At 59.0% G+C, this 57,671-nt stretch carries 37 protein-coding genes (2 of these 37 only partly in view); 20 read left to right on the top strand and 17 right to left on the bottom strand.

The window, feature by feature from the left end; all coding sequences use genetic code 11:
• The 5 genes in view from M5G18_RS15175 to M5G18_RS15155 are tightly spaced (at most 30 nt apart) and all read right to left on the bottom strand, a layout consistent with a single transcriptional unit that may run on beyond the window.
• On the bottom strand, positions 1-2,007 hold the 5' portion of the coding sequence (locus M5G18_RS15175; RefSeq protein ID WP_273899488.1) for a site-2 protease family protein. Its footprint begins 90 nt before the window's first position; 2,007 of the gene's 2,097 nt are visible here — the first part of the coding sequence; the start codon lies at positions 2,005-2,007; its stop codon lies beyond the left edge, outside the window.
• Positions 2,007-3,365 carry an efflux RND transporter periplasmic adaptor subunit gene (locus M5G18_RS15170; protein WP_273899489.1) on the bottom strand — a complete coding sequence of 453 codons (1,359 nt, stop codon included), beginning with the start codon at positions 3,363-3,365 and terminating at the stop codon, positions 2,007-2,009. Before M5G18_RS15170 ends, M5G18_RS15175 begins: the two co-directional genes overlap by 1 nt.
• Positions 3,362-4,120: an efflux RND transporter periplasmic adaptor subunit gene (locus M5G18_RS15165; protein WP_273899490.1), complete on the bottom strand. Its 759-nt coding sequence runs from the start codon at positions 4,118-4,120 to the stop codon at positions 3,362-3,364. The genes M5G18_RS15170 and M5G18_RS15165 overlap by 4 nt, the downstream gene beginning before the upstream one ends.
• On the bottom strand, positions 4,101-5,636 hold the full coding sequence (locus M5G18_RS15160) for a TolC family protein (RefSeq protein WP_115077954.1): 1,536 nt from the start codon (positions 5,634-5,636) through the stop codon (positions 4,101-4,103). Before M5G18_RS15160 ends, M5G18_RS15165 begins: the two co-directional genes overlap by 20 nt.
• Before the next feature lie 30 nt (positions 5,637-5,666).
• Complete coding sequence (locus M5G18_RS15155; protein ID WP_273899491.1) at positions 5,667-17,012, bottom strand: VCBS domain-containing protein; 11,346 nt, start codon at positions 17,010-17,012, stop codon at positions 5,667-5,669.
• 385 nt (positions 17,013-17,397) lie between these two features.
• Here M5G18_RS15155 and M5G18_RS15150 point away from each other — a divergent pair, with 385 nt between their 5' ends.
• Positions 17,398-19,593 (top strand): OsmC domain/YcaO domain-containing protein, encoded by a 2,196-nt coding sequence (locus tag M5G18_RS15150; protein ID WP_273899492.1) that lies wholly within the window; start codon positions 17,398-17,400, stop codon positions 19,591-19,593.
• A 60-nt stretch (positions 19,594-19,653) separates the two neighbouring features.
• On the opposite strand, the gene M5G18_RS15145 is transcribed toward M5G18_RS15150, so the two are convergent.
• From M5G18_RS15145 to M5G18_RS15130, 4 genes are all read right to left on the bottom strand, one after another.
• Positions 19,654-22,410 carry an EAL domain-containing protein gene (locus tag M5G18_RS15145; RefSeq protein ID WP_273926144.1) on the bottom strand — a complete coding sequence of 919 codons (2,757 nt, stop codon included), beginning with the start codon at positions 22,408-22,410 and terminating at the stop codon, positions 19,654-19,656.
• Positions 22,411-22,971: 561 nt separating this feature from the next.
• Positions 22,972-24,270 (bottom strand): carbohydrate porin, encoded by a 1,299-nt coding sequence (locus tag M5G18_RS15140; protein WP_273899494.1) that lies wholly within the window; start codon positions 24,268-24,270, stop codon positions 22,972-22,974.
• An 84-nt stretch (positions 24,271-24,354) separates the two neighbouring features.
• Positions 24,355-26,760, bottom strand: a complete 2,406-nt coding sequence (locus tag M5G18_RS15135; protein ID WP_273899495.1) for a glucose/quinate/shikimate family membrane-bound PQQ-dependent dehydrogenase — start codon at positions 26,758-26,760, stop codon at positions 24,355-24,357.
• Between the two features lie 270 nt (positions 26,761-27,030).
• A complete protein-coding gene (locus M5G18_RS15130) occupies positions 27,031-28,164 on the bottom strand; it encodes an aminotransferase class V-fold PLP-dependent enzyme (RefSeq protein WP_273899496.1) in 1,134 nt (377 codons plus the stop codon).
• A 148-nt stretch (positions 28,165-28,312) separates the two neighbouring features.
• Between M5G18_RS15130 and M5G18_RS15125 the strand changes: the two genes are divergently transcribed.
• The gene (locus tag M5G18_RS15125; RefSeq protein ID WP_273899497.1) at positions 28,313-28,924 is read left to right on the top strand and encodes a dTMP kinase; all 612 of its coding nucleotides are present in this window, start codon (positions 28,313-28,315) and stop codon (positions 28,922-28,924) included.
• A 199-nt stretch (positions 28,925-29,123) separates the two neighbouring features.
• On the opposite strand, the gene M5G18_RS15120 is transcribed toward M5G18_RS15125, so the two are convergent.
• The 3 genes from M5G18_RS15120 to M5G18_RS15110 form a co-directional block, all read right to left on the bottom strand.
• The gene (locus M5G18_RS15120; protein WP_273899498.1) at positions 29,124-29,639 is read right to left on the bottom strand and encodes a cupin domain-containing protein; all 516 of its coding nucleotides are present in this window, start codon (positions 29,637-29,639) and stop codon (positions 29,124-29,126) included.
• Between the two features lie 518 nt (positions 29,640-30,157).
• Positions 30,158-31,066, bottom strand: coding sequence for an SdiA-regulated domain-containing protein (locus M5G18_RS15115; protein ID WP_273899499.1), 909 nt, complete (start codon positions 31,064-31,066; stop codon positions 30,158-30,160).
• A gap of 344 nt (positions 31,067-31,410) precedes the next feature.
• Positions 31,411-32,097: a class I SAM-dependent methyltransferase gene (locus M5G18_RS15110; protein ID WP_273899500.1), complete on the bottom strand. Its 687-nt coding sequence runs from the start codon at positions 32,095-32,097 to the stop codon at positions 31,411-31,413.
• Positions 32,098-32,316: 219 nt separating this feature from the next.
• Between M5G18_RS15110 and M5G18_RS15105 the strand changes: the two genes are divergently transcribed.
• Entirely contained in the window at positions 32,317-33,207 is an 891-nt protein-coding gene (locus tag M5G18_RS15105) for a hypothetical protein (protein WP_273899501.1), read from the top strand.
• Positions 33,208-33,234: 27 nt separating this feature from the next.
• Positions 33,235-33,810 (top strand): cadmium resistance transporter, encoded by a 576-nt coding sequence (locus M5G18_RS15100; protein WP_273899502.1) that lies wholly within the window; start codon positions 33,235-33,237, stop codon positions 33,808-33,810.
• 7 nt (positions 33,811-33,817) lie between these two features.
• Here M5G18_RS15100 and M5G18_RS15095 read toward each other — a convergent pair whose 3' ends face one another.
• The 3 genes from M5G18_RS15095 to M5G18_RS15085 all read right to left on the bottom strand — a co-directional run bounded on the left by M5G18_RS15095 (position 33,818) and on the right by M5G18_RS15085 (position 36,705).
• Complete coding sequence (locus tag M5G18_RS15095; RefSeq protein ID WP_273899503.1) at positions 33,818-35,032, bottom strand: sensor histidine kinase; 1,215 nt, start codon at positions 35,030-35,032, stop codon at positions 33,818-33,820.
• A gap of 34 nt (positions 35,033-35,066) precedes the next feature.
• Positions 35,067-35,759, bottom strand: a complete 693-nt coding sequence (locus M5G18_RS15090; RefSeq protein WP_273899504.1) for a response regulator transcription factor — start codon at positions 35,757-35,759, stop codon at positions 35,067-35,069.
• Positions 35,760-36,117: 358 nt separating this feature from the next.
• A complete protein-coding gene (locus M5G18_RS15085) occupies positions 36,118-36,705 on the bottom strand; it encodes a TetR/AcrR family transcriptional regulator (RefSeq protein WP_273899505.1) in 588 nt (195 codons plus the stop codon).
• A 332-nt stretch (positions 36,706-37,037) separates the two neighbouring features.
• On the opposite strand from M5G18_RS15085, the gene M5G18_RS15080 reads away from it, so the two are divergent.
• The 8 genes from M5G18_RS15080 (at position 37,038) to M5G18_RS15045 (ending at position 45,742) form a co-directional block, all read left to right on the top strand.
• Positions 37,038-38,141 carry an alkene reductase gene (locus tag M5G18_RS15080; RefSeq protein ID WP_273899506.1) on the top strand — a complete coding sequence of 368 codons (1,104 nt, stop codon included), beginning with the start codon at positions 37,038-37,040 and terminating at the stop codon, positions 38,139-38,141.
• 65 nt (positions 38,142-38,206) lie between these two features.
• Positions 38,207-38,995 carry an SDR family NAD(P)-dependent oxidoreductase gene (locus M5G18_RS15075; protein WP_273899507.1) on the top strand — a complete coding sequence of 263 codons (789 nt, stop codon included), beginning with the start codon at positions 38,207-38,209 and terminating at the stop codon, positions 38,993-38,995.
• 104 nt (positions 38,996-39,099) lie between these two features.
• Entirely contained in the window at positions 39,100-39,981 is an 882-nt protein-coding gene (locus M5G18_RS15070) for an alpha/beta fold hydrolase (protein ID WP_420793316.1), read from the top strand.
• Positions 39,982-40,071: 90 nt separating this feature from the next.
• A complete protein-coding gene (locus M5G18_RS15065) occupies positions 40,072-41,118 on the top strand; it encodes an NADP-dependent oxidoreductase (protein ID WP_273899508.1) in 1,047 nt (348 codons plus the stop codon).
• 19 nt (positions 41,119-41,137) lie between these two features.
• The gene (locus M5G18_RS15060; RefSeq protein ID WP_273899509.1) at positions 41,138-41,320 is read left to right on the top strand and encodes a hypothetical protein; all 183 of its coding nucleotides are present in this window, start codon (positions 41,138-41,140) and stop codon (positions 41,318-41,320) included.
• Between the two features lie 430 nt (positions 41,321-41,750).
• A complete protein-coding gene (locus M5G18_RS15055) occupies positions 41,751-42,266 on the top strand; it encodes a sigma-70 family RNA polymerase sigma factor (RefSeq protein ID WP_273899638.1) in 516 nt (171 codons plus the stop codon).
• Positions 42,253-43,233: a FecR domain-containing protein gene (locus M5G18_RS15050; protein WP_273899510.1), complete on the top strand. Its 981-nt coding sequence runs from the start codon at positions 42,253-42,255 to the stop codon at positions 43,231-43,233. Before M5G18_RS15055 ends, M5G18_RS15050 begins: the two co-directional genes overlap by 14 nt.
• A gap of 118 nt (positions 43,234-43,351) precedes the next feature.
• Positions 43,352-45,742, top strand: a complete 2,391-nt coding sequence (locus tag M5G18_RS15045) for a TonB-dependent siderophore receptor (protein ID WP_273899511.1) — start codon at positions 43,352-43,354, stop codon at positions 45,740-45,742.
• Between the two features lie 302 nt (positions 45,743-46,044).
• Here the strand turns inward: M5G18_RS15045 and M5G18_RS15040 are convergent, their stop codons facing one another.
• Positions 46,045-46,284: a hypothetical protein gene (locus M5G18_RS15040; protein ID WP_273899512.1), complete on the bottom strand. Its 240-nt coding sequence runs from the start codon at positions 46,282-46,284 to the stop codon at positions 46,045-46,047.
• A 452-nt stretch (positions 46,285-46,736) separates the two neighbouring features.
• Here M5G18_RS15040 and M5G18_RS15035 point away from each other — a divergent pair, with 452 nt between their 5' ends.
• The 4 genes from M5G18_RS15035 to tspO all read left to right on the top strand — a co-directional run bounded on the left by M5G18_RS15035 (position 46,737) and on the right by tspO (position 51,653).
• A complete protein-coding gene (locus M5G18_RS15035) occupies positions 46,737-47,279 on the top strand; it encodes a DUF3833 domain-containing protein (RefSeq protein ID WP_273899513.1) in 543 nt (180 codons plus the stop codon).
• A gap of 25 nt (positions 47,280-47,304) precedes the next feature.
• Positions 47,305-48,843, top strand: coding sequence for a cryptochrome/photolyase family protein (locus M5G18_RS15030; protein ID WP_273899514.1), 1,539 nt, complete (start codon positions 47,305-47,307; stop codon positions 48,841-48,843).
• 148 nt (positions 48,844-48,991) lie between these two features.
• Complete coding sequence (locus tag M5G18_RS15025) at positions 48,992-51,166, top strand: hybrid sensor histidine kinase/response regulator (protein ID WP_273899516.1); 2,175 nt, start codon at positions 48,992-48,994, stop codon at positions 51,164-51,166.
• A 37-nt stretch (positions 51,167-51,203) separates the two neighbouring features.
• Complete coding sequence (tspO, locus tag M5G18_RS15020; protein ID WP_273899517.1) at positions 51,204-51,653, top strand: tryptophan-rich sensory protein TspO; 450 nt, start codon at positions 51,204-51,206, stop codon at positions 51,651-51,653.
• A gap of 10 nt (positions 51,654-51,663) precedes the next feature.
• On the opposite strand, the gene M5G18_RS15015 is transcribed toward tspO, so the two are convergent.
• On the bottom strand, positions 51,664-52,572 hold the full coding sequence (locus M5G18_RS15015; RefSeq protein WP_273899518.1) for a helix-turn-helix domain-containing protein: 909 nt from the start codon (positions 52,570-52,572) through the stop codon (positions 51,664-51,666).
• A 162-nt stretch (positions 52,573-52,734) separates the two neighbouring features.
• On the opposite strand from M5G18_RS15015, the gene M5G18_RS15010 reads away from it, so the two are divergent.
• The 4 genes from M5G18_RS15010 to M5G18_RS14995 all read left to right on the top strand — a co-directional run.
• A complete protein-coding gene (locus tag M5G18_RS15010) occupies positions 52,735-54,093 on the top strand; it encodes a glutamine synthetase family protein (protein WP_273899519.1) in 1,359 nt (452 codons plus the stop codon).
• Positions 54,094-54,247: 154 nt separating this feature from the next.
• On the top strand, positions 54,248-55,336 hold the full coding sequence (locus M5G18_RS15005; RefSeq protein ID WP_273899520.1) for a polyamine ABC transporter substrate-binding protein: 1,089 nt from the start codon (positions 54,248-54,250) through the stop codon (positions 55,334-55,336).
• A complete protein-coding gene (locus M5G18_RS15000) occupies positions 55,333-56,634 on the top strand; it encodes an NAD(P)/FAD-dependent oxidoreductase (protein WP_273899522.1) in 1,302 nt (433 codons plus the stop codon). The genes M5G18_RS15005 and M5G18_RS15000 overlap by 4 nt, the downstream gene beginning before the upstream one ends.
• Before the next feature lie 113 nt (positions 56,635-56,747).
• On the top strand, positions 56,748-57,671 hold the 5' portion of the coding sequence (locus M5G18_RS14995) for a PqiB family protein (RefSeq protein ID WP_273899523.1). The gene runs 732 nt beyond the window's last position; 924 of the gene's 1,656 nt are visible here — the first part of the coding sequence; the start codon lies at positions 56,748-56,750; the stop codon falls past the right edge of the window.

The following is a 57,671-nucleotide window of genomic DNA, read 5'->3' as shown; positions in this document are numbered from 1 at the left end:
GCCGCGGGTCTCGCGCAGGCTCGGCGTGGCCTGGTCCAGCTGGATCAGCACCTGAAACAGCGCAGCCGCAGGGGCCAGCGAATGTTCCTGTGACGTGGTCTGCACCGGCCCGCCAAACTGCGACGAGAGCATGCGGTGGGACAGCTGACTGGCACGGGTGCTGCCGATGGCCAGCACCCGGCCGCTGATCGGGGTGACCTGGCCGTCCGGGTAAAAGCGCACGTGATCGCCGACGCTCAGGCGGTGCACCTGATCCTGCGCGACATAGGCATCGACCTGCCAGCTGCGCGGATCAACCAGTATGCCCAGCGGTTCCTGACGGCTGATCCATTGACCGGGTTTCCAGTCCGGATTGACGTCCAGCCACACGCCGGCGAAGGGCGTTTGCAGGTTGAGCCGGGCGATTTCCGAGCGGGCCGCCCGGGCTTCTTCGAATTGCACGTTCAGTCGTTCGCGGGTGGCGGCGTCCTCGGCCAGTCCGCCGGGGTCGGCAATCAGCCCGGACAACCGCGCCTCGTAGCTGCGGGCGTTGGCTTCGCTGCTTTGCAGGCGCGAGGCGATGTCCGGCTCATCCAGCACGGCCAGCGTCTGGCCGGCCTGTACCGGCCCCGCCGGGTGGATCGATTGCAGCCGCGCCGGGTAGGGCGCGTACACCCGCAATTGATGCTCGGCGCGCGCCACGCCGACGGCGCCGATTTGCGTGCGCCAGGGGATCGCAAGCCCGATCAGAATCAAACCGAGCACGGCATAAAACACAACCTTGCGCAGGCGCGGGATGGCAGCGCGGCGGGTCCACCAATGGCCGAGCTCGCGCACCACCGGCAGGGCAATGAACCAGGACAGTTCGACCATGAACAGGATGATCCCCAGCAATTTGAAAAAGAACAGGTAGACCGCCAAAGCGATCCCCAGAAACAGCACCAGCCGATACAGCCAGGTGACGATGGCAAAGGTCACCAGCAACCGCCGCTGGCCGGTCGGGAAAGATTCCGGCCAGTCTTCCTGCAAGCCGAGCAGATTGCGCCGCAGCGTCACCCGCGCCAATGCCGAGGAGCGCTCGTGCAGATTGGGGAAGTCCAGCAGGTCCGAGAGGATGAAATAGCCATCGAAACGCATGAACGGGCTGGCGTTCAACGCCAGTGACAACAACCAGCTGGTGGTCGCCAGATACAGCAAGGCATTGCGCAGGGCGCCCGGATCGCACAGCGCCCAGCCCAGGGTCGAGAGCCCGGCCAGGGACAATTCGGTCACGATCCCCGCCGAAGCGATGGCCAGCCGTTGGCGCGAACGGCTCAGTTTCCAGCTTTCGCCGGTATCGGTGTAGAGCATCGGCCACAGCACCACGAACGCAATGCCCATGTGTCCGACGCGCAGGCCAAGCCGTGTGGCCACCAGCGCATGCCCCAGTTCATGCAGGGTTTTGGCGACGATCAAGGCCAGGGCAAAGCTGAACAGGCCTTCGGTGGAAAACGACTCCACGACCGCATGGGTGAAGACGTCCCACTGTTGCAGTACCAGCACGATGCCCAGCAGGCTCAACCCAAGCACCAGCAGGCCGGTGATCGGGTGAAACAGCCAGCCCAGTGCCCGCGCGAGTCGCTGCAACGGCACTTGCGGGCGCAGCAGCGGAATGCGGAAAAACAGGTAATGGTGCAGCCACCAGTTCCAGCTGAGCCAGGTGCTTTCTTCGCTTTTCGCCTGCAAATGCTCGAGCGCGGCGGGGCCGGCCCGCAGCAACTGGTGCTGTTCGAGAAACTGACGAAAGTCCAGAACCTGCTCGACATCTGGCTTGAGCGAGGTGCGCTCGGCGATTTGCGCACAGATCTGCCGTGCCGATTGCCCCCAGCGCAGCAGGCACTCGAACTCCAGCCAGCCGATCCGGTAGAAGCGGTTGATGACGGTGTCCTGAATCACCCACGCCGGTTCGCCATCACTGCCATGGGCGGCTTCGCTCAGACGCAGATCCTCACGCAGCGGAGGCAGGGGCATGTCGGCCGGATCGAGCATTACCAGCCACTCCACGCTCGCAGCGTCGCCAGCGGTCGGCGCAGCAGGTAATAACCGAGCATCACCCGGCCACCGTACAGCTTGGCGGTGCCGTGCAAACCGAGGCGGGCATGTTCCGGGTTGCCGTCGATGCTTGCCAGCAGGCGATAGGCGACCACGCCTTCCTCGCTGGGGCGTGCCTGATAGCTGGTTTCAAGGATCTTGCCCTTGAGCGGGGCCAGTGGATACGCCGTCAGAAACAACGTGACTTCTGCGCCTGGCTCGAGCGCAATTGCGTCGGCCACCGCCAACTGGATCTGCATGGCCGGCTGCGCGGGGTCGGCCACTTGCAGGATGCGCTCACCGGTGACCACCGGTTTGCCGAGCCAGTCATTGGGATCGCTGAACACCGCAACCCCGGCACGGGGCGAAAGCACCACGGTGCGCTTGAGCTGGGCCTGCACCGCCGCGAGTTCCGCTCGACGCTGTTGAGCGCGACCGTTGAGCAAGGTGAGCTCACCTTTGCTTTGCGGGTTGTCGAACGCCCGCTGACTGGCCGCCAACAACTCGGCCTCGGCGACCGCGACTTCCTTGCCCAGCACGTCGGCGCGACTGCGCAGGGTGGTTTCGTCCAGTGAAAACAGCGGTGTGCCTGCTTCGACCGGCTGATTGGGACGCACCTGAATCTGCGCGATCACGCCATCAATCGGCGAGCTGATGATCTGTGCCTGACGCGAGACGATTTCCGTCGGCGCCAACGCGGTCTGCCGCACCGGAATCAGCAGCAGGGCAGCCAGCACGATCAAGCCGAGCACCAGTTGCCGACGACTGAGCCGCCAGCGGCCGAAACGTTTTTGCCGGGTAAGGGCGGACCAACAATAAGCCCAGGTCTGTACCAGCCCGCCGAGCTGCTGACGCAGCACCACGGGCGGTTCCTGTTCGAGCAACAACAGCAACAGACCCAGACGCCGGTCGTCGCGGTCATGCAAGGGCACGCACCACACGCCGGTTGGCCACCATTCGCCCCAGCCTTCGCTGATGTCGTCAGGTACGACGGCACTGTCCTGAGTCACCCAGACCGGGTTGCCGTCCGGAACCTGAGAAGCCACCCAGCGACTGGCCCGTCGCAGCCAGACCAGATAGGGCGAGTCTTCACTGGGCCGCGACAGGCCGGACACGCTCAGCAGCTCCAGCGACGAATCGTGCCGGGCGAAAACCAAAGCCTGATGAAATGCCAACAGCGGATACAGGTCATTGGCCATGCTGAACGTCAGAGCGTTCAGCGAATCGGCGGCCATCGCCTTGTCACGCAGGGCATCGAGTTCCAGCAGCAGCTGCGGATGCGGGAGGGAGTGAGGCAGCGGTTCATTCATGGTCATGGCTGAACATCTGGGCTCAGGCGAGCCGTGCCACTCATGCCGGCCATCAGGTCGGGGAATTTCTCATCCAGACGTGCTTCGAGTTCAACCGTCTGTGCGACAGCATCAACCCGCGAGTTGATCGCACTGACATGGGCCGGGTAGGTCTTGCCGGTCTCATGAATGCTCACTTGCAACGGCAGACCGGGTTTGAGGTTTTTCAGCAGATTGGAGGGCACGTTGAGACGCACCTTCAAGGCACCATCGCTCACCAGATCGAACAGTGGCGTGCCGGCCGTTACGGTTTGGAAGGGCTTGACGTAGACCTTGGCCACACGCCCGGCAAACGGCGCCTGCACCTGACAGTAGCCACTCTGGGCCACGCCCATGGCGCGGGCACCGTCGGCCTTTTGTACCTCGGTATTGGCCATCGACACCTCGATGTCACCCACGGCGTTGAGCTGACGCAGCTGTTTTTTGGCCTCCAGGTTCTGTTTGGCCATGGCCAGCTCTGCGGCCGCGACTTTGCTGCGGGCTTCGGCTTCGCTGCAGTTGAAGCGCGCCAGCAGCTCGGATTTCGCCACGTGTTCGCCGAACCCGGTCTTGAGTTCACCCAGCGTCCCGTTCATCTGGCTGGACAGGGTGGTTTCCAGTTCGGCGGCCAGCAACACGCGAATTGCCGCTGCGCTTTCCACCGGTGCGTCCTCGGCCTGAGCGCCCAGGCTGACCGCCAGCATCAACAACAACCATCGCGAATCAAGGGCGGGTCTGAACATTCGGCATTCCTTGCTGGGTGACGAGCAGGCGTTGCTGCTCCTGTTCGTTCAACGTGCGCTGGATTTCCCGGGCCAGGGTTTTCACGTCATGTTTTTCGATTTCTTCGGGCAGCACGTCCAGGCCCACCGAGTTGTACAGCCGGCCCCAGGCGGCCTGGGCGCTGGAAAATGCCGCTTCACGCTGATAACGCGAGAGCAGATAGCGACCTTCGGCACGGATCACTTCCAGCTCCGAACCCAGCGCACCGGTCCGGGCCGCTGTTGCGTAGTCCAGCAGGCTGCGGTCGACCCGCAGACTGTCCTCGGTGAACGCGACTTCCTGGCGCGCCAGTTGATAGCGCAGGGTGCCGACGCGCACTTGCGTAAGGATCGCCATGGACAGCGCCACACGCCGGGTGTCATCGGTTTCGCTCTGGGATTTCTCGGCTGCATTGAGCGCCGGCAGTTGCAGCAGACGCAGCAGGTTCATCGAGACCTGCAGGCCGGTGCCCATCCAGTCGTTGTTATAGAGGTATTTGTTGGAGTCGTACTTGTAGCCGAAATCGACACTGACGTTCGGCCACAGCTGCGCCTTGGCGATGTCCAGGTCTTTCTGGTTGACCCGTTTGCGATACCACTCTTCCATGATTTCCGGGCGGTGCTCGAGGGACAGCTGTTCAAGCTGCGCCATGCTCTGGCGAACTTCCGGCAACACCGGTTCGGCACCGTCGGCGAGGATCATTTTCGAACCCGGCGGCAGTGACATCAGCGCTGCCAGTTCAGCCTGGGCGAATTCCAGGTCCTGGCGGCGCACGGTCAGCAGATAGATCGAGTCGAGCAGGGCACGTTGATAGGCGAGGATTTCCTGGCGCGGCAACAGCCCGCGGTTCTCCGCTTCCCGGGCCGACGTCAGTGCGGTGTTGGTGCGCATCAGCAACTTGTCGACTTCGGGCATCAGCCGCTGCGCGCCGAGGGCTCGCCAGTAAGCGTTGCGCACATCCTGCAGGACGTTCTGCGCGACTTTGCGCCGACGTTCTTCGGCCATCAGTATCTGATCGGACTTTTGCTGGGTCCGGTAATAGGCCACGCCAAAGTCCAGCAGGCTCCAGCTCAGGCCCAGACCGTACAGCTCGCGATAACGCTCTTCGGAGGTCGATGAACGCAAGCTGACCTGACGATCTTCGATGCCGATGGAGGTCCCGCCGGAGTCGTTGTTACGCCCGGCGTACCCGGCCGAGGCCACCAGCCGGGGGAGCATTTCGTGGCTCGACACATCGCGCAGGTCCGACGCCAGCGCGCTTTCCATCAGTTTGAGGCGGTAGTCGAGGTTGTATTTCAGCGCCCGGGCCGCTGCGTCGTAAAAGGTGATGGGCGCGGTGACGGGTTCCTGCCCCGAGTACATCCGCGACTGATCGGCCAGAATGCGCTGGCGGTTTTCTTCGTCGGTGGAAGGCTTGGGCTCCAGGGACGAGCAGGCACTGAGCAACAGTGCGGAGGCGATGGCAGTACCGAGAAACCTGGTCGCGGTTTTAGGCATGTTCAATCCTTTGTATTTTTTTGCGTTCATTCATTCTGTCCGGCCGCCGTCACCGCCGCGCTGGGCGGGGTGCAGCCGCTGGGCGGCGTTGCGCAACTGGGCGCTGAAACCTCTTGCCGGGCGCTGTTCCTGATGACTGTCGGTGTTTGCCTGGCCTTGGGTCATTTGCGCCGGGTCAATGGTGAACAGTGACGGATCGCTGAGCAGCCCATCGGCGCTGAGGCTGGTACGCCCCTGACGTCCGAGAATCCACGCCAGGTCCAGATCGCTTTCGGCACGGCTGGCACGCACGGCCTGCGACACAAACTGCCCTGGCACCAGGCCGAGCCCGGCACCTTTGGACTCGCTGGAGAACTCGCCGACGCTGGCAATGCGCAGATTCGCGCCGCCCGCGCCCCAGGTCGAAACCTCGAGCAGTTGCGCCTCGCGCTCGACCACCGGGGTGATGAAAATCGCCGGAGTAGGGTCGGGCAGCAGCAGATTGCGGTTGTGCCGGCCCGGATCATCCTCGAAGAAGTTGCCTTGCGGCGCGGCGATGAAGGGCGTGGCGATGTCCAGATTGATCACCAGTTCGGCCTGGTCGCTGGCGCCCGCACGGTCATTGATGGTGTAGGTGAAGATGTCGCGCAACACCTGGCCCAGTCCGGCGGCCGCCAGCACTTGCGGGTTGTTCTGGTCGATGGTGTAGGTGTAGCTGCCATCGGCGTTGAGCACCAGCGTCCCGTACAGCCCGACGATTGGCTGGCCGATGACGCCGAAGGTGCCGCTGCCGGACTCGGCACCGGTACGGATGGCGACCACCTGCAGCGCATCGTTGCCGTCCACGTCGCTGTCGTTGGGCAACACATTGCCGGTGACTTGCGGTGCCGGCGTCTGGTCGGTGGCGATGGCGCTGTCGTTCTGCGCCACCGGTGCGTCGTTGGCCCCTTGAATGACCACGGTCAGGCGCGCATCCGAGGTGGCGCCGGCGGTATCGCGCAGGCGGTAAGTGAAGGTCTCGCTGAGGGTTTCACCGGCCGTGCGCAAGGCCTGCACCAACGGATTGCCGTTGTCGATCACGTAGGTGTAGCTGCCGTCGGCATTGAGGGTCAGTTGACCGTAAAGGCCGGTCAACACCTGACCTGCCGTGCTGGATTGACCGTTGGCATTGCTCACGCTGACCACTTGCTGGCTCTCGCCATTGGCCACGCTGTCGACGTCGGTGTCGTTATCCAGCACGTTGCCCGTGGCGTTGCTGCCGGGTGTGCCATTCGCGATGCCGCCCGCTTCGACAGCGACTGCGCTGTCGTCTCGCGCCACGGGTGTGTCGTTGCTTCCTTCGATGGTAATGCGCAGCTCGGCAATGTCGGTCGCCCCGAACCCGTCGCGCAGGGTGTAGCTGAACACGTCGGTGAGGGTCTGGCCACTCAGGCGCAAGGCTTGAACTTCGGGAAGGTTGTTGTCGAGTTCGTAATGCCAGGTGCCGTCGGCGTTCAGCGTCAGGTCGCCATAACGACCACGCAAAACGGAACCCAACGTACCGGCCGTGCCGTTTTCGCTCAGACCGCCGGTACGCAGCGCCGAGACGGTCAGGGTGTCGCCCTCCAGATCGGTGTCGTTGTTGATCACGTTGCCGCTTGGATTTACGCCGGGCTGGCTGTTGTTCAGTCCGCCGGCCTCGACCGCAGTGGCGTTGTCAGTGTTGGCCACCGGCGCATCGTTGCGGCCACGGATGATGATGTGGATCTCCGCCAGATCGCTTTGCCCGCCATTGTCGGTGACGCGATAGGTGAAGCATTCGTTGAGAAACTGCAACGGGCCCAGCGCCTGAATGTCCGGGTTGCTGGAGTCGATGATGTAGGTGTAATTGCCGTCTGACCCGATGATCAATTGGCCGTACAGGCCGTTGATCAGGGTGCCATTGGTGTTGTCGGTGCCCGGATTGACTGCATCCAGCGCACCACCGGCCGCTTCCGTGCCGAAACGGATGCCGGTCACGGTCTTGCCGTCGCCGGCATCGACGTCGGTATCGTTGGGCAGCACGTTGCGGGTCGGGTTGACGCTGTTGCCTGCGCCGTTGTCGGCCACGGCAACTGCAACATCGTTGGTTGCCACCGGCGCATCCCAGGCCCCGTCGACCCGGATGCTCAGTTGCGCAATGTCGGTGGCTCCGGCGGTGTCACGCATGCGGTAGGTGAAGGTTTCCACCAGTGAATCGCCGAACTTCAAGGCCTGCACGGCCGCGAGGTTGTTGTTGACCACGTAGCTGTAGCTGCCGTCGGCGTTGATCGTCAGCGTGCCATAGAGCCCGGCGATCGACTGGCCGGAACCCAGCGTCGTGAAGGTGCCGCCCGACGCTTCGCTGCCGGTACGCACGTCGGTGACGGTTTTGCTGTCGCCGGCATCGACATCGGTGTCATTGGTCAGCACGTTGCCGCTTGGGTTGATGCCGGGAGTGCCATTGAGGGTGCCGCCGGCCTCGACGGCGACTGCACTGTCGTCGACAGCCACAGGATTGTCGTTGGAGCCGCGAACGATGATTGTCAGCGTGGCGCTGCTGGTGGCGCCGGCCAGATCGCGGATCTGGTAGGTGAAGATTTCCGTGAGGGTGTCACCGTTGGTGCGCAACGCCTGCACCTGCGGATTGTTGTTGTCGACGATGTAGCTGTAACTGCCGTCGGCATTGAGCGTAAGGGTGCCGAAGGCGCCGGCGAACGCCGTGCCGATCACGCCCGTCGAAACACCCTGGCGGACGCCAATGACGCTGAGGCTTTCACCGTTGGCATCCACGTCAGTGTCGTTGGCCAGCACATTGCCTGTGGGATTGACGCCCGCCGTGGCGTTGTTGAGTCCTCCGGCTTCAATGGCGGTGTTGCTGTCATTTTGTGCGACCGGCGTGTCGTTGCTGCCCTGGATGGTGATCGTCAGGGTCGCTGAATCCTGCGCCCCCAAGGCGTCGGCCACGCTGTAGGTGAAGCTGTCCGCCAGGGTGTTGCCGGCTCGCAAGGCCTGAACGGCCGCCAGGCTGTTGTCCAGTCGATAGCTGTAACTGCCATCGGCATTGAGGGTCAGCCAGCCATAGGTGCCGCGCAGTTCGGTGCCCAACGTGCCGGCGGTACCTGTCCCGGCCTCGGTGCCGGTGCGCACGGACGACACGGCGCGGGTCTCGCCGTAATCATGGGCGGGCAGGTCGCCGGGGATTTCGCCGCCGTCGACATCGCTGTCGTTAGTCAAGACATTGCCGGTCGGGTCCACTCCCGGCTGGTTGTTGTTCAAACCTCCGGCCTCGATGGCCGTGGCGCTGTCATCGACCGCAACCGGGTTATCGTTCTGGCCGCGAATCAGCACGATGATTTCGGCGCTGTCGATTTCCGGTGTCGGGCCCACGCCGTCGCTGACGGTGAAGGTGAAACGTTCGATCAACAATTGACTGCTCAGGCGCAAGGCCTGGACATCCGGGTTGTTGTTGTCGAGCGCATAGCTGTAGGTGCCGTCGGGGCGGATGGTCAGCGTGCCGTACAGGCCGTTGATCACTGTCCCCCCGGCCGTCACAGCCACCGGCGTTCCGGGACCGCCTTCGGCGCCGGCCTTGATGAAGGTCACGGTCAGCGGATCGCCGTCCGGATCGAAAGCGTTGGCGGTGGCATCGCCGGTCGGATCGAGCCCCGGCGTGCCGTTGTTCACGCCGCCACGTTCGGTGGCGACAGAAATCACGTTCTGCGCAACAGGCGGATCGTTGACCCCGCGCACGGTGATCACCAGTTGTGCGGTATCGGTCAGGCCGGCGGTGTCGACGATCCGGTAGGTGAAGAACTCGGTCAGCGTCTGCCCCGGCGCCAACGCCTGGACGGCCGCGTTGGTGCTGTCGACGTCGTAGAAGAACGAGCCATCGGCGCCGATGCGCAGCGTGCCATAGAGGCCGACCACTACGGTGCCATTGGCCGAAGTGGTGCCTGCGGTGACGCCGCTCAAGCTGTCGTTGAGCGGGTCATAAGTGGCTTCGCTCTTGTTGATGACGCCGTCGACTTTCAATTGTTCGCTGGGGCGGTCGACCTGATCGACATCCTGATCCACGCCATTGCCACCCGGTTGATCGATGCTGCCCGGACGACTGGGGAACAGGATCACGTTGCCGCTCGGGTTGCTTTCCGTGGCATTGCCGTTGGTGGACGCGGCCTGGGCGTCGGCGGCATCGTCGCTGGCCACCGGGTTGTCGTTGGCGCCCTGAATCGTGATGCGCAACTGCGCCACGTCGTTCAGGCCGCCGGCATCGGTAACCCGATAGCTGAACACTTCGACCAGTTGCTGCCCGGCACTCAGGCGCTGCACCGTGGTGTTGTCGTTGTTGATGACGTAGCGGTAAGTGCCGTCCGGGTTGATGGTCAAAGTGCCGTAAAGCCCGGCGATGGAAGTGCCGACCGCCACCGGATTGAACGCGCCGGGTTGCGATTCCGCCACTGCACGAATGCCGGTGACGGTTTTGGTTTCGCCATTGGCAAGGCTGTCGACGTCAGTGTCGTTGTCCAGCACATTGCCGGTGGCGTCGCTGCCCGGTGTGCCATTGAGTACGCCACCGGCCTCGACCGCCGTGCCTTGGTCGTCGACGCCGACCGGGGTGTCGTTGGCGCCCTGAATGGTTACCGTCAGTGTGGCGGTGGCCGTTGCGCCGGCCAGGTCGGTGAGCACGTAATCGAAGCTGTCAGTCAGCGTCTGCCCGGCCAGGCGCAAGGCCTGGACCGCCGGATTGTTGTTGTCGACGATGTACTGGTACGCACCGTTGCTGCCGACGATCAACCGCCCGTACTGGCCGGTGATCGCCACCACGCCCTGCACGGGCGTCTGGATGCCGGAGCCGTTGCTTGGTCCGACCGAGGCCACGTGCAGCCGGTCGGCATTGGTGGCGATGTCGACATCGCTGTCGTTGGCCAGCAGATTGCCGATCGGATCGACACCAATCGCCGCATTGTTGGTGCCCCCGGCTTCGACGGCCGTCGCACTGTCGTTGACCGCCACCGGGGTATCGTTGACCGGGTCGAGGATGATTTGCAGGGTGTCGGTATCGGTCAATGAATCGCCGGCAGTGCCCGGCAGGCCATCGCCGTCGGCATCGCCATAGTTGCCCTGATCGTTGCTGATCACGGTCAGGGTGTCGGTGCCATTGAAATTCGGATTGCCCAGATAACGCAGGCTGGCCAGCGCGGTGTTGATATCGGCCAGGGTGCCGGTCAGGGTCAGGGTCGCGGTATTGGCGCCGCCGACCGTGACGCCCGGCACCGTTGCGCCGAGAAACAGGGTGCCGTTGAGCACCTTGAGAATCACGCTGACCGTGCGATCGTTGACGTTCGGGTCGCGCTCGGCATCGATATCCACGACGCTGATGCCACCGATGTTGAGCACCACGTCTTCCTGGCCCTGCTGGTTGCCGGGGAGGGTGTTGACCGGTGCATCGTTCTGCTCGACGTAACCGGCGTTGGCGGCCTGGGTATCGGCATCGCCCAGGGTGATGGTGATCTGGCCCAGAGTGCCACCGTCGCTGTCGATCCGCACCCGCAGATCGCCCACCGGTTGCGGATAACTGACCAGCCCTGCGGGCACATCGATGCGGAACACGCCGAGCGGCAGCACGCCGAAGTGATACTGGCCGTTGCTGTCGGTGACGGTCGTGAATTGCAGGTTGTCGGCGGTGGTTTCCAGTAGGCCGTCGGCACCGGCCCAGGTCAGGGTCACGGTTTGCCCGGCGAGCCCGGCGCCATCGGGCACGGCGCTGCCGGTGGCCGAAGCGGTGTCGTTCCACAAAGTGCCGGTGATGACGCCGAGCCCGGCGTTGTCTCGCAGGATGTACTGGTTCGGGCCGACAGTGCTGCCGGTCCGTTCGCCATCGATGGCCCCGTCAGTGCCGACGCTGTTGCCGCCCCAACTGGTGAAGTCTTCGGGCAGGCTGCTCCAGGTCAGTGTCGCGTTGCTGCTGGCGATGATCGACGCATTGGGCAGCGTGACCTGATAGACCACCTTGACCTGCGCACCGACATCCAGCTGATCGAAATTGACGCTGATCCCGCCGGCAGCGCTGAAGCTGACACCGGCCGGCAGATTGCCCGGGCCGTAGAGCACGCCATTGATGCTGACGCTGACCAGGCTGTAATTGCTGCCGCCGGCAAAACTGTCGCTGACCTGCGTATCGAAGGCCGGCAAGCCACCGTTCTGGGTAAAACTCAGCTGGATAGTAGCTGTGCCGGTGGTGCCGGACGGGTTGGGGTTGAACCCCGTGACCTGTTTGTCGAAGTTGCTGAAGCTCGGCTCGACGATTTTTTCGAAGACTGTGTCGCTGTTGGCCCGGCCGATGCCGTTGACGATTTCATGGGCACTGGCACCGAGCAGCGCCCCGGCGGCGTTGCTCGCCTGGTTGGCGACGCGGACGTTGAACTCGATCACCACGCCTTCGAGGTCACCGTCGGAACCGCCGCCATTGACCACATTGCCGAGGTTGAAAGTGATCACCTGACTGCCATCGGGATTGGTGACGATGGTCAGGCGGCTCGGATCAAACACGCCGTTGGGCCCCAGACCCAGCAGATCGGCGGTGATCGGCAAGGCCTGCGGGCTGTTTTCATTGCCGCTGATGTTCAACGTGCCGCCGACGATCAGGTTGGCATCGGTGGTCAGGCCACCATCGGAGATGAAGCCGATGCGCAAGGCATTCACCAGCGCATCCGGGGAAATGAATTGCAGGCCGTTGGCCAGGGTGATCTGCACCTGGTAGTTGGGGTTGTTGCCTTCGGGCACCAGCACCACCACCCGATAGCGGATGACTTCGCCGATGGTCACGGCCTCTTGCGGGGCGGTGGTCGGTGACGAGGCAGGGCTGTCCGGCAGGCCACCAACCCGTGAAATCTGGATCGCTTGCGCCACGGGTATGAGCAACGCCGAGCTGTTGCGGTAGTCATTGAGGGAGCCGCCGTTGATCGGCCCGTCGACACCGGTCCGTTCGCCGCTCTGGGTGCCGTCGAGGCTGGTCCATTGCACCACCGCGACGTTGGGGATCGACGACTGTGCCGCAGCCGACGCGTTGACCACACCCGACAGGCTCAGCACGATGCTGCCGCCCTTGGCGATGTCGATATTGGCACCGCTGGCGGTGCGAAGCTGACCGTTGACCAGTTCGAAGTCGATGCCGCCGTTGTTGGTCGCGCCGTTCAGGTAAAGGACACCGGTCAGGGTGATATTGCTCAGCTGGGTGGGCAGATTGTCGAAGAAACTGATATCGAAGGCGCTGAAGTCGTTGCCGCCATTGCCATTGCTCAGGGTGATGGTGAAGGTCACCGTGTCGCCCTGATCGTAACCGCCGGGGCCCGAGGTCGACGTCAGATTCTGGGTGACGGTCAGTGTCGGCTCGCGCACGGTCACGGTTGGCTGGCCACCAGTCAGGGCGACGTTGCGATCCACCGCGACATTGCCGTTGGGCGTGTCACCGTCAGGATCGCTGAACACCAGTTGCGCGTTGTTCTGCAGAGACTTGCTGGCCTGGTTGGCAATCACGTTGTTGGCCACCAGTTGCAGTCGGATGACGAAGCTGTTGTTGCCGGTCTGGTTGTCGGCGGTTGCGCCGGAGACGCTGAACGTCCAGCGCGCGTCCACGCCATCATCGCCCAGCGTACCGCCTTGGCCGGTGAAACTGCTGACCACGATGCTCCCGGCAAAATCGGCCCCAAGCGCGCCGCTGCCGGCACGGGTGGTGATGATCTGGTAGCCGAGACCTCCATTGAAACTGGTGTCCAGGCGCATGCCCGGCGGAATCAGGTCTTCGATGCGCAAGGTCTGCGTGTTGCCTTCGGGCAGGGTGACGACGATGTCGTAGCGCATGCTTTCGCCGATCACCAGATCGCTGCCGGTGGTGTGCGAGGCGCTGGAATCGCCGTTGTCCAGCGTGCCGTCAGCGAAAACCTTGGTGATCGTCGGCGCCGCCACCTGTTGGCTGGCCAGATCGGTGAGGTCGACGGGCGTGAAGTCGGTGCCGCCGTTGACACTGGCGTAATTGCTCAGGGTCGCCGTGCTTTGCAGGCTGCGGCTGGCTTCGATGGTCGAGCTGACCACCACGTCGTAGCTGATCACCACCACGTTGGCGCCGCTGCTATTGGCAGCCGTGCCGCTGCGGCCGGCGAGCAGAGAGGCCTGACCGCCCGCATCAAGGAAGGTGATCTGGTTGCCGGAGACGCTGTAATCGACCCCGAGCACCAACGCCGTGCCGTCGCCGCGATAGATCTGCAGATTGGCCGCCGCCAGACTGCCGCCGACAAAACTCAGGCCGGAGGGCAGGGTGATGCTGGTACTGACGTCGTAGGCGCCGCCGCCACCGGTGTTCTCGATGGCGGTGACCATGCGCAACCGGTCGCCGCCGTCGATGCCGGTGATGTTGCCGTCCACTGCCGCCAGATCGGTCACCCGTCCGTTGAAAGGAGAACCCGTGCTGCCCGGCGGGTTCCAGCTGCCGGTGGTGTTGCTGACGGTGCCGTTGGAGCCGGACACCACGCCATGCTTGATCGACAACACAGGTTCGGCCACGGAAACAATCGCCACCACATCGGAGGAAATCAGCGTGCGGTCGGTGAGGGTGGTTTGCTGGCTCGATTGCGCCAGTACGTCCAGCGAACGCTGGTCGGCGAAAGGTTGGTCGCCAACGCGCACGGTAAATCGCACGACAATACGACTGCCGGTAGTGGTGGCGGTGACGAAGCTGCCAAAGTCGAAGGTCACCGAGTTGCCGACGCCACTGGTGACGGTCAGTACGCCGCCGGCGTTGGTATTGCCGGGGCCGATCTGCCATTGGCCGGGATCGCCGCCGGTTCCCCAGATCACGCCGGAGACGTCGAACAACGGCAGCGGCAGGTAGGCCGTGAGTTTGAACTGCTCGTAGTCGCCAGTAATCAGGTCGTAGCTCAGCTCGAAGGTCACTTCATCCCCGGGCCGCAGCTCGCCGTTGCCCGGCGGAGTGCCGTTATTGACCTCGACCAGTTTGATGTCGACCGTGCTGGTCGGGATCACGCTGGTGGTGGTCGAGCCGTCGGTTTCGCTTTGACCGGTCAGGTTGAAGATGTCCTGAAGAATCGTGCCATCCACCACGGCGCTGTTGCCCAGTTCATCGCCTTCATTGATTTCGCTGTGCGGGTTGCCAGAGGGCGGTTTGTAGCTCTGCCCGACGATTGCCGAGTAGCTGAGCACGGCCAGCACCGCGCCCTGCAGCGTGTCATCGAAGGCCAGGTCTCCATTGAGCCAGCCCCGGATATTGGAAAACGCATTGCGCAGCGACTGGGCAATATCGAAGCCCATCGACGTGCTGCCATCGGCGTTGGTGACCACGCTGGTCACGAGCGTGATGGTCTGGGCAACGCCATTGAGGGTGACAGTCAGCGTCGGCGTGCCGGTCAAGACCTGCCCGTCGCTGAGTTGGTCGCGTATCAGCAGCTGCCCTTGATTGAAGAAGTCCTTGCCGAAGGCGAAGTAGTCGGAAATGGCCAGGTTCAGGGTGTACTTGAGGGTGTCGCCGGGGCTGATGCCTGTCTGGCCGATGTCCGTTTGCAGCGTCACCTGTTTGAGCAGGGTGATGGATTTGGCAACAAAGTCGGTAGGCCGCCCGGTGCCGGAAAAGTCGATGGTCGTGTTGGGCGCGACCACGTCACGCGGATCCAGCGGCGCCCACTGGCCGGACGCGGTTGGCGCACCGATGTTGATGGTCACGGCATCCCCGGTCACCGGATTGATGATCGGCTGGCCATTGGCGTCGACCTCCGGCACATAGAACGCGACCTGGGTATTGGTGGCGGCGGAAAGCGTGTCGTATTCGACGGTAAAGGCGCTGATGAACACCGTGTCGGAGGCAATCAGCGTGGCGATTTGTGCCGGGTCGGTAACGACGGTGCCGTCATGCAGCGTGATCGAGGTCAGTCGCCCGCCGGCACCGGGGGTGATCGCGGTGACCTGAACGTTATCCGGCAGCGGTTGGGTGACGATGACATGGGTCAGGGTCTGGCCAGGCGCCGGGGTGACCGTCACCGTCAAGGTACGGCCGTAGTTGGGGCCGGTGGCGGTTTCACCTTCGGGTGTGGACAGCGTCTGGTCGAAGCGGATGACCGTCGGATGCACGACAAACGCGACAGTACCGGCTTGAATCAGCGCCGGGTCGTTGGTCGGGTTGTCCAGCGCATCGTTGCCGAACTGGAAGCCGCCGCTGGCACGGATCGTCAGGTCCGGCGTGCCGTTGGAGAACGCGGTGTCGGCCAGGTTGCTCAGGCTGGCCGTGACCTGCACGGAAATTACCGGCTGGTCCTTGGAAACACTGGCGAACGGCAGCTCGATCACCACCAGTTGATCGCCGGCCTGCATCCCGAACGCGGCAGCGCTGATTCGCAGCAGATTACCGCTGGCGTCCTTGGCCAACGGGTGTGTGGCAAAGCCGCTGGCGTCGAAGGTCACGACATGGGTGACCAGGTTCTGTCCCAGATAGCTGGCGGAAATGAAACTCGCGCCATCGTTGCCGTCCTTGCCGCTGGCGGGCATGAACAGGGTCAGGAACGGCGCGTAGCCTTCCTGGCCTGAGGTGTTGCTGAAATCGACATTGAAGGTGAAACGGTCACCCAGCAATACATCGCTGCCGGTGGCCGGCAACGTGACGGTTGGCGCCGCGTCGGCCAGCAACCCGTCGAAACTCGCCATGGCGGCACTGCTGATGGCGATTGCCTTGTCGATGTCGCCGACCCGGGTTTCCAGTGCCCAGTCACCACCGGCCTTGCTGCTGCCGGTGTCATTGCTGGAAGCCGCGACATCGGCGCCGGTCCAGCGGGCCAGTTCGGTGACCAGGGTTTTGCCGGCGCTGCCGGCACCGACATCGCAGCCGTAAAGCTGAATGTCGGCGCCTTGGGTCAGGTTATTTCGCCACTGTTCGAGGGTTTGCCCAAGCTGGTCGATATTGTCGGAAGTGACCGTGCGATTGCCCAAGGTGAACTGGCCAGCCGCACCGTGGGACATGACCTGGATCGAGTCTACCTTGCCGAGTTTTGCCAGTGCTGCCGAAATCGCGGCCAGACCGTCTTCACCGTTGTTGACCACAATCGCCGTGACATTGGACGGCAGCTGCGCGAGCAGTTGCTCGCGGTTTTCGATGCGGCTGTCGAGTACCAGCAACGTGCGCGCCGCCGAAGGTGCCTGCTCGGTGGCGGGACGACCCTCAACGGGGCTGGCGGGGTGGGGCGCTGCGGCATCGGCAGGTGCGGCGGGATCGGCGTGATGCTGATCGGCGGCGGCAGAGGCGGCAGCGCCGTCGAACAGGATGCGCGGTTCCAGAGCCAGTGACTGGCGATGCGGGCGCAGGTGAGCCTTGGACGACTGAGAAATTGGATCTTGCATGTGAACGGCCCTCAAACTGCGTGGTAAATCATTCCGTTGAAACCAGCCCACTTCAGGACACGTTCAGCGTAGGTGCTTTCTGAGGGTTTTCCAGCGCGTAAACCGCTGTTTAGAGGGACGATTTGACGCACCGGACGCAAGCCCTTGGCCATCACGGAGCTGTCTTTCCGGTACTTGCGACAGATTTTTCCTGCACCTGTTTGGAAGCCACGCCAGTCCGGTTTCAAAGCTGGTTGATAAACATCAGGGAGGAGGGCGCGCGTGATCTTCGATCAGCGTACGACTTGGCGCCGACCAGCGGTGCGGAGTCAAAAGCACAAGACTTCACGCTCAAAAGCCGGATAATGGCGGCCAATTTGTTTAGCCCGCTATTCTGGTAACCCGCATGGAAATCAAGGTCAATTTTCTCGACAACCTCCGACTCGAAGCCAAGTTCGATGACTTCACGGTGGTGGCCGACCAACCGATCCGTTACAAGGGCGATGGCTCTGCACCGGGTCCGTTCGACTATTTCCTGGCGTCGTCGGCCTTGTGCGCGGCTTACTTCGTAAAGTTGTACTGCAGCACCCGCAATATCCCGACCGAAAACATTCGTCTGTCGCAGAACAACATTGTCGATCCGGAAAACCGCTACAACCAGATCTTCAAGATCCAGGTCGAGCTGCCGGCGGACATCTCCGAAAAGGATCGCCAGGGCATCCTGCGCTCGATCGACCGTTGCACGGTGAAGAAGGTGGTGCAGGCAGGGCCGGAGTTCGTGATCGAGGAAGTCGAGAACCTCGACGCGGATGCCCAGGCTCTGCTGATGCCGGCTTCCACGTCCGGCGCGGGCACCTGCATTGCCGGTAAAGACCTGCCGCTGGAACAGACCATCGCCAACATGTCGGGGATTCTGGCCGACCTGGGCATGAAGATCGAAATCGCTTCGTGGCGCAACATCGTGCCCAACGTCTGGTCGCTGCACATCCGCGATGCACAGTCGCCGATGTGCTTCACCAACGGCAAGGGCGCCACCAAAGAGGGCGCGCTGGCCTCGGCGCTGGGCGAGTTCATCGAGCGGCTGAACTGCAACTTCTTCTACAACGATCAGTTCTGGGGCGAAGAGATCGCCAATGCCGAATTCGTGCATTACCCGGACGAGCGCTGGTTCAAGCCCGGCGCCAAAGACGAGTTGCCTGCGGAAATCCTCGACGAAAATTGCCTGGGCATCTACAACCGCGACGGCGAACTGCGCGGCTCGCACCTGTTCGACACCAACTCCGGCAATACTCAGCGTGGCATCTGCTCGCTGCCGTTCGTGCGTCAGTCGGACAACGAGGTGGTGTACTTCCCGTCCAACCTGATCGAAAACCTGTTTCTCAGCAACGGCATGAGCGCCGGCAACACCCTGGCCGAAGCGCAGGTGCAGTGCCTGTCGGAGATCTTCGAGCGGGCGGTCAAACGCGAAATCCTCGAAGGCGAAATGGCTCTGCCGGATGTACCGCAAGAGGTGCTGGCGAAATACCCGGGCATTCTCGCCGGGATCAAGGCGCTGGAAGAACAGGGCTTCCCGGTGCTGGTCAAGGACGCGTCGCTGGGCGGTGAATTCCCGGTGATGTGCGTGACGCTGATGAACCCGCGCACCGGCGGCGTATTCGCCTCGTTCGGCGCGCACCCGAGCTTCGAAGTGGCGCTGGAGCGCAGCCTCACCGAGTTGCTGCAGGGCCGCAGCTTCGAAGGCCTCAATGATCTGCCACAGCCGACCTTCTCGGGCCAGGCCGTGACCGAGCCGAACAACTTCGTCGAGCACTTCATCGATTCCAGCGGCGTGGTCTCGTGGCGCTTCTTCAGCGCCAAGGCCGACTTCGAATTCGTCGAGTGGGATTTCTCCGGCAACGGCGAAAACTCCAACGCCGAAGAGGCCGCGACGCTGTTCGGCATCCTTGAAGACATGGGCAAGGAAGTCTACATGGCGGTCTACGAGCACATCGGCGCCAAGGCTTGCCGCATTCTGGTGCCGGACTATTCGGAGATCTATCCGGTAGAAGACCTGATCTGGGACAACACCAACAAAGCGCTGCAATTCCGTGCCGACATCCTCAACCTGCACAACCTGAGCAAAGTCGGCCTGCGCAATCTCGCCAAAGGCCTGGAACACAGCGAACTGGACGATTATACCGACATCACCACACTGATCGGCATCGAGTTCGACGACAACACCCCATGGGGCAAGTTGACCATCCTTGAGTTGCGCCTGCAGATCTACCTCGCCTTGCAGAAATACGAGCAGGCCAAGGATCTGGTCGAGGCCTTCCTGCAATACAACGACAACACCGTCGAGCGCGGCTTGTACTATCAAGCGGTCAACGTGGTGCTGGAAATGGAGCTGGACGAAGATCTGGAGCTGGAAGACTACGAAGCCAACTTCCGCCGCATGTTCGGCGACGAGCGCATGGACGCGGCGATCGGCTCGGTCAACGGCAGCGTGCGCTTCTACGGCCTGACGCCGACCAGCATGAAGCTGGAAGGGCTGGATCGGCACCTGCGCCTGATCGAGAGCTACAAGAAACTGCACGCAGCGCGGGCCAACTTCGCGGGTTGATTCGGTTGGCAGCACGCACAAAAAAAGCACCTTCGGGTGCTTTTTTCGTTTGCAGGCCAGTTAGCGTGATCGCTCACGCACCCAGTGCGCCAGATCATCTGGCGCCAAAGGACGGGAGAACACATTGCCCTGGGCTATCGGGTAACCCAGCGCTCGAAGAATGTCCCGTTGCCCGGCGCTTTCAACCCCTTCGGCGACGATGTTCAGTTGCAGGCTCTTGCAGATCCCCGCAATCGATTGGGCCAGCGTCCGGGCACTTTCGCTGGTTTCGAGATCGTCGATAAAGCTCTTGTCGAGCTTGATCGCGTTGACGGGCAGTCGCAGCAGGTAGCTCAGGCTGGAATAACCGGTTCCAAAGTCGTCGATGGACAGGCTGACACCGGATTGGCGGACTTCGCTGATCACCGAGATGACCGTATCGGTGGCGTCGAGGATGAAGTCCTCCGTGACTTCCAGGGTCAGGCAGGAGGGTGGGAGCCTGTACTGTGCCAATAGTGCTTCGATCAGTTCGATAATCGCCCGGTCGCGAAAGGCGATCGGGAAAATGTTGACCGAGATCTGCGGCACATCGATCCCGGCGTCGCGCCATTGCGCCATTTGCCGGCAGGCTTCGGTGAGCACCCATTGGTTGAGTCTGGGCATCATTCGGGTGTCACGCACCAACGGAATGAAACGGTTGGGCGGGATGTTTCCAAGCTCCGGATGAGACCAGCGGGCCAGCGCCTCGACACCAAACAGGTGATTGCCGTCGAGCATCATCTGAGGCTGGTAATGCAGCGTCAGCTGATCAGACTCCAAGGACTGCTTGAGGGCCATGCTCAGCGTCAGTTCGTCGTCGGTTGAATCAACCACCACCGGATCAAACACTTCGATGGCCTGGCGACCCGCGGACTTGGCCTTGTACATCGCCTGATCGGCATGCAACAGCAACGCCTGAATATCATTGCCGTGGTCCGGGTAAATGCCGATACCAATGCTGGCGGAAGGCGAGACACTGACATCGGCCAAGATCATCGGCTCCGAGAGCTGGCTGAGCATGCGCTCCGAAAAGGCAATCGCCTGTTCGGCACTGGAAGGGGACAGAATAATGACGAACTCGTCCCCCGAAAGACGGCTGACAACATCATTGCCCCTCACGGAAGACTGAAGCCTTCTGGCGATTTCAGACAACAGCAGATCCCCGGCCGCATGCCCGAGTGAATCGTTGATCTGCTTGAACTTGTTGATGTCGATGAACAACACGGCCAGGGATGATTGCGAACGCTGGGCGTTGGCGATCATCGTGTTGGCTTTCATCATCAACAGCCGTCGATTGGGCAACAGGGTCAGGCTGTCGTAATAGGCCAGCCGTTCGATATCGTGAATAAAACTGTCACGCTCCAGAGCCAGTGCGCACAACTTCAGACTGGTTTGCAGCAACCGTTGATGTTGCGCGGCAGGAAGGTGGTTTTCGCGATAGTAAAAAGTGAACGTGCCAAGTGTCCGCCCGTTGTTGGAGCGAATGGTGTTGACCCAGCCGGCCGTGAAACCCAGCGATTGCGAAAGGTGCGGATCAACGCATTCACCGTCGTAAGACCCCGGATCGGTGAAGTTCAGCATGATGCTTTCCTTGGCATCCATTTTTTGCAGAATGGAACGCTCGGCAAGACTTTCCAAAGACTGAAGCAGACCGTCCGGCAAGTTGAATTCGGCAATCAGCGGCAGGCAACCCTGTTCATCAAACTGGCGGATGGAAACACCGATTTCCGGCGCGATACGGCCGATTTCCAGACACAACAACTGCATGACATCGCCCAGAGGTTCTTCGCGGGCCATGGCGCTTAGTACCTTGAACTGCAACTCGTCATTCATCTTGGCTTCGGTGATGTCCGTGACAATGGCCACCACGTCCTGCTGAACACCCTGAGGGTCGAGTACCGGATTGGCGACTACGCGAACCCACAGCGGTTGTTTTGATTTGTTGTAGACCAGTAACTCCGTGGTGTGGCTTTCTCCCTGCTGGATACTGCTTCTGAACGAGAGAACCGTTTGCGTATCCGTATGGCGGCCGTAAAACACCTGGTCTGGCTTCTTGCCCACCAGATCGGCTGTTTCATACCCCAGCATGCGCACAAAACCTTCGTTGACGTAGGTAATGACGCTGTTTGAATCCGTGACGATGATGGCGCTGTCCGTCCGGTTGACGGCAATTTTCAGCAGTCGGCTTTTCTCGACTTTCTTGATCACGTACAGCAGGAAGAACGTGGTAGCCAACACCAGCAGAAGTATCATCGCCGCTGCCGCGATGTATATCTTGAAGCGATCGCCCATGGACTGAAGTGAAGTCTGGCTGATGCTGTTGCCGTACTTGATGAAGTTCTTCTGCTCCTGCAGAAGTTGCTCTTGAATCTCTTGTACCGGCTGCGCAAGTGCCCATTGCACGTCGCCAGCGCCCGTGTACTGAACCAGACGATGGAGCACGTTCACGTAGCGTGAATACACGTCTTTCAATGCCTGGACCCGCACATGGTTTTCTTCGTCCACCCGGGTGCGTGTGAGAAAGCGGTCGAATGACTCATTCGCCAGGATCAATTCCATGCGGGCGTGTTGCACCATGTCCTGCGGAACCGTATTGAACAGGGCGATGCGGGTGTTGGCGCGCGACAGGGAGAGGCGTGCTTCCATCAAGTGCTGAACGGTCTCCGCCACCGCATCGACCTGGTCGACGGCCACACTTGAAAGGTTTCCGATGCTGGATTGGTTGCTGGTCGCTAACCAGAAGCTGAGCACTAACGTTGCACATTGAAAGACCAGTGCTGTCGTCAGGATCGTTTTCAAACCATGAGGCGGTGCAAACTTGCGAAGCAAAAAATCCTCCTCTGTCCCGGACAGCCAGGAAAGGGTTGGCGAAAGTGAGCGTCCATGCGGGAAGTGCCTGGATGGCGGTTCATATCAGGCGAAAGGGGATTCAGTGTTCGGGGTTGTACCGGCGTTTTTCAGGGCGAGATGTGTCGCAGATTTTTTCTTCAAGAGAACACTGTCTTCACAGAATTGCTGGCCAGGGGCTATTAAGGTGGCGAAGCTTATAAGAAAGTCATGTTTGAATGAAATGGCCGAACGGTGGCGGCGAGGGTTATTTTTTCTGCCGTTATTGGCCAACCAGTCAGGAAAGTTAATAAAAGTTCTTTGGCACTAATCGGTTATAGAAGCCTGTCTGACAATCGGTCATTAACGTTTTTCAAGTTCGGGTTTTTCAATCCCGAACAGTGTTTTAACCTCTGCGAGATGATTATTCATGGCGATGATTATCCTGTGAGTCAGTTTCCCCATAATCCATGAACAAAAAAAGCACCCCGAAGGTGCTTTTCCTGTTTAACGCCTGATCGGCAAATGTTGGCGTCAGAGCGCAGCCTTCACCTGCAATCCAAACACCAATGCATTGTCGATGTCCTTCCCGGAAAACGCGCCCGGCTCGATGATGTACTGCATATTCGGGCGCAGCGTCAGCCAAGGCGTGGCCTGATAGCCGTAACCGAGTTCGATCAATTGCTCGGCGCTGTCCAGGTTTGGAAACGCTACGCCATTGCCCAGCGCCGCGTCCTGCTGCACATCACGGCTGCGCGGGTTCGGTACTGCGCGGCCGTAGCCCAGCGCCACGGTGTCACGAGGGCGGCCTTCGAACGGTTTGTACAGCACCAGGCCGGTGCCGTACCACTTGCTGAATGGCGAAGCGGCTTCGCTGGCCGCCGAATATTGGCCGAAGGCGTGCAGGCTGCGGCCTTCGGAGGCGTCCGAAGCCCAGACGGCCTGGTCGATCAGGACGTAATGGCCGCCGCGTCCGGACACTTCCTTGTCACTGCCGATGCGTTTCACATCGGAGCTGTCGTAGTAATAACCGACCTTGTACTCGCCGGGCAGCTTGCCTGCCTGCTTGTAGACCAGTTCGATCGGCACCACGGTGCCGGTGGTGTGTTTCGGGCCCAGGTGCCAGGCTCGGCTGGAATTGCCGTTGCTTTCCGGATCGACGTTGAACGCGGCCACGCGCAGTTGCCAGGCCGGGGAGAGGTCGTATTTCACCCGCACACCCAAGTGGGCGTTGGGGTAGTTGGTCCAGCCGCTGCCACCGGACATGTTCAGCGGGTGACCGCAGAAGCCGGCGTTCATGAAGTTGCAGAGGATGCCGCTGTCCAGTCCGCCGAGGTCGTTGCCCATGGCCATGTAGCCAAGTTTGACGTTCAGCGCCGGGGTGAACAGGCTGCGCTCGTAGCTCAGCTCGGTCAGGCGCGTGTAGAGGCCGCCGTAGTTTTCCTGGATGGGCAGACGGTTGCCGACCAGATCTTCGGAGGCACTGTTGCCGCGTCGGTCGTTGATGCTCAGCTGGATCTTGCCGGCGTTATCGACGCCGTAGAGTTTGCTCAGGTCGAACTGCGCGCCGAGCTTGATGTTTTGCGAGTAACGCGCCGAGCGATGCAGGCCGCCGTCGGCGTTGTAGGCGGTTTCCCCCGTGTAGTCGCCGGTGAACTTGATGCCGTCTTCATCGAGCTTGTGGCGCAGGCCGCCCCAGTCGCCGGTCAGGGTGTTGCGGGTGAACACGTTCGAATCGGTACCGGCAAGGGCGGGCAGGGCAGCGCCGCAGGTGAGACCGAACAGCATGCCGGTGAAAACCCCGGCGTGAGAAAAGCGAACAGCCAATGACATTGCTGAAATCCAGAGCGAAGGACATGAAACGACGCGGCACCCAGAGGTGCCGCGCACAAGTGAAGTGAAGGAGGACGCTGCGGTTTACGGCAGGGCGTACGCCATCACGTAGTCGCCACGGTCGGTCGACTGACGAGCACCACCGGCGGTGATGACCACGTATTGCTTGCCGGTTTTCGGCGACACATACGTCATCGGACCGCCCTGGCTGCCAACCGGCAGACGCGCTTTCCAGACTTCTTCACCGTTGCCGCTGTTGAACGCGCGCAGGTAGAAGTCCTGGGTGCCGGCGATGAAGATCAGGCCGCCTTGGGTCGACAGCGTGCCGCCGAGGGTTGGCAGACCGATCTTGATCGGCAGGTGCATGCGGATGCCCAAGGGACCTGTGTCTTCAACGGTGCCGACCGGAACCTGCCAGGCGACTTTCTGGGTTTTCATGTCGATAGCGGTCAGCGTACCGAACGGCGGGGCCTGGCACGGAATGCCGGCAACCGACAGGAAGCGGTTCTTGTTCACCGCGTAAGGTGTGCCTTTCAGCGGAACGGCGCCCATACCGGTGTTCAACGCTTCGCCACCGGAAGTTGCCTTGCCTGTGTTCTGCGACGGGATCATCTGAATCCACAGACCCAGGCGCATGTCGTTGACGAAGATGAAGCCGTGCACCGGGTCAGTCGAGATGCTGCCCCAGTTCATGCCGCCCAGCGAACCCGGGAAGCTCAGGGATTTGTCAGTACCCGGCGCGGTGTACAGCCCGTCGTAGCGCATCGACTTGAAATCGATCCGGCACAGCAACTGGTCGTACGGCGTGGCGCCCCACATGTCCGACTCGGTCAGGTGTTGAGCACCGATCTGCGGCATGCCCACCGATTTCGGCTGGGTTGGCGAGTAGGGTTCGTTCGGAATGTTCGACGCCTTGACCGGTACTTCTTTAACGTCGGTCAACGGTTTGCCGGTGGCGCGGTCGAGCACGTAAATCTGCCCGGCCTTGGTGCCGATCACCACCGCCGGAACGGTTTTACCGTCCTTGGTGAAGTCGATCAGGCTTGGCTGCATCGGCAGGTCGAAGTCCCAGAGATCGTTGTGCACGGTCTGGTAGACCCACTTTTCTTCGCCGCTGTTGGCGTCCAGCGCCAGGATCGAAGCGCCGTAGGTGTGGTCCAGTTTGCTGCGCTCGACACCATAGATGTCGGTGGACGAGCTGCCCATCGGCAGGAAGATCGTGTTGGTGGCCGGGTCATAGGACATCGGCGCCCAGCTGTTCGGCGTGCTGCGCACGTAGGTGCTGCCGTCTGCCGGTGCTTTTTTATCCTGCGGATTGCCCGGGTCGAACGCCCAGCGCATGGCACCGGTCATCACGTCGAAACCACGGATCACGCCGCCCGGCATGTCGGTTTGCACGTTGTCGGCCACACGACCGCCAACCACCACGGTGGTGCCGGCCATCAGCGGCGCGGAGGACAGTTGATAGTAGCTGTCAGGAACATCACCCAGACCGGCCTTCAGATCAACCTGGCCGTTGTTGCCGAAACCCTGGCAGAACTCGCCGGTGTCGGCATCGACTGCGATCAGGCGGGCGTCGATGGTGTTGGTCAGTAGACGGCGTGTGCAGTTGGCTGTGGGTGCGACCGGGGTTTCGCTCACTGGCGAGCTGGCCGGTTTGGCGACGGCGGCGCTGGCGTCGAAATACGCCATGCCACGGCAACGCTGCCAGACTTTGGATTGCGCGTTGATCGCGTTTTTCCAGAGCTCTTTACCGGTGTCGGCATCCAGTGCGATCAGGTTGTTGTGCGGGGTGCAGATGAAGACTTTGTTGCCGATCTGCAGCGGAGTCAGCTGGTCTTCGGCGCCGTTGCCATCGCTCTCGGCGATGTCGCCGGTGTGGTAGGTCCACGCGACTTTCAACTTGTCGACGTTGCTGCGATTGATCTGGTCCAGCGCGGCGAAGCGGCTGCCACCTTCGGTATTACCGTAGTGCGCCCAGTCTTTCTGCGCCTTTTCCGGTTCGACCGGCGTCAGGCCCGGACCCGTGCCGGTAGGGGCGACGGTCGGGTGCGCGACGAACATGTTGCCGGCAGCCACCGCCAGTCCAACCGCCAGAACAGCGGCGACACCGTAAGCACCACGACCCGCAACGCCGCCATTGGCGCGTTTGAGCAGCGGATAAACCAGCGCGACCACCAGACCCACGGCGCTGAACATGAACAGACGCGAGAACACTGGCCAGAACACCAGCCCTGCGTCGATGACTGCCCAGATCGCCGTCCCCAGCAGGAACGCTGCGAACAACCAGGCGCCGGCAGGCTTGCGGCGTGCGATCAGCAGACCGGAAATGGCCATCGCCAGACCACCCACCAGGAAGTACCAGGAGCCTCCCAGGCTGACCAATTTCACACCGCCAGCGGCCAGTGCCAGGCCGAGCAGGGCGATGATCACGCCCAGCCCGACCAGAATGAATGTTGATATGCCCGAGAGGCGTTGACTCTGCTTCACGTTGAATGTCCCGTTGAAATGAGGAGGGCATTATATAGTTAGGTAACTACCTAGTTAAATCACTAAATCAGAATGAAAGGGGTTTTGGCGCTAAATGGTGCGACGGATCGACGCTGGCCTTGTCCTCGCGGACCTTCAGGGACTGTTGGAACGGTGGAAAAGTCTTTTATTTGCCAGCGGATATGGAATTTATGACAGGTTGATCAGACTTGGTGGTTCCCGCCGGACAAAATCGGCGGGAACGGTATTGGCTGCGGGCGAGGTGAGGGCTTAGCTAATCATCACCTCATCCAGTGCCTGCTCAAGGGTGCTGACCGTACGCTCGATGTTGTGCAGCTTTTCGAGTCCGAACAGACCGATGCGGAAGGTCTGGAAGTCGGCCGGTTCGTCGCACTGCAACGGAACTCCGGCGGCAATCTGCAGGCCGTGGTTAGCAAATTTCTTGCCGTTTTTGATATCGGCATCATCGGTGTAGCTCACCACGACGCCTGGGGCCTGAAAGCCGGCTGCGGCCACGCTTTTGAAGCCTCTGCCGGTCAACATGGCGCGTACTCGGTCACCCAGAACCTGCTGGTCGTCGCGGATCCTGTCGAAACCGTAGGCTTGCGTCTCTTTCATTACGTCGTTGAACCGCGCGAGGGAATCGCTGGGCATCGTCGCATGGTAGGCATGTCCGCCCTGTTCGTAGGCCTGCATGATCTGCAGCCACTTTTTCAGGTCGCAGGCGAAGCTGGTGCTTTGCGTTTGCTCGATGCGTTCGAGGGCCAGAGCACTGAACATCACCAGGGCGCAGCAAGGGGAGGCGCTCCAGCCTTTCTGCGGTGCGCTAATCAGCAAATCGACGGCGCATTTGTGCATATCCACCCAAAGCGTGCCGGAAGCGATGCAGTCCAGCACGAACAGCCCTCCCACCGCATGCACGGCGTCGCCGACGGCCCGCAGGTACTCGTCGGGCAGGATAATCCCTGATGAGGTTTCAACGTGGGGGGCGAAGACAATCTGCGGCCTCGAAGCCGCAATGGCTGCCAGCACTTCGTCCAGAGGGGGCGGGGCGTAGGCAGCCTGGCGACCCGTGTCTACCGGTCGGGCTTTCAACACTGTAGTGGCCGCCGGGATGTTGCCCGTCTCAAGGATCTGGCTCCAGCGATAGCTGAACCAGCCGTTGCGTATCACCAGGCATTGCTGGCCGGTGGCGAACTGGCGCGCCACCGCTTCCATGCCGAATGTGCCGCTGCCCGGAACCACCGCAACCGCCTCGGCGTTGTAGACCTGTTTCAGCGTCTTGGAAATGTTCTTCATCACGGCCTGAAATGACTGCGACATGTGATTGAGCGAGCGGTCGGTGTAAACCACTGAGTACTCGATAAGCCCTTCAGGATCGATTCCGGGATATAGCTGTGACATGGGGTGGCTCCTTATGTGATTCCCTGGCAGTCAAAAGGTCTGGCGAACATCATTGGGAAGCAAGTCTAGGCAAAGGGCAGGGATGAGCTGATTGAATTGCAGAAATGAAGATAGAGTGGTCATCAATGCCTCAATCGTTGTGTGAAAAATGAATCGTCCGTTGTTTATTTCTCTGGATGGGCCAAAAGGAACCGGCAAAACCACATTATTGGAAGCCGTTACGGCAGTACTGAGGGCCGACAACAAGAAAGTCATCCGGCTTTGCGAGAGAAAAAGCGATCCTTACCGGGGGGACACCATGACCCTCGTCAACGAACTTGCCAGAAATCCCTCCCGGGATCTGGAGTGGGCTGTGTGTCAGCGCTTTGCTGATAGCCGGAGCTGGATCTCCCGGCACGTGCTGACTAGGCAGCCGCTGGACAGCATTGTCTTGATCGATCGCTGGTATCCGTCTGACGCCGCGTTTCGCCACACCGTCCCGTTTGCAGAGATTCTCCAATTGAATATCGAGCGAAACGTGCAGGTGCCAGACCTGCATGTCGGAGTCATCACCGCGCCGGATATTTCATGGGCCAGGGCAACGGCACGATCCAGAGGACTGGGCGGTACTGTGATTCAAAAGCACGCAGAGCATGTCGCGTGTACGGAGATGTTCGAGCAAGCGGCTGCCGATCACGACTGGGTTTTGTGCCGTAATGAAGGAACGATCGAAGGCGCTACGATGCAGGTGGTTTTCGAGATCTATAAATTGTTTAGCTGATTGCCGAGGTGGATCAGCCGGGTTCAGGTAGGGGTTGGTAAAGTTCCGCCCAGACACACCATTTAACATAATATACATTACACGTAACAAAGTATTACGGATTCAGCCCGGTTGCGCACACCATTTCAATCTCAAGCTCCTCTCTCAAAGGACCTGATCCTTGATGCCTGCTGATCGCTCTATTTGAAATGTGCTGCGCTCAATCCTCATCACGCGTCAGCTTTTCAATTAGCGCTCGATGCTGCGGATACTGCGCTGTGAGTTTCTGCCGACTCCCCATTTCCATATCCGCGAAATCAAACCCTGGTGAAACCGCTTCGCTGATCAAACCAAATCCGTTCTCGCCATTCAGCAATCTGGAGGCTTTCCAGATTCCGCCCGGTACGTGCAATTGCAATTGGTGGCCGGCCAGAACATCGCTGCCCATCACCAAAGTCTGCAGCGAACCGTCAGCGTGAATCAGGCTGTACTCGATGGCATCGCCCAGATGGAAATAATGCAGGATGTCTGATTGGTTGAAATGAAACTGGCCAACCGGTGAGTCTGCGGTCAACAGGTAGTAAATCGACGTCATCAGAAAACGCGGCCCGCCGGTGGTTTCAAGCATATCCCGGTGGTCTGCCTGATAGGTTCTGCGAAAGAAACCGCCTTCGACGTGAGGCTCCAGTTCCAGCGTGGCAATCACGTCATTTGCGGTCGTGTGGCGTAGTTTCATAGCCATTCCCGGTCGTTTGTAATGTGTTTTTGTATAGCTCAACTAAACGGTCATTTAGTTTAGTTATAGGCCCAGCATATTTGTTGTGCCCTCTAGATTTATTATGGCTCTGATACATCGATCGCAAGAGCAACGACTACTGGAAAACTACCGCCCCCTTCAAGCGGATTCGCTGCATTCACTATTCATGTGATGACCGTCGACAGCCATTCTTGGACAATCCGCTCGCGGTCTTCATCGATGCTATTTGTACTGGACACCTCGTAGAGCGATCGCATACAAGGATAGGAGATTTGCGAAGGGGTACAAGGTTCTCTCCCCTACCCTCACCCAGTATCCTGATTACTACGCTGCAAGGTCGCGGTGGCCATCACATCGACTTGTGCGGTCGACTATTCAAGTCGTGATTGATCGCACCTTACAACGAATGCAAATTAACGCCAAGGTCGCATGAGCGACGCCCATGAATGCTTCGCCGGTGATCTCGAGGATGCGGTCTGTGCCTAACAGGCGGTGCGTCAATTCTTTTTAAATGAATAGAGCAAGTTCGGCTCGCTCATTACATAAAGGGTACCATCTGGAGTCAAAGCGATGCCCTCTGCCTGAGGGATGGTCTTCATCAATCCATTTTGTCCCTTGAGTAAAGAAAGCGTACTTATGGCTTTTCCTTCTTTATTCAACTCAATGATCAACTTCGACTCATGGGAAAGTATATACAAGTGACTGGTGTTCGGATCGAATTCGAGCCCGGATACATCCCTGAGAAAAAGTGCCTGAGTACGCTGCTCGTCTGATGTGATAGTCAAATCTTTCGTAGGTCTGCCCGTTTTATCAGGAAAGCCTTTGATACTGTAAATCCTAACAGGATCTCGCTCTTTAGCGATTATGATGTTTCCCGATTGCCTGTCATAGGCCAAACCTTCAAACCCTTTATTTCCGTTCAGCTCAATGGCCACGGACAAGCTGGCGACAGCCGAATCGATCACGGTAGTTTTTTCATCTATTACTACCGTCGAGATCTTCTGGCTGGGTTCTTCAATAATTAGGTACACATTGCCTTCTACATGCTCGATACCTTCCACCTCATCGAACCCAGACAGTTTGATTCGGCGAATTACATTGCCCTTGCGATCAAGTTCGACCACCTCATGAGTGTCATCGCTGACAGTGTAAAATGTACCAGACAAGGAATTGTATGTTAATGAGGACAAGCTCTCCGCGCCCGCCACAACTTTTCGCTGCATATCAACTTCGTATGATTGAATACAACCACCTTGGAGGCACTCAGAGTTCGCGCCGAACACCTCAGAAACATTGAAAAACAATCGTTCCCACACCTTAAACTGCTGTAATTTGAGAACCGCAGCCATCACCACGGTCAAAACCACAACCAGTACCAGAATATTAGCCCATGCTCGACGATTCATAACTTACCTGCAAAAAAACCGAAATTTGCTTATCTATTGACCACAGCGCTTGGCGGCGAATACCCATCTCTAGATTGAGCCACCCTATATAGAGGCTGGAGGGTCTAGAGCCAGGCATCTGGGTAGAAAGCCACCTTGCACATTTAAAATTTGTATCTATGTCAGTGCATTTAGAGCAAATAAAAAAGCTCTTTCGAGCACCCTGCACTGCTCTACCTTCACCACTGCCACCATGACAACTATCGACCAGAAGATGAAGCCACAAGCACCCATCCAGCGATTACGAGGCATAGCTTTTCTCGAGGTTGTCTTTTTTACAATGGCGCGATCAGTGGTTTCCATAATTAGCTTTTGTGGAGAACATAAACGCGCCACATTGAGTAGTACGGAATGAAATCGAGCTTCGTGTATCTTTTAAATCCTGCCTGAAAGAACTCTTGCTCAACAATTGCACTCGGAAGCACAAAGCGATTCTGATATTCGTCACCCACTCCACCTCGCCGCAACTTGCGCTGCCTTTCTGAGCGCTCGCGTCTGAGTGCCTTGAAATTTCCGCCCACCCACAGGGACACAATCACGCTTTCCTTCGCAACACGGTGAAACTCTCGAAGGATGGCCAAACGATGCGCAGATTGACCAATGTGATGCAGCAGTCGAATGCTAAAAACAGTGTCAACAGCATTATCAGGTAGTGCGATGTCAAACGCGGAAGTGTGCAAAGTCTCAACTCGTTCCACGATATCTCTGTCCTGGACAGATCGAGCGACGTCGAGCATGTGGGGGGAGTTGTCTGCCGCAATAATTGAGCGCGTCGGATTTTCTGAAAGCAAGGGCCAGAAGCGCCCGGCACCACAAGGAAGATCAAGTACCCGCAGCGGTTCGCCCGCAAGTTTGAGTGCCTTGCGCGCAAGTTGCTCTTCACGCAGATGGGACATTCGCCTGGAAAATCCATCTTGATGTTTCAAATAGTACTGGCGCGAGTGCTCCGCATCATATTTTTCGGAAAACTTTAACTTGATTGGTTCTTTCATCATTGCCTCCAAAAGCTTGGAGGCAACCTATAAATCAGCGCGTGAAGAAAACGTCGGGACGAGATAACACCTGTCCAGGTCAGTTTTTCAAATTATTGCAGATTTGATTCTTCTACACTGTCACGCGATGGCAGCCTTCCCATGTTCAAACTACGCTTCCTCACGTTTTCTTGACGCAGCGTTGGGAACCATACGGACAATTGGTTTCCAGGGCCCTTCATGAACATTCGATCCGCTGAAGCAAAGGATAAATCTGTGCCGATTAAGACCCGTGTTATCGCTGGACTCGCACCATTGTCCCTGGTCGCAGCCTTCTTCTGGTGGCAGCACTACTACCCCGCATCGGCCAGTACGGGATGGAGCGTTGATGTGCTCCATGACAACGTCCAAAAGGCCGCATCCCTCGCTAAAGGACCATCCAATGAGATCGTGGTTTCCGAAGAGCTTCAGAATGAGGCAGGTAACATTATTGCTATCGATTCAAGTGGTCATAGAACACTGCTGGTGAGTAAGCTCTCCAAGCCGGACGGCTTGGCGGCCTTCGATGGTGGTTACGCATTCAGCCAAGAAGGTGGCGCAGCGCCCGTCAGCTTGCTGAAAAATGGTGTCGTCACTCCACTTTTCGATGCCATCAATGCACAGGGGCTGCTTGCGGACGGTGACGACTTGTATGCGGTGGAAGACCGAAAGCTCAATGGCAGACTATTCAAATACAACAGGGTTACGGGACAGACCGAAATCCTGAGGGACTCGCTGGACGAAGCGGAGTCTTTCACGATTTGCCCTAACGGGGACAGGTTCTACACAGAAAAGGGCCGAAACCTGGTCCGGCGCTTCACTGAGGACAAAAAAGATCCCCTCTTCCTAGGACCTGAGCAGGTTCGGGAGCCCAGCTACTTGCTTTGTGATGAAAACGGGCTGTGGGTCGTGGAGGATCGAACCCATCTTGCAAGAGTCCTTCTCGTCAGCCCACAGGGAGCCGTTTCGGTCATCGCGAATCACCTGCGGGCGCCCCAAGTGTTGATGAAACTCGGCAGCGGTAACGACGCCAAGTACGCGCTCGCCGAAGGCGGCCGCAGTCGTATTCTGGAACTCAAGAAAACTCAATAACGAGAAGAGCAATTGGAATATATAAGTGTGATCGTCGCCGCCGCACTGGTTTTTTCAGTCACGAACATCGACGACATTATTATTTTGTCTGCACTTAATGCCGACAAGAATTTGAAACAACGCAACATTGTACTCGGACAGTTTATCGGTATTGGTGCGATAATCCTGGCAAGCATCATTGGCGGAAAACTGGCTTCATCAATCCCCACCGCCTATATCGCCTTTCTCGGTGTCGTGCCACTGGGGATCGGTATCTACAAGGGCGTGCAGTATTTTCGCGCCCTAGATCGGGAACCCGAGCAGGCGCCAAAGATCAACGCCCATTCGCAGGTTCTTTATGTGTCGACCATGACGTTTGCCAACGGCGGCGATAACATCGGCGTGTACATCCCAATATTCTCTACCACTCCGACTGTTGTACCCACTTACGTCGTCGTTTTCCTGATCATGACCGCAGTCTGGTGTTACTTCGGACACAAATTAGTCAACGACAGCCCAGCATCACGGCATATCGAACGGTATGGGCACATCGTCTTGCCTTGTGCGCTGATTCTCATTGGTCTTCACATTTTGTGGGGTGCCAAAGACATTTTTGTGGGCTGATTTTAAATTAGCTTGAGCCAGAGTCAGTCTTTACCAGACTGTCGCCAAACAAGATGGTGAAGCTGCTCCCGGCACTTGCCAAAGGCTCGTAGCGAACTTCCCAGCCGAGGTACTGGATTACTCGTTTCACAATGGAAAGTCCAATTCCATTACCTGTTTCGAAATCTCCCTCGCCGCGATTAAAGCGCACAAACAGGTTCTCGCGTACCTTCTGTGGAATCCCGAGGCCCGTATCACTGATGGTGACCTCCGTCGGGTTGAGGAAAATACTGATCGTGCCCTCTTCCGTGTACTGGCATGCATTACGAAGCAGGTTACCCACGGCAATACTCACCAGTTCCGGCACGGCGCTTACAAACACATCGCCAGCGCTGAAAAACTTGATCTCGAGTGGCTTGCCACGTACCAGGGGTTTGTACCGTTCCACTTCATTCGCGATCAGTACGCGCAGATTAAGTCGAACGTGCTCTGTCAGGTCTGGCTCACGTGAGAGTTTTAAAAGCGCTCCAACCTGCAGCGCCGTATCGGAAGCGTTGCGTCGAATTCTTTCTGTCATACCCAATAGTTCAGGACTGTCCTTCAACCTGGACGACAGCACCTCTGCGGTGCCCAGCATGATCGTTAGGGGAGTTCGCAACTCGTGGCTGACATCCGCGGTGAAAAGTCTTTCCCGATCTAGAGCGGAAACCAGCTTCACGTTTCTGTCTTCAATGGCGCGGGCCAGCACGCCAATTTCATCGGTGGCCTCAAGCCCCGGCAGTGTGCCAGGTTTCCAGCCTTGCTCAACGGCCTGAGCAAGATTCGTCAGGGGGGATATCACGCGGCTTGCGTTAGCTCGACCGATCAAGACGGCTAAAAAAATGGCCGCGACGAACGAGAGGAACAACGCAATAACAGCGACCAATTCAAGCGAGATGTAATCGCTGCGATCATCCACAACGGCATATTTTTCGCCGTTGTCCTCGGCAATCAGGATATGCCACTTGCGCCCATCCACGTTGATTTTATGGACACCTGGCTCGAGGCTCTGCAAGTTGCTCGGGATGTCACTCCCGCGATAAAACTCCAGCTCAGCGGGTTTACTGGATATCTGATTGAATGCGCCACCGGCCCATAGCTCAGCGGAGCTGTTTAAGCGGTTATCGATAAACTCATGTTTTATGGTGAGCGTCACCACCACGGCCAGGCAACCAAAAAACGTCACAATGATGGCCGCCAACATTACGGACGCTGCGACTAGTCGCCCCCGAATGGACTCACGACTCTTCATCTACGCCACCTAAACGAAAACCGGTGCCCTGGACGGTTATCAGCATGGGCTTAGAGTTCGGGAAAGGCTTGTCGACCACCTGTCGTAGTATATGGACATGGCTGCGCAGTGCATCGCTCATAGGTGGATTGTCTTGCCAGAGTTCTTGCTCAAGCGCTTCGCGTGTTACCACTTTGGGAGCAGCTCTAATCAGCGCCGCCATAATTTTATAACCTAATGGAGTCAAATCAAGCAATTGACCATTTCTTGTGAATTCGTATTGGCCAAAATCCGCTCGTAGCTCGCCATACTGAATAATCTGGCGCCCCATACTTTTGGATGCTCTGCGATTTAACGCGTTGATGCGCGCATCCAGTTCTAAAAGAGAATAGGGTTTCACTAGGTAGTCGTCAGCCCCAGAAGAAAAACCGTTCACCTTATCTTGAGTTGTATCGCGAGCCGTGAGCATTAGAATGGGAACATCGGTATGTCTACCTGCCCGAATATTGGCGCAGACTTCAAGCCCGTCCATACCCGGCAGCATCCCATCGAGGATAATAATATCGTACTGTCGCTCCTCAGCAAGTCGCAAACCAGCGAGTCCTGTACGAGCATTATCCAGCTCGTGCCCGAGCGGTTCGAAATACTCATACAAGTTGGCGACTATGTCAGGATTATCTTCGATAATAAGTATATTCACGTCGAAGCCATGCTGTTAAATTCAAGCTCAATTATAGCCAACACCCATCTTTCAAATCGCATTTTTCTTCAGCCACTTTCACACTACCTGGCTTCTTCTTATCTAAAGCCTCGTGAGGGAAATGTGAGGACAGGCTGCATGGCACAGCTCATTTGATCCAGCGCCTAGCGTTTTATGAAAGGCCAATCCGTCAGTGGGAATGTCGACAAGGCTGGTAAACGAGGTCGGTGAGCAAAGCCGGCACGCCTGCGGAGGAAGCTTTGGCTCGTTGAGACGCGGAGGGAGTAGTTCCCCCTCCCCCCTCCTGAGGACGCTGACCAGCATTGGGCGTCCCGTGTACTTTCGCAATAAGGCGTGCTTATTCTTTGGCTCCAGTCGTGGGCGAAAGAGTCGCGAGTAACTCCGTGCGACATGCCGTGAGAATCTCATCGGCCAGACTGGAGTCATCCGGGCACGCTCGAGACAACATGACGGCACCTATTGTGCTGGCCATCAAGCAAATCGCCCTGGCTCTCTTTTCGCTGCGGTCCTCTTCAGCCACAGCGTTGTCATTACGCAAGATGGCGGCCAGCATGGTTTCCATTCCTCCGGCAAAGGTCGCTTTAATGTCCTCAGACTGACGGGCCGCATCCCCGCAAAGCGCCGCAATCGTACATCCGTCGCCGCGCTGATCACGGTGTTCCCGGGAAATGTAGAGCTTGATGAATTGCGTGAGGTCGAGCCCCCTGCTCTTTGTCATTGTCTGGGCAAGTCCACACGCGGCAGCCTCATCCATCAGGTCCGCCTTCGAGCGGAAATGCTTGTAAAACCCACCGTGGGTAAAACCTGCGGCAGCCATCAAATCAACAACACCAACGCCGTCATAGCCTCGTTCTCGAAAGAGCGTGGAAGCCGTTTCGACGATGCGTGCGCGGTTGGCTTCCGCCTGCGCCTTGGTGACCCTCATGCCTCACTACCCCTCGCTTAAGGCCTCGATAACACCACCAATATACTTTGATGTTGTTCATCATCAAAGCGCTTGACGATTAAGATTATGATCATCATCATTATATTTCAATGCCCTTCGGCACCGCGCAGTGACGCCATGAGCGATACGCATGGAAGCGAGCGGAAAATTCGAGCAGGTGGCAGGAGAGGGATTCGATGATCGGCCTAGGTCGTTTCGTCAGTACGGAAACGCTCAAGGAGACTCAACTGGTTTCCCGTTGAAGCTAGCTGTCTCGACTCTGCGTAGAGCAACTCTTCGACAATCAACAATTGATTTGGATGTGACAAGACATGACTGACAAGACCTTGTTTGAGCCCTACAACCTTGGCCCCTTGAAGCTCTCTAACCGAGTGGTTCTCGCTCCTCTCACGCGTAATCGTGCCGGCAAGGGTTTCATCCCAAGCGAGTTCGCCGCGACTTACTACAGCCAACGAGCGTCAGCCGGACTTCTGATTTCAGAAGCGACACAGATTTCGCAACAAGGTCAGGGCTACCAGGACACTCCCGGGATCTACACCGAGGCGCAGATCCAGGGGTGGCGCAAGGTTACTGACGCGGTGCACGCAAAGGGTGGCCGAATATTCCTGCAGCTCTGGCACGTTGGTCGAGTTTCACACATTGATCTTCAGGAGAACAAAGCGTCGCCTGTCGCCCCTTCCGCCGTCAGAGCAGCCACCAAAACCTTCGTCAACAACGGCTTCGTGGATGTTTCCGAGCCACGGGCTCTCGAATTAGCAGAGCTTCCAGGGATCATCAATGATTTCCGCCAGGGCGCAGCCAACGCGATCAAGGCGGGGTTTGACGGTGTCGAAATTCATGGCGCAAACGGATACCTGCTGGATCAGTTCATCAAAGACAGCTCCAACCTGAGAACTGACGCCTATGGTGGACCGATAGAGAACCGGGCGCGGCTATTGCTGGAAGTGGCAAACGCCGTGGCTGACGAGATCGGCGCAGAACGCACTGGGGTCCGCCTCTCTCCAGTGTCTCCTGCAAATGGTGTTTCCACCCAAAACCCTCAGTCGGATTTCACATACATCGTCGACCAACTCGATGCATTGAACCTCATCTATCTGCATGTTGTGGAAGGTGCTACGGGCGGACCCCGCGATATTGTCGCATTCGACTTCGCCGCGTTGCGTCAGCGTTTCAGGAACACCTATATCGCGAATAACGGTTACGACTTGGCGCTGGCGACCTCGCAGATAGGAGAAGACAAAGCCGATTTGATTGCCTTCGGACGGCCGTTCATTAGCAACCCCGATTTAGTTGAACGACTGAAGGCGCACGCTCCATTGTCACCGCTTAACCCGGCAACACTGTATGGCGGTGGTGCTGCGGGATACATCGATTATCCATCTCTCACAGACGATAAGTTCCAGCAATCATTTTGAAGCCGCGCCAACCCGCGACCAGAAGTAAACGGACATCTGTCCCCACCGAACTAGAGAGCTAATCCATGACTATCCATTCGACAGTACTTATCACTGGGGCATCCTCAGGCATCGGCGCAACCTACGCTGAACGCTTCGCAAAGCGTGGTCACAACCTTGTGCTGGTGGCTCGCGACAAGGCGCGCCTTGAAACGCTCGCGACTCGGCTTCGCCAAGAACATGCCGTGAATATAGAAGTCCTTCAAGCCGACTTGACCAAGGTGGGCGACGTGGAAACGGTCGAAGCACGCCTGCGTGAGGACAGTAAGATCGGCACCCTTATCAACAATGCCGGAGTCGCACAGTCCGGCGGCTTCCTCGAGCAAACGGGTGAGGATATTTCTCAGCTTATCGCGTTGAACACAACAGCTCTTGCACGACTCGCCGGTGCCATTGCCCCACGACTTGCGGCGGCAGGAGATGGCGCAATCATCAACATCGGCTCAGTGGTGGGCTTGGCTCCGGAGTTCGGCATGTCTGTCTACGGGGCGACCAAGGCTTTCGTGCTGTTTCTTTCCCAGGGTTTGAATCTGGAGTTGTCATCCAAGGGGGTCTACGTTCAAGCGGTCCTGCCTGCTGCGACACGTACCGAGATTTGGGAACGTGCCGGCATCGACATCAATAGTCTCGCTGAAGTTATGGAAGTGGGTGAATTAGTCGACGCCGCGCTGATCGGTTTCGACCGACGTGAACTTGTGACTATTCCCCCGCTGTTTAACGAGTCTCGCTGGGAAACCCTCCAAGCAGCACGTCAGACGCTGCTGGGGGATATTCGCCAGACCCACGCAGCAGAGCGATATCAAACCGCTTCGTAACACCCTAGGTGATGTGGCCCGAAACACTAACCCCTGCCGAGGGTTCCTGACTGAATTGTCGGGTGCCCTTAAACCTCTTATGACTCTCGTTCCGGATCTGACGCATGAAGCAAGTCATGGCGAACTCCGACCACTACCGGCCGCTTGAACTAGATACGCGGTATGCAAATGCTGCAAATCAATCGATCAATGTTAACGGCATCGTTTATGCCTACCGGGACTTAGGCCCTCGCATCGGTATTCCACTGATTCTCCTGAATCATTGGGGTGCGGTTCTAGACAATTTCGACCCACAGATTGTCGATGGCCTTGCGCGTACACGGCGCGTCATAGCTGTCGACTATAGAGGGATCGGAGGGTCGGGAGGTTCTGCGCCTGTGACAGTCGCTGAAATGGCCCAGGACGCCGTCGAGACGATTCGGGCATTGGGCTTGGAACAAGTCGACGTGCTCGGCTTTTCCCTCGGTGGGTTTGTGGCTCAGGAAATTGCCCTGCAGGCACCTGGCCTTGTTCGCAGGTTGATCCTGACCGGCACCGGGCCTGCCGGAGGTCAGGGCATCGCCAGAGTGGGGGCCGTGTCCTGGCCACTGATCATCAAGGGATTGCTCACATTTCGCGACCCCAAAACCTACCTGTTCTTTACTGGCACGGGAGAGAGTCGGCAAGCGGCCAGTGCTTTTCTGTTTCGCATCAAAGAGCGCAAAAAAGGTCGAGATAAGGCACCGACGCTCACTGCTTTTTTACGGCAACTAAAAGCGATCAAGGCTTGGGGGCGGCAGCCTCCTCAAAATCTGGATGAGATAAAAATCCCGGTCCTGATCGTGAATGGCGATACCGACATCATGGTGCCCACGGTGAACTCAACGGAGCTGGCTCGTCGGATCACCAACTCTCAATTGATCATTTATCCAGATGCGGGGCATGGCGGAATTTTTCAACATCACGCCGATTTCGTTTCGGCGGCGCTGATGTTTCTCGATGCCTAAAGTTGTTGCTAATAACTGATGGGGAACAGGGCACCGCTGCATCTGGGTGCCGCCTCTCACCCTGCCCGCCTACTCAAGAGCCAGACCATCATGAAAGCATTTTTTATCGATCGCTACGGCAAGAACACCGGCCGTCTTCGCGAGCTACCCGAGCCAGAAGTCGGAGTGAAGGACGTCCTGGTGCAGGTGCATGCCACAAGTATCAACCTGTTGGACTCCAAGATCAGAACAGGTGAATTCAAGCCCATCCTTCCGTACGCGCTGCCCCTGATATTGGGTAACGATTTGGCGGGGGTGGTTGTTCGCGTGGGATCCGGTGTCCAGCACTTCAGACCAGGCGACGAGGTTTACTCCCGTCCTTCCCAGGAGCGAATCGGCTCGTTTGCTGAGCTTATATGCGTGAGCGAGGATGCCCTCGCATTGAAGCCGAAAAACCTCACGATGGAGCAAGCAGCCTCCATCCCGTTGGTTGCCCTGACGGCATGGCAAGTACTCGTCGAAACCGCAAATCTAAAACCTGGGCAGAAAGTGCTGATCCATGCGGGATCAGGAGGCGTGGGGACTATTGCAATCCAGCTGGCGAAACAGCTGGGAGCGTTCGTCGCCACCACCACCAGCACCGCCAACGTCCAATGGGTGAAAGCGCTCGGAGCCGATCTGGTGATCGACTACAAAACCCACAGGTTTGAAAACGAGTTAAGAGACTTTGACGTCGTGCTGAACAGCCTGGGCGCAGATGATCTCGAGAAGTCGATCAAGGTTTTGAAACCAGGCGGACAACTGATATCGATCTCTGGGCCACCTACTCCAGACTTTGCTGATGAACAAAAACTGTCTTGGCCGCTCAAGCAAGTCATGCGCCTTTTGAGCAGCAGGATTCGCAGAAATGCCCGGAAGGCCGGTATCCGCTATGCCTTCGTTTTCATGCGCGCTAGCGGTGCTCAATTGCGAGAGGTCACAGCGCTCATCGAGGCTGGTCTAATAAAACCAGTCATTGATAAATCGTTTGCATTCGAATCGATTCCAGAAGCACTTCGCTACGTCGAAAAGGGCAGATCGAAGGGAAAAGTAGTCGTTGTAATCAGCCCACCGCCTGCAGCAGGAGAGGTCGCTGGTGGAGTCACTTCATCAATCTAGAAATGACCACGAGCAGTCTATGGAACGATTAATTCGTGCAGCGGATGAAGGCGACGGCGAAGGCGCTACCGAACCTCCACCGACTGACCTCGACCAGGTAAGTCTCGAGCCAGAGGACAAGGATCCGCAGGACATTGACGAAACCACCTCCAAGCAGATGCCGCTCCATGTAGTTTGGAACGGCTTAATGCTGGAGCAGTAGCAAACTACGGATTTGGCACCTGTCCCATGATGCATTCACCTCGGACAGTGGCTCAACCAGTGGGCGTTCTTTCTCTTTTCATCTGAAATACACCATTAAATGGGCATTTGCTCTGAGCTTCCTGCTCTTAGGCGTATGCCTGCTTTTGGGCCTGTGTCCTCTAGCGGCGGGGATTTAACTCAATCAATGCCTTAACCATTTAGAACAATCCCGGAGACAGAAATGTCTTGGGATTGTTCTAACTGTTCATCAAAAATGTAAAAAACTAGCGGTCAAAGCCTATTCACGTTGGCTGCACTCTTTCCCTCGCCCCTCTAAAGAAATGGTAGCGTTCGCACAAAATCGGACGCTAAGCGCCACGTATTTGCTTGCGACTTATCGCGCAGGTAGAATGCGATTCATTATCAATTATGTATTTTTTGGGATGCCGATGCGCAGCGACGAAATACTAGGTACTGCAGATCTAGGGCTGCTCTATCGCACCCATCACTCGTGGTTACAAGGCTGGCTGATCCGACGCATTGGATGTCGCGATAACGCAGCAGATCTGGCGCAAGACACTTTCGTACGCCTGCTCAAATCCCGTCAATCCAGCCCCTTGCGCGAACCTCGCGCCTATCTGAGCAGCATCGCCCGCGGACTGATGATTGATCAGTATCGTCGTCGCGAACTTGAGCGTGCCTATCTGGAAAGCGTCGCGTTGCTGCCTCAACACGAGGTTCCCTCTGAAGAAAGCCGGCTGATGATTCTTGATGCGCTCGAGCGCATAGACCGCATGCTCGAAAAGCTTAAACCGAGAGTTCGCCAGGCGTTTTTATTGGCCCGGCTCGACGGTCTGACCTGCGCGCAAATAGCCGAAAAACTGGATGTTTCCCGCGCGACGGTAGAACGCGACCTGGCCACAGCCCTGCAACACTGCTATCGCTTGCGTTATGTCGAGGCGTGAGTCGCAGGCGCTGGATCCGGCCATTGTCGAGCAGGCGATCCAATGGCTGGTGCGCCTTCGTTTCGATCAAGCCGATGAACAAACACAGCACACTTTTGAGCACTGGCTGGCGCAGCGTCCAGAGCATGCATTGGCATGGCAGCGCGTTGAAACGCTGGGGGATGAATTCGCAGATGTGCCAGCTCAATTGGCCCGGCAAACCCTGAATGGCACCCAACATGGAATGCGACGGCGGGAAAGCCTGAAGCTACTGGGCCTATTGGCGACCGTTGGCACTGCAGCCTGGCTCGGCCGCGACTACACACCCGTTCCGGCCATGCTTGCGCAGCAGCGCAGTAGTACCGGCGAGCAACGACGCTTCCAGCTCGATGATGGCAGCGTTGTCCAGCTCAATAGCGATAGCGCCGTCGACAGCGATTTTGACGAGCAGAGACGCCTGCTCATCTTGCGCCGTGGGGAAATCATCGTGAATGTCGGCGCGGATCAACATTCGCCTCAGGCGCGACCGTTCTGGGTGCAGACACGCGACGGGGTCATGCGTGCCCAGAGTCGCCGCTTTCTGGCACGCGAACGTGACGATGGCACGCTGGTCGCGGCGCAGGAAGGATCGGTCACGGTGTTCCCCGGCTCCAGTCAAATGCCTGGTGGCCGCAATATCCAGGCAGGCAATCAGTTGCTGTTCACATCAAGCGGCGCCCGGGCGTTCACGGACAACGGCCTTGATTTATGGAGCTGGGGCGACGGGGTGATCAGTGCGCACAATATGCGCCTCAGTGATTTCATCGTGGAGTTGTCGCGTTATCGCCCCGGGGTACTCCGCTGCGCCGAAGAGATCGCTGATCGTCGCGTTTCGGGCACCTTCCAGCTCGCCGATAATGATCAAGTCCTGGCATTGATTGCGCAGTCACTGCGCTTGCACGTTGATTATCGGACCCGTTATTGGGTAACCGTCACCGCTGCCACCTGAGTCCATCAGAACCTTGCGTCACGTAAAAAATAATGAGGTGGTTTCTCATTCTCGTTCGACCTCTTAGGAAGGCCGGAATACAGGCCAGTCTGTCGATGTCCCTTCTTGGAGCGAGAAAATGAGTTCGTCCCCGGTTTCACAGCGCCATCCACTCAATCGTGCCTTACAGGGTGCGATGTTGGGTTTGATCGTGAGCAGCTACGCATTGCCGTCGCTGGCGCAAACATCGAGTGCTGACCACAGCAACCCAGTCAAACAGTGGAACATCGCTGGCGGCCCACTGGCGCCGGCGCTTGACCAATTTGCGCGCGAGGCTGGCATCAGTCTTTCCTTCGACGCGTCAAGCGTAGCGAACCGCACCACGGCTGGCGTAAATGGCACGCTCGAAACATCGGCAGCCCTGTCATCGTTGTTGCAAGGGAGCGAATTGCAGATCGAACAGCAAGGCCCGAATGCCTACCTGCTGGTTCCTCAGGCAAAGCCCGCCGGCCCGCTGGAACTCGACACAACGGCCGTCGAGGACTACCGCCTTGCACCCCTCATCATCAATGCCAAGGTCAGGGTCAGTGCCGACGACGACGCCAACTCGGTGGTCGCCAAGGAGCTCTGGGTTGGCGGCAAGGTGGCAACCAGCATTCTCAACACACCGGCATCGGTGTCGGTTGTTACCAACAAGGAAATGCAGCAACGCAGCGTCAGTACCACGGAAGAGGCACTGCAATACACACCGGGCGTGGTCAGTGATTTCTATGGTACGGATGACCGCAACGATTATTTCCAGATCCGCGGTTTCCAGGCCACCACCTATCGTGATGGCTTGACCCTGAGTTCGATGCGCGGTGTACGTGAAGATCCATTCGCCTATGAACGCATCGAAATTCTGCGTGGCGCCAACTCCACACTGTTTGGTCCGGCCGACCCGGGCGGCTCGGTGAACTTCGTGACCAAACAGCCGCGCTTCGAGCAGTTCGGCCAGGGCTATGTGACCTACGGTTCCTTTGACCATGTCGAGACTGGCATCGATGTGGGCGATGCTCTGAACGACGAAAAAACCCTGGCTGGCCGCTTCACTGCCAAAGGCCAAAACAGCGACCGCGAGTACGACCACTCGCAGGACGACAACCGTTTGGTGATGGGTGGCCTCACCTGGGCACCGACGGATTACACGTCGGCCACCATGATTCTCGACTATCTGAAAACCGACAGTTCGCCCAACAGTGGCGGATATCCGCTGGACAAGGAATACGACCGCAGCAAGTTTTATGGTGAGCCCAGCTACAACTTCCACAATGTCGAGCGCACCAGCCTCAGCGGCAACGTTACCCATGACTTCGACAACGGCTTTGTACTGCGCAGCAACCTGCGTTACAGCAAGTTGACCGATGATTTTGGCTACGTGTACCTCAGCGACAGTGCCGCACGGGTGGGGACTACGGTTGACCGCTTTCTCTTTGGAACGGACACCGAAGCCGACCAGTTCAACGGCAATCTGATGCTGCAATACGATGCCCGCTTCGAGAACATCGACAGCAGCAGCCTGGTAGGCGTGGAGTATCTCGATTCGACCACCAAGGAAAGCTCGGTCTACGCCCCGACTACCTCGATTGACATTGCAAACCCCGTATTTACAGGCGTTTCCCGCTCGATTGCGCCGTATGCCGTCAACAAGCGGGACGCGACCACCAAGGCCGTATTTCTTCAGCAGAACCTGTCGTTCTACGAGCGTTTCATTGTCACCGGGGGTGTGCGCAACGACTCCATGGACCTGACCAGCAAAGGCCTGCAGTCCAGTGAGAAAGACAACTTCTCCGAAACCTCCTATCGCGGTGCGCTGACTTACATCGTCAACGATGAAGTGTCCACCTACGTGAGCATGGTGGAGTCCGTCTCGCCGCCGCAGGTAGGCGTTACACCGCAGACGGGCCGGCAGTACGAAGTGGGCGTGAAGTATGCGCCGATGGGTATGGACGCCCTGTTCTCCGCAGCCGTTTATGACCTGACCCAGGAAAACGTCACCATCGCTGTGGTGCTGCCGAGCGGCATCATTGAGCAGCAGACGGTGGGCGAATCGCGGGCGCGTGGCCTCGACCTTGAGGCCAAGGCGCAGGTGACGCAAAACCTCAGCCTGATCGGCGGCTATTCCTACATGGAGTCGGAGGTCCTGCGCGGTTCGTTGTACGACGGCAGCTCCCTCAAGGGTAATGAGTTCACCACGGCACCCAAGCATTCTGCTTCGCTCTGGAGCTACTACGACGTGCCCGGCACCGATGTGAGCCTGGGCTTGGGTGCGCGCTACGTCGGCGCGTATTACTTCGATGCAGCCAACACCGGCAAAAGCGATGGCACCACGCTGTTCGACGCCGCCTTCAATTACCAGATCGCCAAAGGCACCGACCTTGCGGTAAACGTCAGCAACCTGCTGGATGAGCAACACGTGGTCGGCTCCGGCACGGCGAACTTCTACAACCCGGGCCGCGAGATTACCGCCAAAGTGAGTTACAACTGGTAAGCCGGTGTGTGAGCCTTTTCCCATCTAGGAGGCGGTACCCGCTTTGCCGCGGGCACCGTCAACTTGGCCATCAATAAGCGAAGAAAGAGGTAAAAGTATTCGATCTTCGTCGTGTTTCGCACCGGCTCCCGAAGCCAGCGCACTTGCCGTTCAGGGCCCTCCCATCCGACAGGCCTGCGAGGAGGACATCTGAAGGCGATGGACGATGAGCGCAATGCGTGCGACCTGTCAGGTTCGAAAAATAGAGATTCCAGGACTCGGCATTGTGCCTTAGTGGATTAGCTTTGTCGGAGTGGATCGCCCTACTCGCCTTGGACGTCCACCACTTCGATTCGAGTGATTCCGACCAGGCTCGCCTGCTCGATAATCTCTTCGAATGTGGAGTCTGCAGTCGGCATGATCAGACTGTTATCACCGTCCCCAAAATGTAACTGCAGCAAATGCATCGCTGCGTCCTGAATGGGCAATTCAGGCTGCTTCAGTTCAAGCTGATGCGTGCGGGGCTGGTCGTTGAACAGATAATCGATCGTGTAATTGCGCATGGGTCTCTCACTTATCCTGCTCGGGAGTCTTGTCCTTTTGTATTTGCAATGACGCCTTGCTTTTGTCGCCATCCTTGTCGGGCGATTCAGGCCGACCAAGTGGTGGACAATGCCCCCTTCACGATTCCTTTTTTTGAAAAAAAAGACGTCCCGTCGATGTGAGATTTTCGTGTCTGCACAATAAATTTCCATTTCATTGTCAGGTGGTCTTTTTCAGCCTATCGTTATCAATACCTATACAACTGCCATCCATTCGTACAACTATTTCGCTATGGATTGGCTCGTGCGCGCAGCCTGCCGCGAGAAAACTGAGTGAATCTGCTATTTGCTAGCCATGAAATGCCTGAGACCCCTTGCACTCACTGGAAAGCGATGAACCTGTACATGCTCTTCTCTCTGTACAAATAGTGCGACCTTCACCGTCAACACCTGTTCAATCAGGGAGCAAGACAATGACTCGATTACTGCTGTTACTGGCATTGATGCTCAACCTCGCAAGCTGCAGCAACGTGGATGTCACGCGTTATGCCGATCAACAACCGGCACTGAGTCTGGAGCGCTTTTTCAGCCAGCCCGTCAAAGCCTGGGGGATATTTCAGAAGCCCGGCGGCGAAGTGACCAAGCGTTTCGAAGTCACGATCGTCAGCCATCGCGAAGGCAACAACCTGATACTCGACGAGCGCTTCCTGTACAGCGATGGCACCCGCCAGCACCGCGTATGGACATTGACGCCCGAGGGCCAGGGACGCTGGAGCGGTCGCGCCGGCGATGTGATCGGCGCTGCCCAGGGCCAGGTTGCCGGGAACGCCGTTCACTGGGTTTATCGCCTGAAACTGGCGGTCGACGATTCGACCTATGAAGTGAGCATGGACGACTGGATGTACCTGATGGACGAGGACACGTTGATCAACCGCACCAGCATGTCCAAGTTCGGGGTGGAAGTCGGTCAGGTGACCCTGTTCTTCCGCCGCCAGGGCGCCGAAGCAAGCCAATGAACCGCACAACCCAGAGCTTGATTGAATGAACGTTACCCGCCGCTTGTGCCTGGTACTGGGCGACCAGTTGTCCTTCGACCTGGCGTCCTTGCAGGCACTCGATGCCGAGCGCGACACGGTGTTGCTGGTTGAGGTCATGGAGGAAGCCAGCCACGTGCCCCACCATCCACAGAAGATTGCCCTGATCTTCAGCGCCATGCGCCATTTCGCCCAAGCGTTGCGAGACCAGGGTGTACGCATTGAATACGTCAGGCTGGATGATCCGGAAAACAGCGGTTCGGTGCCGGCTGAATTACATCGCTGGCAAGCGCTGTTGCAGGCCGAAGAAGTGCACGTCACCGAGTGTGGCGACTGGCGGCTGGAGCACTCGATGAAGGAATGCGGCTTGCCGATTCACTGGCACGCCGATACGCGTTTTCTGTGCAGTCGCGAAGAGTTCGCCGCGTGGGCCGCAGGCAAGAAACAGCTGCGCATGGAGTTTTTCTACCGGGAGATGCGCCGCAAGAGTCGGTTGTTGCTCAATGGCGACGGCTCGCCGGTGGGCGGTGCATGGAATTTCGATGCCGACAATCGCAAGGCCCTGCCCAAAAGCGTGAAAGCCCCCTACCCGGCGCGCTTCAGTAATGACGCCATCACCTGCGAAGTTCTTGCCCTGGTCAAGGCGCGTTTCAGCCACCACTACGGCGCGCTCGATGACTTCAACTATCCCGTCACCCATGCCGATGCGCAGGCACTGTGGGCGTACTTTCTCGATTACGGTCTGGCCGGGTTTGGCGATTACCAGGACGCCATGGCCAGTGATGAGCCGTTCCTGTTTCATGCGCGGATCAGTGCGGCGCTCAACATCGGCCTGCTGGATCTGCGGCAACTGTGCAGCGACGTGGAGTCGGCGTACTGGGCCGGCAGCGTTGCGCTCAATGCCGCCGAAGGCTTTATTCGGCAACTGATTGGCTGGCGTGAATATGTGCGGGGCGTGTACTGGCTGAGGATGCCTGATTACGCGCAGGGCAACGCGTTCGGCAACACCCGGGCATTGCCCGAGTTCTACTGGACCGGCGACACGCAAATGAACTGCATGCGCCACGCCATCGGACAAAGCCTGCAGCACGCCTACGCGCATCACATTCAGCGGCTGATGGTCACCGGCAATTTCGCCCTGCTCGCCGGCATCGCACCGAGCCAGATCTGCGAGTGGTATCTGGCGATCTACATGGACGCCTTCGACTGGGTCGAGCTGCCCAACACGCTGGGCATGGTCATGCACGCCGATGGCGGTTATCTCGGTTCCAAACCCTATTGCGCCAGCGGCCAGTACATCAATCGCATGTCCGATTACTGCCGCGGTTGCGCGTACAAGGTCAGCGAAAGCACGGCGGACAATGCCTGTCCGTTCAATTCGCTGTACTGGCATTTCCTGATGCGCCACGGCGAGTTGCTGCGCGGCAATCAGCGCATGACCATGATGTACAAGAACCTCGACCGCATGCCGCAGGCCAAACAAGAGGCACTGTGGCAACGCGGCCAGAGGCTGCTGGCCCGCCTGGATAACGGGGAGTCGATCTGAAATCAGCGTTCGCCCGGAGCCATCCGTGAAACTTACCGACGACGCCACCGGTCAACGAATGAACAACAATCAAGCCAGACCGCTTGCCCCTGTCCGGCCTGTCCGCCCCATGAATCCGGCCCCTGAAAAAACTGACAAAGCAGGTGAGATGGATACCCTCAAACACCTTGATCGCGAAGCACTTGAGTCCGAGGTAAAGCGATTACGCGCCGCGCTGCTGAGCAATGAAGTCGACACTGAGCAAAATGTGGCGGCCCAACTGCAGGCCAGCAGAGCTGCGCTCGCCCGCAGTGAGGAACGCTTCAGCACCATTCTGGAAACCATCGAATCGGCGTTTGCCATCGTCAAAGTCAAATTCGACGCCAACGACGAGCCTGTCGACTATTACTTCGTCGAGGCCAACCCGGCGTTCGAGCGCCAGTGCGGGGTCAACCTGCGCGGTAAATGGGTGACCGAATTCGCGCCCAATCTGGAGCGCTTCTGGTTCGAAACCTACGGCCACGTGGCCAAGACCGGGGAACCGGCGAACTTCGAGAATTACGCCAATACCTTTGAGCGCTGGTTCGATGTGCGCGCCGTGCGGGTCGGCGATCCGGCCGACCGGCAGATCGCGATCCTGTTCAACGACGTCACCGAACGGCGCGACGCCGAGGAACGCTTGCGCGCCAGTGAGGCGATCGCCCGGGAGAACGTCGAACGTGTGCAACTGGCCCTCGCCGCTGGCGCCATTATCGGCACCTGGCACTGGGACTTGCTGACTGATCGATTTGCCATCGACGAAGGCTTCGCCCAGGTGTTCAATCTCGACCCAAGTCTGGGGCGCGAAGGCCTTAGCCTCGAACAGGTGATCACCAGCGTGCACCCCGACGATCGGGACGGGCTGACCACGGCGATCGACGAAGCCATTGGCCGCGGTGGCGCCTATTCCCATCAGTACCGTGTGCGCCGCGCGGACGGCAGATACCAGTGGATCGAAGCTAACGGTCGCGTTGAGTGGGCCGATGACAACAAACCATTGCGCTTCCCCGGCGTACTGATCGACGTCGAGGAACGCCGCACCGTCGAGGCCGAGCGCGACGGGGCTATCGCCGCCTTGCGAGCGCTCAACGACACACTGGAACAACGGGTGTCAGCGCGCACCGCCGAGTTGATGCAAGCGGAGGAAAAACTGCGTCAGTCGCAGAAGATGGAAGCGGTCGGCCAACTGACGGGGGGCCTGGCTCATGACTTCAACAATTTGCTGGCCGGCGTTTCCGGTGCGCTGGAATTGATGGGGACGCGGATCAGTCAGGGCCGGTTGAGCGAAGTCGACAAATACATGGTCACCGCACAGGGCGCGGTCAAGCGTGCCGCCGCCCTCACCCACCGCCTGCTGGCGTTCTCCAGACGCCAGACCCTCGATCCGCGGCCCACCGACGTCAACATGCTGATGACCGGCATGACCGAACTGATCCAGCGCACCGTGGGCCCGAGCATTCTTCTGGAAACCATTGGCTCGCCGGAACTCTGGCCGACTCTGGTGGATGCCAGTCAGCTGGAAAACGCACTGCTCAACCTGTGCATCAACGCCCGCGATGCGATGCCCGATGGCGGACGCATCACCATCGAGACGTCCAATCGCACCATGGACGCCGAGACCGCCAGCACGCTGGAGATTCCCGGTGGTGAGTATGTGTGTCTGTGCGTCAGCGATACCGGCACCGGCATGTCGGCGGATGTCATCGCCAAGGCCTTCGACCCGTTCTTTACCACCAAACCGCTGGGCCAGGGCACGGGGCTCGGGCTGTCGATGATCTACGGATTCGCCAAGCAGTCCGGTGGCCAGGTGCGCGTGCACTCGCAGGTCGACCGGGGCACCACGATGTGCATCTACCTGCCGCGCCACTGTGGCGAACCCGTGCAAAGTCTCGATGACAAGCACATCGCACCGGCTGTAGTCCCCAAGGCCAGCGAAACCATTCTGGTGGTTGACGATGAACCGACCGTGCGCGCCTTGTTGACCGAAGTGCTCGGCGATCTCGGCTACAACCTGCTCGAAGCAGGCGACAGCGTTGCCGGGCTGAAGGCGCTGCAATCGAATGTGCATATCGATTTGCTGATCACCGACGTCGGCCTGCCGGGTGGCATGAACGGCCGACAACTGGCCGACGCGGGCAGAGAGATCCGCCCGAACCTGACGACGCTTTTCATTACCGGATACGCAGAAAACGCAGTGATCGGCGCCGGCCAGCTTGGCCCTGGCATGCAGGTGCTGACCAAGCCCTTCGCGGTCGACACGCTGGTGGCGCGGGTGATTGACCTGATGTCGTCGAGAGCCAAATAGCAACCCAAGCAGACTGGCTGCGGCCAAGGAGCAACACATGGTGACTTTCCTGATTTTCCTGATCGCCTGCGGTGCAGCCGCAACCACCGGCATGGTTTTCAAGCCCGGCCAATGGTACGCGCAGCTCAACAAACCGAAGTTCACGCCACCCAACTGGGTGTTTCCGGTGGCGTGGACGACGATCTATCTGCTGCTGGCCTGGGTTGGCTACCGTTTGACGCTGATTCCCGGCAGCGAAATGGTCCTGGCGTTGTGGGCGGCGCAGATTGCCCTGAACACGCTGTGGACACCGGTGTTTTTCGGTGCGCAGCGGATTGTTTTCGCGATGGTCATTCTCGTGCTGCTGTGGCTGGTCGTCGCGGCAATGGTGGTCCTGGCCTTGCGCCTGGATGTGATCACCGGGTTGATCCTGTTTCCCTATCTGGCCTGGCTGTGTGTCGCTGCGGCGCTGAATTTCTCGATCATGCGCAACAACCCAGCGGGTTAGTGCGCGCCCGTCACAGGGACGACGCGCGCTTCAAGGTCTCACTCGGCAATTCCTTGAACATTGCCCGGTAACTGCTTGAAAAACGGCCCAAATGCCAGAACGACCAATTCATCGCGACTTCCGCCACCGTCGTATCTGCCGGCGAGCGTTTGAGCAACTCTCGCCGCGCACTGTTGAGCCGGCGCAAACGCAGCCAATGACTCGGCGACATCCCGGTATACGCCTTGAACGTCTGCTGCAGCTGACGCAGGGAAACCCCGGCCACCCGCGACAGTTCCAGCAGATTGAGGGTTTCCTCCGGCGAATCCGCCGCCCACTCCCCCACGCGCTTGAGGGTGATTCGTTCTTCGGCGCGACGCTGCAAACCACCGCCGTCCAGGCACACGCTCGCGTTGTCGAGGATGAACAGGCAGTCCTCGAGCAACTGTTGGGTCAGTGCTTCTTTACTTGGCTGATCAAGGGTTTGCGACAACTTCGTAAGAGTCGAGCTTAACCAGCGACTGAACAATCCGTTCTGCGCGCCATTGAGCGGCGCCATGAACAGGCCTTCCAGCCTGGCCACGTCCAGGCCGTTGCGCTGGACGAATTCCGGGCCGAACACCACGGCGATTTCCTGATAGTTCTCCGGGGTGATCCAGATGTTGCGGCTCTCTTCATTGAGCAGATAGAGCGCGTTGTCGCTGCGATCGAAACAGAACGCCAGCGACCCTTCCGGCGCGCTGAAATTCTGCTCGACCCGGGTGTTCATCTGTTCTTCGTAAACCTCCACACCCTGCAAATCCAGATAGCGGATCTGCCCGGCGAAATGCCCCGGCGACATCTGCTGGTAATGCTGAACCCAACCCGGCGTGGCGCGGATTTGCTCGGTGACATCGGCGGTGTTGAAAGCTTGAACCTGTAGCGGATTACACGTTGTCATGGGAGACCTTGCGCACTCTTTTGGTGCGCTTTGGTGCTGCTGAAAGTGGATAGATGGAACGTCAAGGCCCGCCCAAGATAGTCGTCAACGCGCCTCAGGGGAAGTCTGCGAAAGATGAAATCGCTTTTCCCCCGCGTCAACAAAACCAACGACGAGGTCTTTATGAATGCCCCTTTCGATCAGCTGTTCACGTGGCTGAAAGATCACAAGATTACCGAAGTGGAATGCGTGGTCAGCGACCTGACCGGCATCGCCCGCGGCAAGATCGCACCGACCAACAAGTTCCTGCATGAGCGAGGCATGCGCCTGCCGGAAAGTGTGCTGCTGCAAACGGTAACCGGGGATTTTGTCGACGACGACATCTACTACGACCTGCTCGACCCGGCCGACATCGACATGGTCTGCAAGCCGGTGAGCGACGCGGTGTACGTGATTCCGTGGGCCATCGAGCCGACCGCCATCGTCATCCACGACACCTTCGACAAGTTCGGCAACCCGATCGAACTGTCGCCGCGCAACGTGCTGAAGAAAGTCCTTCAGCTGTACACCGACAAAGGCTGGAAGCCGATCGTGGCGCCGGAAATGGAGTTCTACCTGACCCAGCGCTGCGAAGACCCGGACTTGCCATTGAAGGCACCGCTGGGCCGTTCCGGTCGCGCCGAAAGCGGTCGTCAGTCGTTTTCCATCGACGCCGCCAACGAGTTCGATCCGCTGTTCGAAGACGTCTACGACTGGTGCGAACTGCAAGGCCTGGACCTGGACACGCTGATCCACGAAGACGGCCCGGCGCAGATGGAAATCAACTTCCGCCACGGCGACGCGCTGGATCTGGCCGACCAGATCACCGTGTTCAAACGCACCCTGCGTGAAGCCGCGCTCAAGCACAACGTGACCGCGACCTTCATGGCCAAGCCGATCGGCGACGAACCCGGCAGCGCCATGCACCTGCACCAGAGCGTGGTCGAGATCGCCAGCGGCCAACCGATTTTCGCCAATGCCGACGGCAGCATGAGCGACCTGTTCCGCCATCACATCGGCGGCCTGCAGAAATACATCCCGAAAGTGCTGCCGATGTTCGCGCCGAACGTGAACTCGTTCCGCCGCTTCCTGCCGGACACCTCGGCCCCGGTCAACGTCGAATGGGGCGAAGAAAACCGCACCGTCGGCCTGCGAGTGCCGACCTCCGGGCCTGAGGCGATGCGGGTTGAAAACCGTCTGCCGGGCGCCGACGCCAACCCCTACCTGGCCATCGCCGCGAGCCTGCTGTGCGGCTACATCGGCATGGTCGAAGGCATCGAACCGAGCGCCGCCGTCGAAGGCCGGGCTTACGAGCGCCGCAACCTGCGCCTGCCGATCACCATCGAAGAAGCCCTGACCCAGATGGAAGAGTGCGACACCGTCGCCGGATACCTGGGCAGCAAGTTCGTGCGCGGCTACGTCGCGGTGAAACGCGCCGAGCATGAAAACTTCAAGCGCGTGATCAGTTCCTGGGAGCGGGAGTTCCTGTTGCTGAGCGTTTAACCAACACCCACGCCCCTGTGGGAGCTGGCTTGCCAGCGATGGCGTCGGCACAGTCAACATCTCTATCGACTGACCCGCCGCTATCGCTGGCAAGCCAGCTCCCACAAGGGAACGTGCTCACCTGAAAAATCCAATAATTCGAAGAGGTGTCGATATGCGTCTGTTGAAATCCATGATCCCCGCCGCGCTGGCCCTGGCGTGCAGTGCCGGTGCCCTCGCCCAACCCCAGGTCAGCGTCTACAACTGGACCGATTACATTGGCGAAACCACCCTCGCCGACTTCCAGTCCTCCAGCGGGATCAAGGTGATCTACGACGTCTTCGACTCCAATGAAACCCTCGAAGGCAAACTGCTCGCCGGGCGTACCGGCTATGACGTGGTGGTGCCGTCCAATCACTTCCTCGCCCGTCAGGTAAAGGCCGGTGCGTTCCTCAAACTGGACCGCTCGCAACTGCCGAACTGGAAAAACCTCGACCCGAAACTGCTGGCCCTGCTTGAGAAAAACGATCCGGGCAACGAGCACTCAGTGCCGTACCTGTGGGGCACCAACGGCATCGGCTACAACGTCGATAAGGTCAAGCAAGTGCTGGGCATCGATCACATCGATTCCTGGGCCGTGCTGTTCGAACCGGAGAACCTGAAGAAACTCACCCAGTGCGGCGTGTCGATGATGGACTCGGCCGATGAGGTGTTCCCGGCCATCCTCAACTACATGGGCATGGACCCGCGCAGCGAGAAACCCGAGGACTACAAGAAGGCCGAAGAGAAACTCCTGAGCATCCGGCCGTACATCACCTATTTCCACTCCTCGAAATACGTGTCCGACCTGGCCAACGGCGACATCTGCGTGGCCTTCGGTTATTCCGGCGACGTGTTCCAGGCCGCGAACCGTGCCAAGGAAGCCAAGAACGGCGTGAACATCGCCTACTCGATTCCCAAGGAAGGCGCGAACCTGTGGTTCGACCTGCTGGCGATTCCTGCCGATGCCGGCAACACCATGGAAGCCCACGCCTTCATCAATTACCTGCTCGATCCGCAAGTGATCGCCAAGGTCAGCGCCTCGGTCGGTTACGCCAACCCGAACCCGGCGGCCAAGCAATACATGGATCCGGAGCTGGTCAACAACCCCGAGGTCTATCCGTCGCAGGAAGTCCTCGACAAGCTCTACATTTCCTCTACCCCGCCCCAGTCGATCATGCGTCTGATGACCCGGTCCTGGAGCAAAGTGAAGTCGAACAAATGAATCAGTACAACCAGGAACACGCCCACTCCTATTACGCCGCGTCGGCTCGGGCCAGCACACCTTATCCGGAACTGGCGGGCGACCTGATCGCCGATGTCTGCGTAATCGGCGGTGGTTTCACCGGCGTCAACACCGCCATTGAACTGGCGCAGCGCGGGCTTTCGGTGATTCTGCTCGAAGCCCGGCGCATCGGCTGGGGGGCCAGCGGGCGCAATGGCGGGCAACTGATTCGCGGGATCGGTCACGACGTAGAAGGCTTTGCCCGGCATGTCGGCAGCGAAGGCGTGCGCTACCTGCACCGGGCCGGGATCGACTCGGTGGAGCTGGTGCGCCAGCGCATCACCGACAACGCCATCGAGTGCGACCTGCGCTGGGGCTTCTGTGAGCTGGCCAACACACCGGCGCAGTTCGACGCCTTCAAGGCCGAGCAGGAAAGCCTGGCGCAGCAGGGTTACCGCCATGAAACACGGCTGGTTGCCCCTGAGCTGATTCGTCAGCAAGTGGTGAACGCGGGCGTCTACAAGGGCGGCCTGATCGACATGGGCTCGGGCCACTTGCATCCGCTGGATCTGGTGCAGGGCGAAGCGCGGCTGGCAGCCTCCCTCGGGGTACGGATTTTCGAGCAGAGCCCGGTGCTGGAAATCGTCCATGGCCCGACCGTTCAGGTGCGGACCCAGAGCGGCACCGTGCGCGCCGGCAGTCTGGTGCTCGGCTGCAACGCGCACCTGGATGAACTCGAACAGCAACTCAGCGGCAAGGTCCTGCCCGCCGGCAGTTACATCATCGCCACCGAACCGCTGTCGGCGGAGCGCGCCGCCGAGCTGATTCCGCAGAACCTGGCGCTGTGCGACCAGAAAGTCGGCCTCGATTACTACCGGCTCTCGGCGGACCGACGCTTGCTGTTCGGCGGTGCCTGCCATTATTCGGGACGGGATCCGGCGGACATCGCCGCCTACATGCGACCGAAGATGCTCAAGGTGTTTCCGCAACTGGCGGATGTGCGCATCGACTATCAGTGGGGCGGCAAGATCGGCATCACCGCCAACCGCTTCCCGCAGGTCGGCCGTTTGAAGCAGCACCCGAACGTGTTCTACGCCCAAGGCTATTCCGGCCATGGCCTGAACGTCACCCACTGGTGCGCCAAGCTGCTGGGCGAGGCGATTCATGCCGGTCACAGTCAGGGCATGGACGTGTTCAGCAACGTGCCGCACATGACCTTCCCCGGCGGCCCGGCGCTGCGTTCGCCACTGCTGGCACTGGGCATGTTCTGGTATCGCCTGCGGGAGCTGCTGGGATGACGCTTCGCGGTTAATGCGTCCTGCACATTTGCTCTATCGCGAAGCACTTCTATATTGATGAAGTGCTTTTGCGTTCCTGACGCTCAGTGCCCAACACACCCTGGAGGTCATGGATGGAGTCGTCAGCCGCCGATCAACCGCGAGCGCCCGGCCAGGCGCCGGTCAAGACCCGGCGTTTCAGCATTTCGCTGGTGTGGATCGTGCCGATCATCGCGGTGCTGGTGGGCATCTCGCTGGTGGTGCACAACCTGATGCAGGAAGGCCCCAGCATCATCGTCACCTTCAAGACCGGCAGCGGCCTGACCGCCAACAAGACCGAAGTCAAATACCGCAACGTGGTGATCGGCCAGGTCACGGACGTCGAGCTGAGCGACGATCAGAAAAGCGTCAACGCCACGATCAAACTGGCCAAGCAGGCCGAAACCTTCACCCGCGAAGATTCGCAGTTCTGGGTCGTCCGGCCGCGCATCGGTGCGGGCGGTGTCTCGGGCATCGATACGTTGCTGTCCGGCGACTACATCGGCGCCGACATCGGTCAGTCCAACTCGCGCGCAAAACACTTCAAAGGCCTGGAGAACCCGCCGCCGATCACCTACGGCGAACCGGGCAAACGCTTCAACCTGCACGCCTCGGACCTCGGCTCGCTGGACATCGGCTCGCCGGTCTATTACCGCAAGATCCCGGTGGGACAAGTGGTGGCCTATGCGCTGGACGCCGATGGCAAAGGGGTGAACATCGAGGTGTTCATCCATGCGCCAAACGACGCCTACGTCACCGAAAACACCCGGTTCTGGAACGCCAGCGGCATTGACGTCAACGTCGGCGCCAACGGTTTTGCGGTGAAAACCGAATCGTTGTCGACCCTGCTGGTGGGCGGCATCGCCTTCCGCGCGCCGGAGTACAGCCCCAACGACGTTGCCGCCGCCGAAGAAAGGACTTACGACCTGTTCGACGACCAGCAAACCGCGCTCGCCCCGCCCAACGGCAAGGCGCAGTACCTGAGCCTGCGTTTCGATCAGGCGCTGCGCGGGCTGAAA

This window comes from Pseudomonas aphyarum (genome assembly GCF_028657055.1).
GTDB classification, from domain to species: Bacteria; Pseudomonadota; Gammaproteobacteria; order Pseudomonadales; family Pseudomonadaceae; genus Aquipseudomonas; species Aquipseudomonas aphyarum.
The sequence above is the reverse complement of the archived record's forward strand: the minus strand, read 5'-3'. Positions and strand labels throughout refer to the sequence as shown.

What these genes read in the sequence shown, in the direction of transcription:
- M5G18_RS15155 (WP_273899491.1), bottom strand. Translation starts at nt 17,012, where the DNA reads ATGCAAGATCCAATTTCTCAGTCGTCCAAGGCTCACCTGCGCCCGCAT.
- M5G18_RS15015 (WP_273899518.1), bottom strand. Translation starts at nt 52,572, where the DNA reads ATGACAACGTGTAATCCGCTACAGGTTCAAGCTTTCAACACCGCCGAT.
- M5G18_RS15080 (WP_273899506.1), top strand. Translation starts at nt 37,038, where the DNA reads ATGACTGACAAGACCTTGTTTGAGCCCTACAACCTTGGCCCCTTGAAG.
- M5G18_RS15060 (WP_273899509.1), top strand. Translation starts at nt 41,138, where the DNA reads ATGGAACGATTAATTCGTGCAGCGGATGAAGGCGACGGCGAAGGCGCT.
- M5G18_RS15010 (WP_273899519.1), top strand. Translation starts at nt 52,735, where the DNA reads ATGAATGCCCCTTTCGATCAGCTGTTCACGTGGCTGAAAGATCACAAG.
- M5G18_RS15085 (WP_273899505.1), bottom strand. Translation starts at nt 36,705, where the DNA reads ATGAGGGTCACCAAGGCGCAGGCGGAAGCCAACCGCGCACGCATCGTC.
- M5G18_RS15160 (WP_115077954.1), bottom strand. Translation starts at nt 5,636, where the DNA reads ATGCCTAAAACCGCGACCAGGTTTCTCGGTACTGCCATCGCCTCCGCA.
- M5G18_RS15150 (WP_273899492.1), top strand. Translation starts at nt 17,398, where the DNA reads ATGGAAATCAAGGTCAATTTTCTCGACAACCTCCGACTCGAAGCCAAG.
- M5G18_RS15075 (WP_273899507.1), top strand. Translation starts at nt 38,207, where the DNA reads ATGACTATCCATTCGACAGTACTTATCACTGGGGCATCCTCAGGCATC.
- M5G18_RS15110 (WP_273899500.1), bottom strand. Translation starts at nt 32,097, where the DNA reads ATGAAAGAACCAATCAAGTTAAAGTTTTCCGAAAAATATGATGCGGAG.
- M5G18_RS15115 (WP_273899499.1), bottom strand. Translation starts at nt 31,066, where the DNA reads ATGAATCGTCGAGCATGGGCTAATATTCTGGTACTGGTTGTGGTTTTG.
- M5G18_RS15005 (WP_273899520.1), top strand. Translation starts at nt 54,248, where the DNA reads ATGCGTCTGTTGAAATCCATGATCCCCGCCGCGCTGGCCCTGGCGTGC.
- M5G18_RS15120 (WP_273899498.1), bottom strand. Translation starts at nt 29,639, where the DNA reads ATGAAACTACGCCACACGACCGCAAATGACGTGATTGCCACGCTGGAA.
- M5G18_RS15040 (WP_273899512.1), bottom strand. Translation starts at nt 46,284, where the DNA reads ATGCGCAATTACACGATCGATTATCTGTTCAACGACCAGCCCCGCACG.
- tspO (WP_273899517.1), top strand. Translation starts at nt 51,204, where the DNA reads ATGGTGACTTTCCTGATTTTCCTGATCGCCTGCGGTGCAGCCGCAACC.
- M5G18_RS15170 (WP_273899489.1), bottom strand. Translation starts at nt 3,365, where the DNA reads ATGACCATGAATGAACCGCTGCCTCACTCCCTCCCGCATCCGCAGCTG.
- M5G18_RS15035 (WP_273899513.1), top strand. Translation starts at nt 46,737, where the DNA reads ATGACTCGATTACTGCTGTTACTGGCATTGATGCTCAACCTCGCAAGC.
- M5G18_RS15070 (WP_420793316.1), top strand. Translation starts at nt 39,100, where the DNA reads ATGAAGCAAGTCATGGCGAACTCCGACCACTACCGGCCGCTTGAACTA.
- M5G18_RS15055 (WP_273899638.1), top strand. Translation starts at nt 41,751, where the DNA reads ATGCGCAGCGACGAAATACTAGGTACTGCAGATCTAGGGCTGCTCTAT.
- M5G18_RS15050 (WP_273899510.1), top strand. Translation starts at nt 42,253, where the DNA reads ATGTCGAGGCGTGAGTCGCAGGCGCTGGATCCGGCCATTGTCGAGCAG.
- M5G18_RS15025 (WP_273899516.1), top strand. Translation starts at nt 48,992, where the DNA reads ATGGATACCCTCAAACACCTTGATCGCGAAGCACTTGAGTCCGAGGTA.
- M5G18_RS15045 (WP_273899511.1), top strand. Translation starts at nt 43,352, where the DNA reads ATGAGTTCGTCCCCGGTTTCACAGCGCCATCCACTCAATCGTGCCTTA.
- M5G18_RS15095 (WP_273899503.1), bottom strand. Translation starts at nt 35,032, where the DNA reads ATGTTGGCGGCCATCATTGTGACGTTTTTTGGTTGCCTGGCCGTGGTG.
- M5G18_RS15165 (WP_273899490.1), bottom strand. Translation starts at nt 4,120, where the DNA reads ATGTTCAGACCCGCCCTTGATTCGCGATGGTTGTTGTTGATGCTGGCG.
- M5G18_RS15140 (WP_273899494.1), bottom strand. Translation starts at nt 24,270, where the DNA reads ATGTCATTGGCTGTTCGCTTTTCTCACGCCGGGGTTTTCACCGGCATG.
- M5G18_RS15125 (WP_273899497.1), top strand. Translation starts at nt 28,313, where the DNA reads ATGAATCGTCCGTTGTTTATTTCTCTGGATGGGCCAAAAGGAACCGGC.
- M5G18_RS15130 (WP_273899496.1), bottom strand. Translation starts at nt 28,164, where the DNA reads ATGTCACAGCTATATCCCGGAATCGATCCTGAAGGGCTTATCGAGTAC.
- M5G18_RS15105 (WP_273899501.1), top strand. Translation starts at nt 32,317, where the DNA reads ATGAACATTCGATCCGCTGAAGCAAAGGATAAATCTGTGCCGATTAAG.
- M5G18_RS15030 (WP_273899514.1), top strand. Translation starts at nt 47,305, where the DNA reads ATGAACGTTACCCGCCGCTTGTGCCTGGTACTGGGCGACCAGTTGTCC.
- M5G18_RS15065 (WP_273899508.1), top strand. Translation starts at nt 40,072, where the DNA reads ATGAAAGCATTTTTTATCGATCGCTACGGCAAGAACACCGGCCGTCTT.
- M5G18_RS15000 (WP_273899522.1), top strand. Translation starts at nt 55,333, where the DNA reads ATGAATCAGTACAACCAGGAACACGCCCACTCCTATTACGCCGCGTCG.